The organism is Sporolactobacillus mangiferae, from assembly GCF_023336505.1.
GTDB lineage: Bacteria > Bacillota > Bacilli > Bacillales > Sporolactobacillaceae > Sporolactobacillus > Sporolactobacillus mangiferae.
Window position 1 is genome coordinate 1 of the sequence record NZ_JAMAST010000010.1, and the last position, 57,671, is coordinate 57,671.

At 44.4% G+C, this 57,671-nt stretch carries 53 protein-coding genes, 8 tRNA genes and 1 pseudogene (1 of these 62 running past the window's edge); 12 read left to right on the forward strand and 50 right to left on the reverse strand.

Going from position 1 to position 57,671, the window contains the following annotated elements; all coding sequences use genetic code 11:
* Positions 1-34 precede the first annotated feature (34 nt).
* Together M3N64_RS09065 and M3N64_RS09070 are read left to right on the forward strand one after the other, a co-directional pair.
* Positions 35-904, forward strand: a complete 870-nt coding sequence (locus M3N64_RS09065) for a LysR family transcriptional regulator (protein ID WP_249101420.1) — start codon at positions 35-37, stop codon at positions 902-904.
* Positions 905-1,033: 129 nt separating this feature from the next.
* Entirely contained in the window at positions 1,034-1,357 is a 324-nt protein-coding gene (locus M3N64_RS09070) for a DsrE family protein (protein ID WP_010023843.1), read from the forward strand.
* Positions 1,358-1,520: 163 nt separating this feature from the next.
* On the opposite strand, the gene M3N64_RS09075 is transcribed toward M3N64_RS09070, so the two are convergent.
* Positions 1,521-2,537, reverse strand: a complete 1,017-nt coding sequence (locus tag M3N64_RS09075) for a YeiH family protein (protein ID WP_240698474.1) — start codon at positions 2,535-2,537, stop codon at positions 1,521-1,523.
* Positions 2,538-2,686: 149 nt separating this feature from the next.
* On the opposite strand from M3N64_RS09075, the gene M3N64_RS09080 reads away from it, so the two are divergent.
* Complete coding sequence (locus tag M3N64_RS09080; protein WP_249101423.1) at positions 2,687-3,562, forward strand: LysR family transcriptional regulator; 876 nt, start codon at positions 2,687-2,689, stop codon at positions 3,560-3,562.
* A 231-nt stretch (positions 3,563-3,793) separates the two neighbouring features.
* Here the strand turns inward: M3N64_RS09080 and M3N64_RS09085 are convergent, their stop codons facing one another.
* From M3N64_RS09085 to M3N64_RS09105, 5 genes are all read right to left on the reverse strand, one after another.
* Complete coding sequence (locus M3N64_RS09085; protein ID WP_249101426.1) at positions 3,794-5,440, reverse strand: FAD-dependent oxidoreductase; 1,647 nt, start codon at positions 5,438-5,440, stop codon at positions 3,794-3,796.
* 13 nt (positions 5,441-5,453) lie between these two features.
* Positions 5,454-5,756, reverse strand: coding sequence for a rhodanese-like domain-containing protein (locus tag M3N64_RS09090; protein WP_010027573.1), 303 nt, complete (start codon positions 5,754-5,756; stop codon positions 5,454-5,456).
* 88 nt (positions 5,757-5,844) lie between these two features.
* Positions 5,845-6,165 carry a rhodanese-like domain-containing protein gene (locus M3N64_RS09095; protein WP_141306170.1) on the reverse strand — a complete coding sequence of 107 codons (321 nt, stop codon included), beginning with the start codon at positions 6,163-6,165 and terminating at the stop codon, positions 5,845-5,847.
* A 44-nt stretch (positions 6,166-6,209) separates the two neighbouring features.
* On the reverse strand, positions 6,210-6,473 hold the full coding sequence (locus M3N64_RS09100) for a metal-sensitive transcriptional regulator (RefSeq protein WP_141306171.1): 264 nt from the start codon (positions 6,471-6,473) through the stop codon (positions 6,210-6,212).
* A 238-nt stretch (positions 6,474-6,711) separates the two neighbouring features.
* Positions 6,712-9,180 carry an FAD-dependent oxidoreductase gene (locus M3N64_RS09105; protein ID WP_249101429.1) on the reverse strand — a complete coding sequence of 823 codons (2,469 nt, stop codon included), beginning with the start codon at positions 9,178-9,180 and terminating at the stop codon, positions 6,712-6,714.
* Positions 9,181-9,578: 398 nt separating this feature from the next.
* On the opposite strand from M3N64_RS09105, the gene M3N64_RS09110 reads away from it, so the two are divergent.
* The 5 genes from M3N64_RS09110 to M3N64_RS09130 all read left to right on the forward strand — a co-directional run bounded on the left by M3N64_RS09110 (position 9,579) and on the right by M3N64_RS09130 (position 13,010).
* Positions 9,579-9,935 (forward strand): ArsR/SmtB family transcription factor, encoded by a 357-nt coding sequence (locus tag M3N64_RS09110; RefSeq protein ID WP_010023833.1) that lies wholly within the window; start codon positions 9,579-9,581, stop codon positions 9,933-9,935.
* A 65-nt stretch (positions 9,936-10,000) separates the two neighbouring features.
* Positions 10,001-10,234, forward strand: coding sequence for a thioredoxin family protein (locus M3N64_RS09115; RefSeq protein ID WP_010023834.1), 234 nt, complete (start codon positions 10,001-10,003; stop codon positions 10,232-10,234).
* 21 nt (positions 10,235-10,255) lie between these two features.
* Positions 10,256-10,621 carry a carboxymuconolactone decarboxylase family protein gene (locus M3N64_RS09120; RefSeq protein ID WP_010023836.1) on the forward strand — a complete coding sequence of 122 codons (366 nt, stop codon included), beginning with the start codon at positions 10,256-10,258 and terminating at the stop codon, positions 10,619-10,621.
* 186 nt (positions 10,622-10,807) lie between these two features.
* Positions 10,808-11,977 (forward strand): MFS transporter, encoded by a 1,170-nt coding sequence (locus tag M3N64_RS09125; protein WP_010023837.1) that lies wholly within the window; start codon positions 10,808-10,810, stop codon positions 11,975-11,977.
* Between the two features lie 64 nt (positions 11,978-12,041).
* Positions 12,042-13,010 (forward strand): permease, encoded by a 969-nt coding sequence (locus M3N64_RS09130; protein WP_130031233.1) that lies wholly within the window; start codon positions 12,042-12,044, stop codon positions 13,008-13,010.
* 1,057 nt (positions 13,011-14,067) lie between these two features.
* On the opposite strand, the gene M3N64_RS09140 is transcribed toward M3N64_RS09130, so the two are convergent.
* The 19 genes from M3N64_RS09140 to sigW all read right to left on the reverse strand — a co-directional run bounded on the left by M3N64_RS09140 (position 14,068) and on the right by sigW (position 35,552).
* The gene (locus tag M3N64_RS09140) at positions 14,068-14,301 is read right to left on the reverse strand and encodes a glutaredoxin family protein (RefSeq protein WP_047034754.1); all 234 of its coding nucleotides are present in this window, start codon (positions 14,299-14,301) and stop codon (positions 14,068-14,070) included.
* Between the two features lie 272 nt (positions 14,302-14,573).
* Positions 14,574-15,293, reverse strand: a complete 720-nt coding sequence (locus tag M3N64_RS09145; protein WP_237760104.1) for a sulfocyanin-like copper-binding protein — start codon at positions 15,291-15,293, stop codon at positions 14,574-14,576.
* Between the two features lie 65 nt (positions 15,294-15,358).
* Positions 15,359-16,720, reverse strand: coding sequence for a sensor histidine kinase (locus M3N64_RS09150; RefSeq protein WP_010025312.1), 1,362 nt, complete (start codon positions 16,718-16,720; stop codon positions 15,359-15,361).
* Positions 16,717-17,403, reverse strand: a complete 687-nt coding sequence (locus tag M3N64_RS09155; protein ID WP_249101432.1) for a response regulator transcription factor — start codon at positions 17,401-17,403, stop codon at positions 16,717-16,719. The genes M3N64_RS09150 and M3N64_RS09155 overlap by 4 nt, the downstream gene beginning before the upstream one ends.
* Before the next feature lie 66 nt (positions 17,404-17,469).
* Entirely contained in the window at positions 17,470-17,718 is a 249-nt protein-coding gene (locus M3N64_RS09160) for an SHOCT domain-containing protein (protein WP_249101435.1), read from the reverse strand.
* A gap of 38 nt (positions 17,719-17,756) precedes the next feature.
* Positions 17,757-17,936 (reverse strand): SHOCT domain-containing protein, encoded by a 180-nt coding sequence (locus M3N64_RS09165; RefSeq protein WP_010025307.1) that lies wholly within the window; start codon positions 17,934-17,936, stop codon positions 17,757-17,759.
* Between the two features lie 979 nt (positions 17,937-18,915).
* Positions 18,916-19,287 carry a DJ-1/PfpI family protein gene (locus tag M3N64_RS09170; RefSeq protein WP_130031230.1) on the reverse strand — a complete coding sequence of 124 codons (372 nt, stop codon included), beginning with the start codon at positions 19,285-19,287 and terminating at the stop codon, positions 18,916-18,918.
* Positions 19,288-19,301: 14 nt separating this feature from the next.
* On the reverse strand, positions 19,302-19,706 hold the full coding sequence (locus tag M3N64_RS09175) for a hypothetical protein (RefSeq protein WP_010025403.1): 405 nt from the start codon (positions 19,704-19,706) through the stop codon (positions 19,302-19,304).
* Between the two features lie 621 nt (positions 19,707-20,327).
* The gene (locus tag M3N64_RS09180) at positions 20,328-21,905 is read right to left on the reverse strand and encodes a Tn7-like element transposition protein TnsE (protein WP_047035199.1); all 1,578 of its coding nucleotides are present in this window, start codon (positions 21,903-21,905) and stop codon (positions 20,328-20,330) included.
* Positions 21,906-21,908: 3 nt separating this feature from the next.
* Positions 21,909-23,777 carry a TnsD family Tn7-like transposition protein gene (locus M3N64_RS09185; RefSeq protein WP_010023565.1) on the reverse strand — a complete coding sequence of 623 codons (1,869 nt, stop codon included), beginning with the start codon at positions 23,775-23,777 and terminating at the stop codon, positions 21,909-21,911.
* Positions 23,778-23,789: 12 nt separating this feature from the next.
* Complete coding sequence (locus M3N64_RS09190; RefSeq protein WP_010023563.1) at positions 23,790-25,406, reverse strand: ATP-binding protein; 1,617 nt, start codon at positions 25,404-25,406, stop codon at positions 23,790-23,792.
* Positions 25,399-27,555, reverse strand: a complete 2,157-nt coding sequence (locus tag M3N64_RS09195; RefSeq protein ID WP_010023562.1) for a TnsB C-terminal domain-containing protein — start codon at positions 27,553-27,555, stop codon at positions 25,399-25,401. The genes M3N64_RS09190 and M3N64_RS09195 overlap by 8 nt, the downstream gene beginning before the upstream one ends.
* Positions 27,552-28,373 carry a heteromeric transposase endonuclease subunit TnsA gene (locus tag M3N64_RS09200; protein ID WP_029548081.1) on the reverse strand — a complete coding sequence of 274 codons (822 nt, stop codon included), beginning with the start codon at positions 28,371-28,373 and terminating at the stop codon, positions 27,552-27,554. Before M3N64_RS09200 ends, M3N64_RS09195 begins: the two co-directional genes overlap by 4 nt.
* A gap of 165 nt (positions 28,374-28,538) precedes the next feature.
* Entirely contained in the window at positions 28,539-30,344 is a 1,806-nt protein-coding gene (gene glmS / locus M3N64_RS09205; RefSeq protein ID WP_249101438.1) for a glutamine--fructose-6-phosphate transaminase (isomerizing), read from the reverse strand.
* 535 nt (positions 30,345-30,879) lie between these two features.
* Positions 30,880-32,235, reverse strand: coding sequence for a phosphoglucosamine mutase (gene glmM / locus M3N64_RS09210; protein WP_249101442.1), 1,356 nt, complete (start codon positions 32,233-32,235; stop codon positions 30,880-30,882).
* A 113-nt stretch (positions 32,236-32,348) separates the two neighbouring features.
* Positions 32,349-33,635: a CdaR family protein gene (locus M3N64_RS09215; protein ID WP_249101444.1), complete on the reverse strand. Its 1,287-nt coding sequence runs from the start codon at positions 33,633-33,635 to the stop codon at positions 32,349-32,351.
* On the reverse strand, positions 33,628-34,446 hold the full coding sequence (gene cdaA, locus M3N64_RS09220) for a diadenylate cyclase CdaA (RefSeq protein ID WP_249101448.1): 819 nt from the start codon (positions 34,444-34,446) through the stop codon (positions 33,628-33,630). The genes M3N64_RS09215 and cdaA overlap by 8 nt, the downstream gene beginning before the upstream one ends.
* 150 nt (positions 34,447-34,596) lie before the next feature.
* Positions 34,597-34,980: an anti-sigma factor family protein gene (locus tag M3N64_RS09225; protein WP_249101451.1), complete on the reverse strand. Its 384-nt coding sequence runs from the start codon at positions 34,978-34,980 to the stop codon at positions 34,597-34,599.
* Positions 34,977-35,552, reverse strand: coding sequence for an RNA polymerase sigma factor SigW (sigW, locus tag M3N64_RS09230; protein WP_249101453.1), 576 nt, complete (start codon positions 35,550-35,552; stop codon positions 34,977-34,979). The genes M3N64_RS09225 and sigW overlap by 4 nt, the downstream gene beginning before the upstream one ends.
* 271 nt (positions 35,553-35,823) lie before the next feature.
* On the opposite strand from sigW, the gene M3N64_RS09235 reads away from it, so the two are divergent.
* The 3 genes from M3N64_RS09235 (at position 35,824) to M3N64_RS09245 (ending at position 38,048) form a co-directional block, all read left to right on the forward strand.
* Positions 35,824-35,985: an aspartyl-phosphate phosphatase Spo0E family protein gene (locus M3N64_RS09235; protein ID WP_249101456.1), complete on the forward strand. Its 162-nt coding sequence runs from the start codon at positions 35,824-35,826 to the stop codon at positions 35,983-35,985.
* A gap of 218 nt (positions 35,986-36,203) precedes the next feature.
* Positions 36,204-36,854: a TetR/AcrR family transcriptional regulator gene (locus tag M3N64_RS09240; RefSeq protein WP_249101459.1), complete on the forward strand. Its 651-nt coding sequence runs from the start codon at positions 36,204-36,206 to the stop codon at positions 36,852-36,854.
* Positions 36,855-38,048 (forward strand): Acg family FMN-binding oxidoreductase, encoded by a 1,194-nt coding sequence (locus M3N64_RS09245; protein WP_249101462.1) that lies wholly within the window; start codon positions 36,855-36,857, stop codon positions 38,046-38,048. It abuts the gene before it with no gap.
* 285 nt (positions 38,049-38,333) lie between these two features.
* On the opposite strand, the gene M3N64_RS09250 is transcribed toward M3N64_RS09245, so the two are convergent.
* The 23 genes and pseudogenes from M3N64_RS09250 to M3N64_RS09360 all read right to left on the reverse strand — a co-directional run bounded on the left by M3N64_RS09250 (position 38,334) and on the right by M3N64_RS09360 (position 55,843).
* Positions 38,334-39,125, reverse strand: coding sequence for an ABC transporter ATP-binding protein (locus M3N64_RS09250; protein ID WP_249101465.1), 792 nt, complete (start codon positions 39,123-39,125; stop codon positions 38,334-38,336).
* 15 nt (positions 39,126-39,140) lie between these two features.
* Positions 39,141-39,953 carry an ABC transporter permease gene (locus M3N64_RS09255; protein WP_249101468.1) on the reverse strand — a complete coding sequence of 271 codons (813 nt, stop codon included), beginning with the start codon at positions 39,951-39,953 and terminating at the stop codon, positions 39,141-39,143.
* 30 nt (positions 39,954-39,983) lie between these two features.
* Positions 39,984-41,225, reverse strand: coding sequence for an imidazolonepropionase (gene hutI / locus M3N64_RS09260; protein WP_249101471.1), 1,242 nt, complete (start codon positions 41,223-41,225; stop codon positions 39,984-39,986).
* Positions 41,218-43,251 carry a urocanate hydratase gene (hutU, locus tag M3N64_RS09265; RefSeq protein WP_249101475.1) on the reverse strand — a complete coding sequence of 678 codons (2,034 nt, stop codon included), beginning with the start codon at positions 43,249-43,251 and terminating at the stop codon, positions 41,218-41,220. Before hutU ends, hutI begins: the two co-directional genes overlap by 8 nt.
* Before the next feature lie 79 nt (positions 43,252-43,330).
* Positions 43,331-44,347 carry an ABC transporter substrate-binding protein gene (locus tag M3N64_RS09270; protein WP_249101477.1) on the reverse strand — a complete coding sequence of 339 codons (1,017 nt, stop codon included), beginning with the start codon at positions 44,345-44,347 and terminating at the stop codon, positions 43,331-43,333.
* 40 nt (positions 44,348-44,387) lie between these two features.
* Positions 44,388-45,353 carry a C-terminal binding protein gene (locus M3N64_RS09275; protein WP_249101480.1) on the reverse strand — a complete coding sequence of 322 codons (966 nt, stop codon included), beginning with the start codon at positions 45,351-45,353 and terminating at the stop codon, positions 44,388-44,390.
* Positions 45,354-45,467: 114 nt separating this feature from the next.
* On the reverse strand, positions 45,468-45,875 hold the full coding sequence (locus tag M3N64_RS09280; RefSeq protein ID WP_249101483.1) for an aconitase X swivel domain-containing protein: 408 nt from the start codon (positions 45,873-45,875) through the stop codon (positions 45,468-45,470).
* Positions 45,872-47,077, reverse strand: coding sequence for an aconitase X catalytic domain-containing protein (locus M3N64_RS09285; RefSeq protein ID WP_249101490.1), 1,206 nt, complete (start codon positions 47,075-47,077; stop codon positions 45,872-45,874). The genes M3N64_RS09280 and M3N64_RS09285 overlap by 4 nt, the downstream gene beginning before the upstream one ends.
* Positions 47,078-47,115: 38 nt before the next feature.
* The gene (locus M3N64_RS09290) at positions 47,116-48,447 is read right to left on the reverse strand and encodes an amidohydrolase family protein (protein ID WP_249101493.1); all 1,332 of its coding nucleotides are present in this window, start codon (positions 48,445-48,447) and stop codon (positions 47,116-47,118) included.
* A complete protein-coding gene (locus tag M3N64_RS09295) occupies positions 48,447-49,727 on the reverse strand; it encodes a Zn-dependent hydrolase (protein ID WP_249101497.1) in 1,281 nt (426 codons plus the stop codon). Before M3N64_RS09295 ends, M3N64_RS09290 begins: the two co-directional genes overlap by 1 nt.
* A 141-nt stretch (positions 49,728-49,868) precedes the next feature.
* Positions 49,869-50,756, reverse strand: a complete 888-nt coding sequence (locus M3N64_RS09300; protein ID WP_249101501.1) for a MurR/RpiR family transcriptional regulator — start codon at positions 50,754-50,756, stop codon at positions 49,869-49,871.
* A 40-nt stretch (positions 50,757-50,796) separates the two neighbouring features.
* On the reverse strand, positions 50,797-52,272 hold the full coding sequence (gene hutH, locus M3N64_RS09305; RefSeq protein WP_249101506.1) for a histidine ammonia-lyase: 1,476 nt from the start codon (positions 52,270-52,272) through the stop codon (positions 50,797-50,799).
* Positions 52,273-52,896: 624 nt separating this feature from the next.
* Positions 52,897-52,969: transfer RNA gene (locus tag M3N64_RS09310), tRNA-Ala, on the reverse strand.
* Positions 52,970-52,972: 3 nt separating this feature from the next.
* Positions 52,973-53,047: transfer RNA gene (locus M3N64_RS09315), tRNA-Gly, on the reverse strand.
* Between the two features lie 25 nt (positions 53,048-53,072).
* A tRNA-Leu gene (locus M3N64_RS09320) sits at positions 53,073-53,158 on the reverse strand.
* A 10-nt stretch (positions 53,159-53,168) separates the two neighbouring features.
* Positions 53,169-53,244: transfer RNA gene (locus M3N64_RS09325), tRNA-Lys, on the reverse strand.
* 13 nt (positions 53,245-53,257) lie between these two features.
* Positions 53,258-53,342, reverse strand: a tRNA-Tyr gene (locus tag M3N64_RS09330).
* A gap of 18 nt (positions 53,343-53,360) precedes the next feature.
* A tRNA-Thr gene (locus tag M3N64_RS09335) sits at positions 53,361-53,436 on the reverse strand.
* Between the two features lie 8 nt (positions 53,437-53,444).
* Positions 53,445-53,517: transfer RNA gene (locus M3N64_RS09340), tRNA-Val, on the reverse strand.
* A 4-nt stretch (positions 53,518-53,521) separates the two neighbouring features.
* Positions 53,522-53,593, reverse strand: a tRNA-Glu gene (locus tag M3N64_RS09345).
* 243 nt (positions 53,594-53,836) lie between these two features.
* Positions 53,837-53,995, reverse strand: a complete 159-nt coding sequence (locus tag M3N64_RS09350) for a hypothetical protein (RefSeq protein WP_249101509.1) — start codon at positions 53,993-53,995, stop codon at positions 53,837-53,839.
* A 94-nt stretch (positions 53,996-54,089) separates the two neighbouring features.
* Positions 54,090-54,716, reverse strand: a pseudogene (locus tag M3N64_RS09355) (M15 family metallopeptidase); the annotation flags it as partial.
* Positions 54,717-55,417: 701 nt separating this feature from the next.
* Complete coding sequence (locus tag M3N64_RS09360; RefSeq protein ID WP_249101516.1) at positions 55,418-55,843, reverse strand: universal stress protein; 426 nt, start codon at positions 55,841-55,843, stop codon at positions 55,418-55,420.
* A gap of 379 nt (positions 55,844-56,222) precedes the next feature.
* On the opposite strand from M3N64_RS09360, the gene M3N64_RS09365 reads away from it, so the two are divergent.
* The gene (locus M3N64_RS09365) at positions 56,223-57,200 is read left to right on the forward strand and encodes a DMT family transporter (RefSeq protein WP_249101521.1); all 978 of its coding nucleotides are present in this window, start codon (positions 56,223-56,225) and stop codon (positions 57,198-57,200) included.
* Positions 57,201-57,246: 46 nt separating this feature from the next.
* Here the strand turns inward: M3N64_RS09365 and M3N64_RS09370 are convergent, their stop codons facing one another.
* Together M3N64_RS09370 and M3N64_RS09375 are read right to left on the reverse strand one after the other, a co-directional pair.
* On the reverse strand, positions 57,247-57,498 hold the full coding sequence (locus M3N64_RS09370; protein WP_249101524.1) for a PepSY domain-containing protein: 252 nt from the start codon (positions 57,496-57,498) through the stop codon (positions 57,247-57,249).
* 86 nt (positions 57,499-57,584) lie between these two features.
* On the reverse strand, positions 57,585-57,671 hold the end of the coding sequence (locus tag M3N64_RS09375) for an aminotransferase-like domain-containing protein (RefSeq protein ID WP_249101527.1). The gene runs 1,119 nt beyond the window's last position; the window shows 87 of its 1,206 coding nt (coding positions 1,120-1,206); its start codon lies beyond the right edge, outside the window; its stop codon occupies positions 57,585-57,587.

The window sequence follows — 57,671 nt, forward strand, 5'->3', positions numbered from 1 at the left end:
AATGTCATAAGTAATTTATTATGGAGGAAGAAAATTGACATTCAGACATCTTCAAATATTCATCACAGTGTGTGATAAATTGAACATGACAGCTGCTGCCGAATCCCTTTTTTTATCTCAACCTGCAGTCAGTCAGGCCATCTCTGAACTTGAAAAACATTTCGGCGTTCGTCTTTTTGAGAGGCTGTCCAAAAAGCTCCATCTTACAAAAGCTGGAAATAGCCTTTTATACTATGCTCGTTACATTATCCAAATGAATAGCCAGGCAGAGAAAGAAATGCGTTTAATAAACAAGAGAAATTTTATACGAATTGGCGCAAGCGTCACAATTGGTGCCTATATACTTCCGAAACTTATTCTAAAATTTAAAGAATTGAATTCTGAGAACACGGTTGAAGTTATTGAGGATAATACTGCAAAGATTGAAGAACTCATCTTGCGAGACCAGTTGGATTTAGCTCTCGTGGAGGGAGAGACGACTTCACCGAACCTCATCAGAAAATCTTTTATGGAAGACGAACTAGTCCTTATTTGCGGCGCTAGCCACCGTTTTGCTGCTATGACCTCAGTGAATCCGCATGAACTTGAAACGGAACCTTTCATCGTCCGTGAGAAAGAAAGCGGAACACGTAAAAAATTTGAAGAGGTTATGGCAGAAAAGGAACTGTCCTGGCACGCTTCCTGGACATGCAATAACGTCGATTCCATCAAAATGGCTGTTGCTGCAGGTCTTGGTGTTTCCGTTATTTCAAAGTTTGCCGTAATAAATGAAGTTTGTAGCGGCCAATTATGTAATAAGGAAATTGATGGACTTCATTTCAACCGTCACTATAAAATGATTTATCACAAGGATAAATACTTGTCCCCGGCAATGCAAAGGTTTATCAAGCTTTGCGACGCTTAAAATTAGTACACCAAGCAAAATGTCATATGTCACATCGATGATCTATGATAAATTGACATACTTTTCTTGTTATCAAAGACTGTTGCATAGTACTAAAAAGAAAGACAAGGTGGAAGGAGGGACGGGAACTTGTATCATGTCATTTTCCATATCGATGAAGAAGAGAAGTGGCCTCTGCTGCTTGGAAATGTTGAAAATCTTCTGGCGGGTATGACCGCTGAAGTCGAAGTACTGGCTAATGGAGCGGCTGTCGTTGGCTATAAGTCTGAAGCATTCATCAATCAGATGAACAGTTTGAAGAGTCAGGGCGTTCAGTTTGTTGCCTGCCGGAATGCCTTGAATGCGCGTCATTTACTGAAAGAAGATCTATTTGCATTTGTATCTGTTGTTCCGGCAGGGGTTGTCGAATTAGTGGAAAAACAAAGCAGTGGTTACGCATACATTAAGCCCTAAAATGAAATAAATTCTCCTTAGACACTCGTTAAGCCGCTGTACAATTTGTACCGTTCAAGAAAAATTTGAAAAAGTAATTTTGTAAACAAAACAGCACTGAGCCCCATAACCGGAGGAGACTCAGCGCTGCTTTTTTATCCATTCAGCTGCAAATGTCTGGGTATTACCGGTATATCGTGAAAAATGTACTCACTGAAAGAAGAACAGAAGTAATAGCCATTGCTAGAAATGGCTTTAATGCTTTTGTTCGCAGGTCCTTCAGACTTACATTCAGTCCCAAACCAATCATGGCCATCGTCAAAATAAAAGAAGTGAAGGAAGAGATTCCATTCATCATACTTGCCGGAATAGTAAACGCATGACCCAGAACGTAACTTCCAAATAAGCTCATAATAATGAAACCGATGAGAAACCAGGGAAATTCAATTTTCGCTTCCGAACCAGATTTCGTTTTTTCCTTATGTTTCATCCAGTACACGAGAATAAAACTGAGTGGGACCAGCAGGAAAACCCGGCCCAGTTTGGCCAATAAAGCCATAGCCAGAGCATTTGGACCCGCAGGTGCACCAGCCAGAGCAACATGGGCAATCTCGTGCAGGCTGACTCCTGACCATATCCCGTATTGTAAAGCTGTCAGAGGAATAAAGGGTCTGATAATTGTATACGCGATGGAAAAAACGGTTCCAACCAGTGCGATAATCCCTGCACCGATTGCGGTGTCTTCGTCTTTCGCTTTCAAGATCGAGGATGTCGCTGCAATCGCCGCGGCACCACAGACGCCCGTTCCAATTCCCAGTAACAAAACTAAAGTCGAATCCTCTGCCTTGAGTAATCTTGCAATCAGAATCGTAAAAACTATTGCAAAAACAATTGTTCCGACGTCTCTGATCAGCAGCCATCCTCCCTGATGCAGAATCACATCAATATTCAGTTTTAATCCATAAAGAATAATTGCGAATCGTAACAGCCTTTTTGCAGAAAATTGGATGCCTGAGCGGATTTTTTCCGGATATCCCCAGATCTGCCGATAAATAATTGCGATAATAATCGCGCAGGCAAGCTGTCCCACATGATCAAATCCTGGAACTTTAGATAATCCATAGCCTATTAGAGCGATAATGAACGTGAAGCCGATCCCCCCGAGCCAACGTCCTGTCAAACGAACTTCTTTGTCTGCCACTTGATAATCTCCTTTTTGCAATGTTATGCTCCCAATAATAAAAGTGTTTTAATGATAAGTAAAATAAATTATAATTATCGTTATAATAACTTTTTACGAATGATCATTGCTTTCATCAGAAGCTTAAATTAATTAGAAGGTGGATTAATGTGGATCAAGCACTATATGTTTTTATTACCGTTGCTGAACAGCAAAATTTCACTCGGGCTGCTGAAATGCTTCATATGACTCAGCCCGCTGTAAGCAATCATATTCATTCACTGGAACGATCGTTGAATATAAAGTTGTTAGAGAGAACCAATAAATATGTTCGGTTGAACAAAGCGGGAGAAATCGTATACCATCATGCCAAAGATATTCTGAATCTTCATACTCGAATGGAGAATCTTCTGGATGATCTAAAAAATACCGTAAGTGGTACCCTGTCTATTGGTGCCAGTTATACCTATGGTGAATATGTACTCCCTTATAAAATCTCAACTCTGCTTCGATCCTATCCTTTACTGAATCCGAGTATTACCATAAGGAATACAAACGAGATTATTGACCTCATGATGCATCACCAAATCGATGTAGGGATAATAGAGGGAGAAAGTACCAATGAGCGCTTGAAGATTACTCCCTTTGCACAAGATCAACTGTCGGTGATTGCTGCATCGGATCATCCTTTATTTTCCAAAAAGAAAATAAGTCTTCTAGACTTGCACCAAGAGAGATGGCTGGTACGAGAGATGGGGTCAGGAACACGAGAAATGCAGCAAAAATGCTTCAAGCAATTGGATTTCTATCCTAAAAACGTGATGACCCTTGGAAGTACTCAAGTGATAAAGGAATCGATTGAAGCTGGTCTGGGCATTTCTCTGCTCTCACATTTGACGATCAAAAAAGAATTAGCGCTTGGAAGATTAAAGTTAGTCAATATAAAGGGATTCCCAATGATCAGGCATTTTTCACTTGTTACGCCGAATAGCAAATTTCAGACAAAAGCCGCTGAAGTTTTTGTTGACTTATTAATCAACGAATAAAAGAAGGAAATTGAGAGGTATGGCTTCTCGCGTGCAATTTTTGATAGGGGCAAAGGTCACTATGAATGATAAGGAGGACACCTCTGTAGTACCACAGGTGTCCTCCTATTCTTTAGCATAACTGATCCTCTTGACAGTAGATAAATCTCTACCGCCTGTTACATCAGTGCAGAAGGCTAAGCTTTTTCTGCCCCGATTCAATCGAACTGATCATTAACCTTTTGTATTGGGTTACTTTACTTTTTCTGGAAAAGCGCTACTGTACAGTTTATAGCCTCCATCCAGATTCTTAACCGAATAGCCCTTCTGAGCAAGAATACGCGCCGCAAGATAGCCGCGAAGCCCCACCCGACATGACACAATCAGGTCGCGATCTTTTGAAATCTCACTTAACCGTTCGCGAAGATTGTCTAAAGGAATATTTACAGCCCCCTGGATGGCGCCGTTACCATATTCCTGTTCCGTCCGAACATCAATAAGCAGCGCTCCTTGTTTTACCAACTGATCGACTTCGTTCCACTGAACATTCTGCACCTTTCCATCCAGCAAATTTTCTGAAGCATAGCCGATCAAATTAATCGGTGCTTTTGCCGAATTAAATGGCGGCGCGTAGGCTAGTTCCAGTTCGGTCAGATCATTGACCGTCATTTGTCCATGAATCGCTGTGGCTAGTACATCGATGGTCTTATCGATTCCCTTCTCACCAACCGCCTGTGCACCTAGAACCTTTCCAGATTCAGGATCAAAAAGCAGCTTGAGTGTCATCTGCAAACTGCCTGGATAATAGGTTGCATGATCCGGCGGGCTCGTGTGCAGCGCTTGGTAGGGGATATTGTTTCGCTGTAATAATTTCTCACTCAATCCAGTTACGGCTGCAGACAAATCAAATGCTTTCACTATTGATGTACCCAGAGTTCCCTTGTAACTACGTTTCATCCCGCTAAGAATATCAGCAACCATGCGCCCCTGGCGATTGGCCGGAGAGGCGAGTGGAATGACCGCTGCTTTCCCACTGACTGTCTGAGCAACTTCTATTGCGTCACCAATCGCATAGATATTGGGGTCACTGGTCTGCAGTTGATCATTAACCGATATGCTGCGACGCATACCGAGTGCTAAGCCTGCTTGCTCAGCTAAGAATGATTCTGGAACAACACCGACCGATAAGAGTGTCAGATCCATCTGCTTACGCGTACCGTCATTGAGAACAAGAACCGCACCTTTTTCTTCAAATCCAGTGACAGTTTTTCCTTTGAGCACCTCAATGTCGTGCTTTTTCAGTTCAGCTTCTATCATAATCGCCATTTCCGGATCAAGCGGAGGAAGGACTTGATGCTCTCGTTCAACGATCGTCACTTTAAGTCCGCGTTCTGCCAGATTCTCGGCCATTTCAATGCCGATAAAGCCGGCACCAACGATCACCGCACGATCCGCTTTATGCTGCTGAAGATACTGAACAATACGTTCAGCATCCGGAACATCACGCAGCGTGAACAAATTGTCCGCTTGGTCGACTCCTTCAATTGGCGGACGCATCGGGTGCGCTCCTGTCGAGAGAATCAGCACGTCATAGGTCTCATCATAAGACTTTCCATGATGATCAATAATTACCTTCTTATGTTCTCGATCAATACAGGTTACTTCGCTTTCGGGCCGCACATCCAGACGAAAACGCTGATACAGCTTTTCTGCCGTCTGCACAAGCAGCTTCGACCGTTCTTTAATCACTCCCCCAATATAATAAGGAAGCCCGCAATTGGCAAAAGAAACATAAGGACCACGTTCAAAGACAATAATTTCCGCCTCTTCATTCAATCGACGTAGACGTGTGGCTGCCGACATACCGCCCGCAACCCCTCCAACAATGACGTATTTCATTGAACTTCCCTCCTTAAAATTCGATAGGTCCGTGCCAGTTCATCATCCCGCCTGTCATATTTTTGACCTTAAATCCATTTGCGGATAAGATGGCAGAAGCCACACCGCTTCTGCTTCCAGAATGACAAACAATAATATGCTCTTGATTTTTGTTGATTTCATCGAGTCGGTTCTGGATTCCATTAACCGAAATATTCTTGGCACCAGGAATGTGCCCTTCGGCAAATTCAAAAGGTTCGCGAACATCAATAATACTTACAGGCGCATGATTGCGTATTAGTAGTTCGACTTCTTCGGGTGTCCACTCTTCATACATGCTGTTATCCTCCCTGGACAAAATTTTTATTTTTTCAAAACCCGCGCGCTTATATACCCATATGGGTATATTTTTCTCCATAAAAAAGTTAGAACCAGTGATTCATTCCACCGCGAACATTGGTTACTTTCTCATAACCTGCTTTTTTTAAAACCTTACACGCAACCGAGCTTCTCATACCGCTTTGACAAATGACAACCACTTCTTTTTCTTTCGGAATCTTATTAAGATGATTGCTCAGGGTCTGCAACGGAATATTGACAAAACCCGGAATTGAATGACCATTGAACTCTGCTTTTGTACGTACGTCAAGAAAATATTTACCCTTTTTACTCGGCAGATAGACTTCCTTCAACTCAGAAGTGCTTATCTTTTTGATTTTTGGTTTGCAAAAGAATATGCATCTCATGATTAAATTCCTCCTTAGCCGTTGGATTCACTTCTCTTTATTCCTTAACGGCTTTTCACCAGCATTTGAATCGCTTCGTTTATGATTGCTTCAGACGAACCTTCGCTGTCTTCAATCTGTTGCCGCAAACAGGCTTCAAGATTTTTGCCAATAACCAGGCCCAGTGCACGATCCAGTGCTGACCGTGCGGCCGTCATCTGGGTGACTACGCTGCGACAGTCTTCTCCTTGTTCCATCATGTGAATAATTCCACGGATTTGTCCATCAATCCGTTTCAATCGATTGGTCATTTGTGATGTATACTCCATAAGCTGCCTCCTTTATACCCCTACCCGTATATTACTCATTCTATTTTTAAAGTCAAGTGAACGACATCAGCACTGAAACACCCGAAGTCCCAGGAACATTAGCTCCTTTTTTTGGAAGAAGTGCCCCTGAAAAACAACACTCCTGCAAAAGAGTATCTTAAGCCATAGAAGGGTGTCTTCACCGTCAATAGACTAATGAGACGCCCTTTTCGCTGGCTTATACAACGATTTGATCTGATTATATAAATAGATTCACATTTGATTTTGCTGCTTCGCCTAAATAACTGGCCACGCCGCCAAATTCAACACCATCGATGATTTCTTCACGTGCAACGCCCATGAGATCCATACTCATTGTACAGGCCACCATTTTCACGCCAAGCTGTTTTGCACGCTCAATCATAACTGCAAGGCTGTCAACATTCTTGTCAGCCATGACCTTTTTAATCATTTTCGGGCCAATGCCGGCCATATTCATTCGTGACAGCGGCAGATGATTCGCATTCTTCGGCAACATCATACTGAACAGTTTGTCAGTTCCCGACTTGTTGATCTTCGTATTGGCATGTCGCTTAATAATATTTAGCCCCCAGAAAGTGAAGAAAAGCGTGACCGGCTTACCCATTGCGGCCGCACCAGTCGCAATAATAAACGTTGCAATTGCTTTATCCAAATCGCCGTCAAAAACCACCATTGTTGTTGCACCGCCAGATTCTGGGGCTGTATGCACCGCATGAGCAGCATCGTCGCGACTAGCCATGGCCCCCTTCACCACCGTCGCAACGACCTTATTGCCGACAATGTCGTTCGTCAGTAATTGATTACCTGTCGCATTTGCCCAGGCAACAATATCCTTGTGAAAGCCAAAATCAGAGGCCTGCACTTGCATGATATCTCCCTTATTCATCTTCTCCATGGATTGCTTAACCTTGAGAATAGGTCCAGGACATTGCAGTCCGCAGGCATCTACTTCAATTTTCGTACATTGAGGCGCTTGCTTTGCCATGGTTGAAGACAGCTCACTTTGAGCTGCAGGATGAGCTTGTGCATTCATTTGGCCCGTCTCATATTTGGCTTGTTCATAAGTTTTCAAACCGCCGTCAAGATTATATACATCAAAACCATTCAGTGCCAAAATTCGCGCCGCATTATAACCGCGAAGCCCTACAGAGCAATACACATAAATCGGCTGATCCTTGGGAAGCTCCGCAAGCCGGCCTCGCAATTCACCTCGCGGTATGTGATGACTGCCAGGAAGTTTTCCGGTAGCCAGTTCGAAGGATTCGCGTACATCCAAGAAGTACGCCTGTTTCTCAATCAGCGCATCGACCTCATCCCATTCAATCGTCTTTACTAATCCCTGACGCTGATCCGCCGCGATATAACCAGCATAGTTTACCGGATCTTTCGCCGAGGCATACGGCGGCGCATAGGCAACTTCGACCAATTGAAGATCCTCAATCGATCCGTTTAAACGCATCACTGCCGAAATGATGTCAATGCGTTTGTCCGCACCTTCCGTACCAATCGCTTGCGCACCGAGAATTTTCCCTTGTTCATCATAGATCACCTTCAATTCAATCGGTGCTGCACCGGGATAATAGCCAGCGTGGGAATTGGGATGTAAATGAGCCACCCGATAGGAAATACCGGCCTGTTTCAAAAAACGCTCATTTTTCCCCGTGGTTGCCACCGTGAGCGCAAAAACTTTCGCCACAGCTGTTCCCAGCACAGGGGGATTCTTTGCATCCAGTCCGTTTAGATAATCTGCAAGAAACCTCCCTTGACGATTGGCCGGTCCGGCAAGCGGGATTAATGTCTGAGTGCCGGTGATGAAATCTTTTACTTCGATCACATCGCCAATCGCAAATATATCCGGAACATTCGTTTCGAAATGCCCGTTAACAACGATGGCGCCTTTTATGCCCGTCTTTACGCCTGCTTTTTGCGCCAATGTACTGTCGGGCAGTACACCGATCGCCATCACGGTTAGTTCGGTGTCTATTTCTTTGCCGCTGCTGAGCACTACCGCATGTCCGTTCCCTGAAAAACGTGCAATCCCATCATTTAAAATGAGCTGCACACCATGAAGTTCAATTTGTTCATGAACGAATTGCGCCATTTCAAAATCGAGCGGTGCCATTACTTGCGGACTCGCTTCGACCAGTGTGACCTCCAGCCCAAGATCGACAAGATTTTCAGTCATTTCCAGACCAATAAATCCGCCACCGATCACTGTAACTTTTCGCACATTATGGGCATCGATATAATTCTTTATACGCTCAACATCCGGTATATTCCGTACGGAGAAAACATTATCCGCCTGATCAAGTCCCGGGATCTTAGGAATTATCGGTTTTCCGCCAGTGGAAAGAATTAAACGGTCGTAATGATCCGTTGCCGTTTCCCCGTTCAACACATTTTTTACTGTAATGATGTGCTTTTCCGGATCTATATCTACTACTTCTGTGTTGTTGTGAACTTCAATATTGAATTCCTTGACCATGTTCTCAACCGATTCAACAAGCAGCGCGTCTTTTTCACGGATCGTACCACCGACATAATAAGGCAGACCGCAATTAGCAAAAGAAATGTAAGCGCCCTTTTCATACATGACAATGTCATTTTCTTCACTTAATCGCCTGAGCCGTGTCGCCACACTTGCACCGCCGGCGACACCGCCGACAATAATGATTCGCTTTTTCACAATGGGTCCTCCTGCTTCACGTATTCATGGCAACACTTTCGCCAATGTTCAATCACATTATACCCTATAGGGTATGCAGATTACAACCCTTTCAGCCATCAAAAAAGATGAGAAGCTTTTTACCATTCTCCCTTGGTCAATTATCGATTTTTTGTTAACTGACAATAAAGTCGTTTACTAAGAGCTGTGCCAAGCCGCATTCATCTGTTGGAAAACATATCTAAATTAAAATTGTATAAGCAATAGATTATATATTGCAAGGCGTGGACCTTTATTTTTACGTCACTTTTGCAATTGCCCGTTTATCTTCTGCAATTGATACACTTCATGACATCAGCATCAGTTGACATAACTATACAACTAGTTTTATAATTTTGTTTAGCAAAGGAGGTTATTTAATGGTCACAGAACAGAGAGCGTGGAATATTCGAACTGATGAAGAGATCAAGCAATTCATCGCTCGTTCAAAAGAGAAACTTACTTTTCTAAGAAACAATGAATCGCTTGAAAAGAAAGCTGAACTGTTCAAGTCACTTGGGGATGCGACACGATTAAAGATTGTCGGCATGTTACTGATCAGTGATCTATGCATGTGTGAGATCGTTTCAGGGCTTCAATTGCCTCAATCAACGATTAGCCATCATTTAAAAATTCTTGAACGCGGTGGAGTAATCCATTCTAGAAAAGATGGGAAGTTCACTGTTTACACATTAAGCACACCGTTGAATTGTCTATCAACAACACCTCACGAGTAAATCCCTTGCGGATGGTTTTATCTTGTCTGGCATCTATAATTTTTATTATTAAGGAGCGATTTCAAATGATCATTAAAATTTTGGGGACCGGCTGTAAACGATGCAAAGCACTTGAGCAAAATGTTCGTGAAGCCATTTCATCGGCTCAGGTCAATGCCACTGTTGAAAAGGTTGAAGACATTCCTTCAATTGTACGTTACGGAGTCATGAGTACACCTGCACTAACCATTGATGAGAAGGTCGTATCAGCGGGGAAAGTTCTATCCGTTGATGAGGTTGTCGGGTTATTAAAAAAATAATTTTTGATTGAGGGAAAAATGATGAATATTCATGACCTACTAGAACAAATGAAAAAACAATCCGGAAGCACTCCACTTCCCATGAAATTATTGAGTCAGTTGGATGAAAGCGCAGTATTTGAACATGTCAACAACAAAAAGTGGCTGTATAGCAAAACCGCTGTTCCAAACAAATATAAGCTTCTAATGAGCATAGCCGCCGCTGCAGCATTAGGACAAGAAACCTGCATTATTTCATATGTCAAAAGCGCGCTGATCCAAGGAATAAGCAAAGATGAGATTGTAGAGGCCTTGCTTACTGCCAGATTTGTAAAGGGTACGACGGTTATTTCAGCTTCACTGGAAGCGATGAAGTTGCTAGTTAATCAAACAGAGAAATTAACCTAACCCTATTGTTTTTATCTAAATGCCGATGGTGAGAAGAAGGGGTCAAATGGCATTTCCATCTTTTTACGAAAAAACGCCACCCTTCTTTTTCTTATTGTTATTTTTGGCAATAAAACGCCGACTATTTTCACGCATTAACTAGCTAAAGCTATGGATTAAAAATCAAATTTACAAGAAGATGATACTTTGGATAAGAAAAAAATACTGTTGATACTTGGCCTTGCGGGTTTTGTCACAATGGCGGACAATTGGGTGGTTTCACCTATCCTTCCGTCTATAGCACAGAACCTAAATGTGGATGTTACATCTGCTTCAGTGATAATTTCAGCATACATGCTGCCATTTGGATTGTTTCAGCTGTTGTATGGATATCTTGCAGAGCGATTCGGGAAGAAACAGGTTATCACATTTTCAATATCAATGTTTACAATAGCGACTACCTTATGTGCATTTTCTGTTGCACTGCCAGATTTAACAGCATACAGAGCGTTAACAGGAATGTTTGCAGCAGCGGTGATGCCAGTTTCATTGGCACTTATAGGTGATTTGTTCCCAATAGAAGAAAGACAATCAGCAATAGGAACATTTATGGGGATATCTTTTCTAGGACAGGGGCTGAGTATGGCGATCAGGGGCTCTATTGCATATTTTTTAAATTGGAGAGGTGTATTTGGAGTTTACGCAATTTTGGCCGTTGTTTCTTCCATCCTACTGTTTACCATCGGTAAAAAGATACCTTCAACAAAAAACAAGGAAAGCAAGGCGATAATGCCTTATATAAACGTACTCAAAAATCCATCAAGTGTAATTATCTATACATTAGTCATATTTGAAGGTATCTTCTTAATTGGTTCCTTTTCATTCCTGGGAGGCTTCATTAAGCAGACTTTTGAATTAAATAATTTTGCGATAGGAATAGTTATGACTGCGTTTGGCTTAATGGCATTACTTGCAGGCAGGAAGTCGGGAGTAATAGCAAGAAAAATAGGCCGCAAGAAAACTGCAGCTGTTGGTATTAGCTTTGCCTCTTTAGCGGATTTGTTGTTCATCGTATTGGGAAATTCCCTGCCAATTGTTGTGATCGCAATTGGGCTGATGGGTTTGGGTTTCATGCTAGCTCATTCATCCTTCCTGACTGTGGCTACAGAATTTGCAGCAAAAGCAAGAAGCGTTGCCACATCCCTCGTCGCCTTCTGCTTTATGGGTGGTGGTGGGATAGGTACTGCTCTTGGAGCGAAAATTGTTGCTGCATCAAACTTTAGAGCGCTGTTTATCATCTATGGTTTTGGGCTTCTGTTGGTGACGTTCAGCGTTCTACTTGTCAAGAATAGCTTTAACCCAAGCTCAGAATCATAAAAATAGAATAACCATGACTGAAATAATTATGTTCCGCTGACCATTTTAAAGAGGAAGTGACTTTATGTTCACGCCAATACAGATCTTTGCCGACTGGCTTGTCTATAATATTTTTGGAATTGCTCAGGATAGCAAACTTGGAAGTGCTTTGAATTTTTTCGTGTTTGATAGTATAAAGATCTTTATATTGCTCTTAATAATCATTTATGCAATAACTTTTCTAAGAAGTTTCTTTCCCCCTGAAAAAACAAGAAAGATCCTTGCCAAAAACAAAGGGAACATTTTTATCGGTCATATCCTAGCGGCACTTCTTGGCATCGTGACACCGTTTTGCTCATGCTCAGCCGTCCCCCTTTTCATCGGTTTCGTAGAAGCAGGGATACCGCTCGGAGTCACTTTTTCCTATTTAATTGCGGCTCCCATGGTAAATGAGGTGGCATTAGGGCTTCTATACGGATTATTCGGTTGGAAAATCGCGCTTATTTATATCGCTTCCGGTGAAATGATTGCTATAGTCGGCGGCATTATTTTAGGAAAGATGAAACTTGAAAAATACGTCGAAGGCTATGTCTATAAAATGAATGTCAAAGCTGATCAAGACATTCCAGATCCATCAATGAAAGAGAAATTATTGGATTCTTGGGTTTTCACATGGGATCTAATAAAGAAGATTTGGATCTATGTCATCATCGGCATTGCTATAGGTGGCGTGATGCATGGCTGGATTCCGGCCGGAGCACTAGCAGAATATGCCGGTAAGGACAATCCCTTTGCAGTACTTATTGCTGTTTTAATCGGCATTCCATTATATTCAAATGCAGCAGGAGTTATTCCACTGGTCAGTGAGCTTACAAGAGCAGGAGTCGCAACAGGAACGGCATTATCATTTATGATGGCTGTAACCGCATTGAGCTTGCCGGAAATGATTCTTTTGAGGAGAGTACTGAAACCGAAGCTGCTTGCAATATTTATTACTATTGTCGGCCTTGGGATTGTATTTACAGGTTATTTGTTTAATTTTATTATTGCATAATTTTGTAAACTGCAAATAAATTTTCTATCATCTATTTTCCGCCAGATCCCATACTGGATTTGGTGGAATTATTATTGTTTTTACAAAAAAATACTCTTCCAGTGTCACAGGTGACTACTCATGAAAGAGTTATATAAACGCATATATAACTTTCTGGGTTTGACCGTTGGTATGATTGAGTAAAAATGTCCTTCTGAATCTCAACCTACAATGTCCACTCTTTAATAAATTTTGAAGCATCTTTAGCCTATATGACGATTTTAATAAAACCATCCGTCTTCACGACATGTTTGTTAGTTCTATTAATCAATGAATCCCCTACAAACAGGCCGCTAATAATGATCAAGACACATCCAAAACGTATTAGCGATAGCTATGTTTTTCTTTAAGAAAGAGAATGACAACAGCATATAGAACATACCCCAACTCATATTCAGTTCAAGAACAGTCAGTACGGATACAGAGAGTGCAATACCCTTAATCTGGCAACCAACTTTTCTACTGCAGGGCTGATCTTGGACATAATTAACCCTACAATCAATTTTAGATATATTTTGATTTCCACAGGATGAAAAAAATCTTAATATTCATGATTCAGTAGAATATTTTAAACGGCATTTCCTGCTATATCTTCTTGGATGCTAAATGGATTTCTGTGAAAGCAATGCCTAAAGCCATCCCAATATAAAAAATTGGTCCGTAGAAATCTAAAAAAGCAGACAATTGTCGGCAATTCTTACATATTATGGTTTGATCGCTTGAATAACTGATGAAACAATGTACTTTTCAATCTCTATCCCCGGAGACCTGTTTTCCAAAACACTAATTGATAATGCACATGAGAAGCGACTGGAATACGAAGTATCGAGATCATTCTTAATTTCTAAAGGCAATTCAGTCGTCAAAATAATATCAGAAAGACGCCCTCCGGGGGTTTATCAGAAGAAAGATTGACGACACAATTTGAAATGATCACGTATGGTCTGATCAGCGACCGGCAAATGTTCAATTTCTCCTAAGATGCAACATTTTTCAGCCTGTTGCCGGTCAGGCAAGATTATGCATGAACAAAACCCATGATCCGATCAGGATCATATCCGAGTACCCACTGACCATTCACATTTGTTTGCGGTACACCCATTTGTCCGGTTGTTTCCACAAGACGTTGACCGGCAGCAGGATCTTGCTGCACATTGATTTCTTTAAATGGCAGTCCTTGCTTTTTCAGAAAATTCTTCACCATATGGCAATAAGGACAAGTATTGGTCGTGTACACAGTTACTTCATTCATCATTCATAGCTCCCTTATAAAGTTTTTCACAATCTTAGTATTTGGATTTCTTATCTCGGCGAGCCGAGAACTCAGTTTTTTTAACTGTTCGTTCCGACTACACTTGCAGTATATACCTATACGGGTATTATGGAAACTGTTTTGCTCACCATTTTTTCAATCAGCCCTCATTCAGCTTTCATGACATTACTTAAAGTATGACAAAAGCAAACCGCGTGATCTGTTTGATCCTGCGATTTGCTCACTCTAGTTTAATCTAATGGGTTACTTTGCTATTTAATCAAAAGTTTACCGTACATGCCCTTTTGTGCATGGCCGGGATACTGGCAGATATAATAGAACGTACCTGGCTGAATTGCCTTAAATGTGGTCGTGGCCATTGCGAAATGGCCGCCTGAGGTTTTGGGCAATGCACGTAGGATACTTCCCGGATAGATACCTCCGTCCATCATTGACATATAGTCATAGGGCGGTGCGGCATCGGTGATTTCAAAGGCGTGCGGCATGTCTGCGTCTTCGTTTACAAACGCTACCGTGACATCAGCACCTTTTGTCACGACCAGCTTCGGATTGACCAGGCCGTCAATGACAAATTTGCCATCGGTCTTCTCGGGACCGCCCGCAATGACAAGCGTCACACTATTGCCTGAATAGGTAATGGTATTCGTTTTTTTGTCAACATGCGCATTCTTCTGTGCAGCAGCAATATCCTTCTGAACGGCAGATTCGGTGACACTGGCTTGGCCACTGTAACTATCTCTCGCCCCGTTCATCATGCCGTAACCGCCACCCATCATACCATAACCATATCGGTCGTAACTCGCTGCATCTGGATTGACATTATCGTCACTGCGATCTGTTTGTGCTGCTTCAGCTTGGGTCCGTGTTTTATTTTGTATGGATACAGCAGAGACTGTTTGAATAGCACCAAAGATGATTAATCCTATTGCAAAGATGCCGACGACGGATAACGCAGCCATCGTTATTCTCATTTTCACGATCCATGCCTCCTTATAAGAATCTGCGAGAGGATTGTTTATCGCATTGGTATACTGCTTTAAATCGTCATCGGGATTCTAATGATAAAATTGCTTCCTTTACCAGGCGCTGATGCGACACGAATCGTTCCCCCGATTTGCTCCAGATTCTGCTTCACAACATACAGTCCCAACCCTTCTCCGGGAACCGTCTGGGCGTTACTTCCCTTGTAATAGGCTTCAAATAAATGCTGCTGTTCTTTGGGCGATATACCTGCACCAGTATCCCTGATCTCGATAGTGAGCATCTTCTCATCCGCCTGGAAGAAAACCTCCACTTTACTGCCCGGTTGGGTGAATTTGTAAGCGTTGGTCAGGATGTTGTAAATACTCTGGCTCAGTTTATACAAATCGGTCTTAATCATTATTTTCTCGTGACTCATCAAGGAAAGTGCGACTTGCTTCTGATCGAATTGAAGCTTAAGCCCGGCAATAATTCGTCGCAGTAAATGGCTGAATTCGAATGCTTCGACGCGGAGCGGGGATGCTTTTCTTTCGGTATCCAGCAGACCGCTCATATTGGAAATGATTGAGGAAATGTTCTCGATCTGCATTTCACAGGTTTTGATTTCCTCTGGTGTCAGATCAATGACCCCGTCCTGAAACCCTTCCAGATGTGTCTTCAATATTGTGAGCGGCGTCCGCGTCTGATGAACCATTTCATCAAGTAGACGCTTACGCCCTTTTTGTTTCAGCTTTAACCGTGATTTCAATTCCTTCAGGCTTTGCTGGATAATCCGGACCTCCCGGATTTTTGAGAGCGGAATATCCACCTGATTTCCCAAATCGATATTCAGCGCCATAGATGAGGTATTTCTTAAGTCTCTGCTCAATCTTCGGCTCACGAAGAGCCCGATTATTATCAGTAAAGCCAGCACGATAACGAAAGAGAGCAGGCTGGTGCGAATCAGCGCGGAACGAAACATCATGGAAGTCAGAGAATCACCGATGGAACTGTAGTGCGTCACGTTTACCGTGCCGATCGAAATGCCGGATTCCTTGAGTTCCGTCCGGTCGACCTCCTGGGAAAATGTTCCCGGCGCCCTGTGCCGCATCATACCGCTCATCATATTGTTCATGCTGCTAATGTCATTACTAACATTCGCAATGACCGAGCCATCCGCTTTATAGAGCGTGATTCGGGTAACCGGATCGTTCAAATATGACGCAAGCTGCGCCTCAATCTGCCGGGTAGTCATGTTATTTTGAGAAAGTGCTATTTTTGAAAAACTCTTGATCTGTGACAGGCTTTTATTATATTCACTGGTCGTGTAGGTCTGAAAATAGCGGTTGATGAGCGAACTGAAGATCAGCGTATTGACAACGATCGCAAGAACGGCCGTTAGGGTCAGCATGATCAGCCACTGCCGCCGTATGGTCATTGTTTCACATCCCCGAAAATGTAACCCGCACCATATTTTGTGATGAGCATCTTTGGATGCCTGGGGTCTTCCTCGATTTTCTGACGAATACGCTTGATATAACTGTCAATGTTGCGGTCATATCCCTCGTAATTGTTTCCATATGCCAGTTCAATGAGCTGCTCTCGGGTCAGCACCTGACCTTGATGCCGAAACATAACAAGAAGCAGTGCGTACTCGGCAGAAGTGACCGGAATCTCTTCCTCTCCCTGATAGAGCTTCATGCTGCCGGTATGCAAGTGCAGCGCTTTACAATGATAAACCATTTCATCGGTTTCATGGTAAACCCACTTGATGATCACCCGAACACGTTTCATTAGCTCCTTAAGGCTGAATGGTTTGACGACATAATCATCTGCGCCCGTGTCAAACCCGTGAAGTCTGTCAATTTCCTCCTGCTTTGCTGTAAGCATAATGACCGGAACGTCGGAAACCTTTCGGATTTCCCGCAGCACCTCAAATCCGTCAATTCCAGGCATCATAATATCTAATAGAATGAGGTGAATGGTCTGGCTGCCAAAGATCTCAAGTGCTTCGAAGCCATCTTTCGCAAGAGAAGGAATGTAGCCTTCTTTCTCAAGGTATTTGGCTACGACATCCCGTATTTCCTTTTGATCTTCCACAATCATCACATGATAGTCCATTCCACTCAACTCGTCCCCATTTGAAAATTATGCTGTTTTGCCTGCTTCATCAAATACGTCCGCTGTTTATTTGCCCAGTACCTTCTTCATCTTTAAGTACTCCTCTTCGCTTATTTCTCCCCTTGCGTAACGAAGTTTCAAGAGTTCGAGTGAACCATCATCCTTCTTTTTAGGTGAGGCCATTCTGAACAGAATCACGGCGGCAATGATGACCGCAGCCAGCAGCAATACACCCGTACCCATCATCATCCAGGGCCAAAAAAATCCGTCTCCATAGCCAAAACATCCACCAAAACCATTATATCCTCTGAACATCATACAAGTCCTCCTTAACTGTCATTTAATTTTTTCGCTTAAGACCTGATTGTTTTCAGCATCCGGTTGTAGGTATCTTCGTCAATCTCCCCTGAGACAAAACGCTGTTTCAGGATCTCTTCCGCATTTGACGTTTTATCCCGGCTGAGCCCGTTTCTGCTTGTCTGACGAAAAAGGTAGTAGCCACCAAACACTAGTAGAATAATTATAAGAAGCATCAATAGAAAGGCCTCCTTTGGATTGTTTCTATAATCATTATTACCGAAAAATGTGGCACAATTATGATTAAGTTCATTAAATTTCAATTTAAAACATGGTATAAAGTACTTGAGAGTGCAACTTAAAAAGCAAAACTTATTTTCCCGGTGATCCCTTGTATCTTTAAACACTATCTGGGTGACATTACGTAAAGAGCGACTCATTATTTTTCGATCATACTTATGTTGAAGTTGTTGGCCTGATCCTGAGCTTTAAGCCCTTGGTGACCATGGAATTCACCTCCCATCAAGATCCATTGTAGCACATATGTTCGCCTTAATGATGACTAAATGGCATTATTATGCAGTTACCGGGTTGCCCGTGGCGCGGATTCATCCCGGCCATGAATAGCCAGGTTTTCTCCGCTGGCAACCTTTATAAATGGATAATATGGTTAAAATGGAATGGTGCACCTTTTAGGGACTCGTTGGCTTTTTTGATCACACCAGAGAAATCAATCATCTGAATATTATGACATAAGGGAATCAGTATGTTTATGCAACGCTAGTATTTTTATTAATATAAAAATACTGTTTTTCACGTTAATTAGCTGAGTCATTAAGTCATATCAAATCCCTTTTTTGTGTGAATTTAGTCACAAATTTGTGTTTTATCAGAATACCGACTTTACGGGTAATACTGCAGGTCAAGTCCCCACATTTGTGTCCCGTGCTGGTCGAGTCCCCAAGTTTGTGTCGCAAAAAATTATGAAAAAAAAACGACACAAACTTGGGGATTTTGTAGATATTAAAGCTTTTTTTAGTCCCCATCTTCATGTCGCCAGACACTAAGCGAAAAATAGTCAAACAAGCTGGATTTCCCTAGGGAATATCCGGCTTGTTTTGTGCAAACGCTATGGAGGATCAACTTTTAAACCGAAGAGGAGGCATATATTTTCTACCGCTTCTTTTTAGATGAATTTATTTTCTTTCTTAATATTTACTTTCCTTGAAGATGTTCAAACACTCTGGACAGTTCCATTGGTAAATCGCCAGGCTTACGTGCTGTAATAAATTGACCGTCCTCTACCATAGGTTCATTTACATAGACACCGCCAGCCTCAGTTATTTCATTAGCAACTTCGTGCCAAAATGTCATATTGCGTCCTTTTACAAGCCCAGCCGACGCAAGTAATTGTGGACCGTGACAGACAGCACCAATAAGATTTCCGCTCTTTGCAAATTCCTGTACAAAATGAATAGCTTCTGGAATTTGTCTGAGTGCACCAGGTGCCAATCCTCCAGGAATATAAAGAAGTTTGTAATCCTCTGGATTGCATTCATTAAGTCTTTTTGTAACCTGTAGTTCCATCCCACGGTAAGCCTTCAATACTCCACCTGCTTGAAAATAAGTTCTTTTCTCCGTTGAAGTTCTTGCTTTAAGCTTTCTTCCTTTATTCGCTTGCAATTTTCACACTGACAATTTGGAGCATCCTGATGTCCACATTTTGGGCAATATGATATGCTTTCGCCTTGGTTATAGCCATGCAGTGAGGTCCAATCTTGTACCATCTTTGTACGGCAGTAAAAACAATGAGTGTCCGTCAATTTTTTTGGAAAAGTGAATATGAGCCTGGATGTGGGAACCTTCACCTTGTAATCTTTTATTAATCTAGTTACCTTCTCACCAGCATAGTACTTGTTAATTAATTCAACTATTTCAGCTTTTGTTAAATGACTGATCTTATCATTGACATGAGAAAAATCCAGTTCGTTTTCAGTGATTTTCATTTTGAGTTCATCATTCCTAATTAATTTCTATTCACTTTTTTACATTTTCTTACTGTTTGTTTTCGGCAATTAGAAAATGCATGTTTTGGCAATTTAATTAATTTTATAATTCTCATTTGGTGAGTATCATAAATGGCTTGACATGGAGCCTCTGCGGATACAGTTTTACCGCAAAAGCGGCAGGCACATTGGTTTTGCACGGCTTATTAGCCTACCGCATCCGCCTCTCCATGTAAAGCCGTGCATTGAACTTATTATAATTTGCTAATTGCCAAATACTACATTCCTTAGTTGCCACTAACACTGTTTATCCCTGATTAATAAAAGGCTTTCATTTTATTTTACCATATACATCCAACAAAATTACTAGCCTTAGATTGCACTTATAATAAAATACTTTTGTTTCCACTTACAAATTAACTATTTACAAAATCAGAGCAAAGAAAAACTCGGAGGCCGAAGTCCGATTGAATATCAGATTGGGACAACCGAGCAACCAATATAATTAAACTGTCCAACTTTTGGGGTTTACATCAAGTCAATTTTTTGGCAAAACAAGCAGCTTAAAACCAAAAATTAGATGTCCCCTTAAAGGACGATCAACTATTTCTCCTAACCGTTTTAAACAAGAAGCGATATCTTTTCAAAAACTCTATCTGCCCAATGTCTGCTGTCTTTACTTGTATGCTTCAGCTTTGCATAATTCACGTGTTGCAAGCAATCCTTAGACCAGCTGCCGCTTTTTAAAACCAATGTATTAAGCAAATTATGTATGCCTCTTTCTTCATCACCCCTGTTTTTCACATTTTTTATCCGGACAAGAAGAGTCGATAGGGAGCGCTGATCCGGACGGGCAACTTCTAATATAAAAACGGGCTGTAAATAGCGTGGCACTACTCTCACCACAGCACATATCCGTCTTTCTCCATTCGGCAACCATGCAAATTTTCTGCCTAAGGGCAGAGGAACAGGAGATGCCGAGATTTGAAACTCCTGATGTATGTCAGCAAAAATTCTAAGCATTTGATAAAAATCTTCCAGCCCAAATTTCTTCGCATCAGGCAATTCAATTGGCTTAAAATCAATTGGCTGCAAGGTGCCACCAGCAATTGGTTCATCGACACTTGCAGCGATGACTTGGGCTCCCCCTCCTCCTTTCTTAGTTATATATGTATCCCCCTGGTTAACTTGCTGCTGAGTTTTGGGAATCCGCTTTATCTCGATTGGATTTTGAAAAGAGATTTGCGTATCATCCAGTTCGATTACCGGTTGATGGATGTCTTCCTTGGCCTCATCCTTCCGATCATTGTTTACCTCAAAATCTTGTTCTTTTTCCCATTTTGTTTTTTGCTTTTTCTTAGGATTGGGGACGTAATATCGCTGTTTTATGGCGTCATGACTATAATTAATTCTATCAAATGCGATATCCGCTCCGGTAAAACGAAGCAGTTCATAAATAAGAACTTGATCTTTTATTCGTCGGCCTCTAACTGTCCATTTAGAATTCATCATCCGAGGAACATTCAATTCTAAGAACTGCCCATATTTATGCATGTCTTGAACCATCTGGGCATAAACATTGCTCTGCACAGATCCAAAGGCATTTCGAATCACAGGCGTTAAATAAAGCCACGCAAAATGACTGGCAAAGTAATTATTTATTATGGCAGAAGGAATAACATTAGAAAATGCCAAATCAACCTCTCTCCCGTTTATTTGACAGGCATTAATTAAGAACTCTAATCCCTGGGGACGGAGCAGTGCATTGGCAAGTTCTTTGTTTCTTATAAATAAGGCTCTTATCAGCTCAGCATGGGGAATAAAGTAATGAACTCCCTGTGCTTGAAAACACCAGATCTTCTGGCGAATCAGCTCAGCTTTACCGTGCAGATAATAATTAAATGATCGGCATACATTAAGAGCCTGTTCCGTATGACCATGAGAAAGATCCTGTACCAAGAGTGTTTCAATCGTACCGTCTTTTTGCGATGTTAACGGCCGACCGTTTTGATAATATTGGCCGATTCGCAACATAGGTAATAGCCCGATAGGATATTGAACTAAGTTGACTTTTTTCCTATCTTCAAACGCAACAAAAATTCTCCATTTTTTTGCCGGAGTCAGTACTACATGGCCTATCCAATGCAGTTTGACAACTCGGTTTTGAAACGGCCACGGCTTAAGTATGACAGATGTCAAATCTCACACCTCTTTCCGACAGTTTGAATAGTTGTCTATTTGCAAATCTATTTCTCGGTTGACTTTTTCTCCGATATCTTTATGCAACCCGGCTAAGCGCCTAATTCTCCATGCAACGACGTCCTGATGCTGATTGTACAATGTTTTAGCAGCCCAACGAACACGCCGTATCTGGAACTGCTCCACCGATTCTGTGACTTGGTTTAAATAAACATTTGTTTGAAATAATTTTTCCAAATGTCTCTCCAGAAGAGCAAGTTTTCCGATTTCCTTTCCGATCCGGCTTCGATTAATGCGAACGGGCTTAGGAAATTTCAACAACTTATGGACGACATCCTTGATTTCCTTTACTAACTGCCGATCTCGCTCTGTCCAATTAACACGTTGGTTTTTGACAGCTGTTTTGTTTATTTTTGATGAATGCTTCTGTAGCCACTGTCTATCATGCCTGTACAACCAGGCATACAATGCTGGATTACGTTTCCGAACTTCCGTCACCGATGTTTTAGAATTCTCTTCCTGAAAAAGTAACCATTGTGTTCTTTTTGATTCCAGAGGCAGCGTGCTGGCTTCCTTTGAGTCATCTTTGGCAATTTGCTGCTGATTGGCGTATTTTTTCACAGTGCCTATGTCCACCTTTAACCGCTTCGCCGCAGCATAATAGCTTAACTTCTTAATATAAATCAAATCATGCACCTTATCTTGCCATACCAGGCCAAATTGTTTCACACGCCCGATTTTATAACGATCTTCTATACTGTGATCAGGCCCTCTTCTTGAATAGATGAAACCGCAGGAACAAGTAAACGTCCCCACTGGTTTTCTTGTGTCAGTACAAATCGTTTCTTTAACATTCGGGATAACAGGTTGCAGATAGTGATCTGCGGCTGGATTCAAACAAGGATATGGCGGCGAACCAAAGGGGTCGTATGTCTGCGATTCGTACCGATAGAAAGTATCAATGGATTCTCCGAGAAAATGAGTCAACAGTATATGCCGAATGGGATGGAAAGCTTTTCTTTGTTTACGAGTAATGGCCTTCAGCCAGCAGGAGGAATTGTCTGAATCAATCGGTGATTGAACAGCTTCAAGCAACTCCCTTCCGTAGAAATGGCTAAACTGCTGTGCTAAGGTATGCTGATCAACCGAACCGCTGATCGTTGCGTATCCCTGCCTTTGAAGCAAATATTTATAAGCTTGTTCTACACCGGAACGTGTAAAAGAAAGATCGGTATGGGCTAGCTGGATGAGCTCTTTCGCGATGATCAGCAGGCTTTGTATCGTTTTTTCACTATACATTGGCAGACCTTGTGACCGTTTGCAGTTCTGCATGGTCGCTGCATGATATACATACTTATTTTTTCCTCGAAAAGATACCGAAGAATTGAGCAGGAAATGCTTATGCTTCGGACATACTAAAACGCCGGGAAGCTGATGGGACATATGCCAGTACATTTCTCCATATTGCTGGATATCTTCATCTGCACATTTCGGACAGAAGCGAAAGACTGATGGCTCGGAAACACTGCTGGCCATTGCACCAGTCATCATGTGTATCGAACCCGGGCTAGTTCCTTCAAGCATTTCTGTAAAGACCCTGTCCCTAACATCTTTCTTAGCAAAAGTCGTGTAATAGTGAAAAAAGGTGTGCTGGCCGATCCATTCATCAATTCCCAGTGGATCAAAATGTTTCAGACGTTTATAGACCTGTCTCAAATGGGCAGGAAGATCCGGCACAGCCATTACCCTTGAAGAGCCATACAGTTCAGTCATCGTCGCTTTCGGGCTGAGGTTGCATGAACGCATATGATAACGGGCAAACCAGCTGTACAGTAATTCATCTTCGTAAAGCTCAGGGAAGAAAGCTAGCATCGTTCAGTCCTCCTAAAGTGCAAATTCATCCAGCGGAGATTTTATGTATCCAGCCTTCTGCAGCGCATCATATGCTGAAAGCTTTCGTTTTTTCCCTTCTTCTGCAATTTTCTGCAATTCATTAGTTGAGGCAGAGACATCACTGATTTTTCTATTGTCGGCTGTCTTCTGCATTTCAACAAAGGCCAAAGCTTTCTGCATCAGGCCTGCCTGCGATATTTCCGGATTTGCTTTAATCACAAATTCTGCTGCCTTCTCGGCCCTTGAAGGTTCAATATCTATGTCTATCAACGCAAGAATAATCTTTTCTAACTTCGTTGTCTCTCTGTTCTGACGAGCCTTTGCCTGTTCTTCTTTCTTTTTCTGGATGGTTGCCTTTAGGTCGATCTTAGACTGATGATGCTGTAAATAGTCTTCTACATCCATCGGCATGATGTCACCGTATCTTTCGATCTCAGATAGCAAACCGGATCTCAGTGCATTAAGCATTGGCTGAACCAGTTTAAGGTCGTCTTTGGCTACCTTTCTGATCATCCCCGGTGTTATTTGCTCTTCTCCCGTTTCAATCGCACGTCCCTGGGAAAGAACAAACAGTTTGACCGCTATATCAATTATTCCCTGACTTTGTTCGTACAGTGTATCATTCAGATTATCCGTTAGTTCAACTCTATTCTTCGTCCACTGATAGTTCCACATCTCCGATATCAGGACATCCCAGTCGTCATCCTTTTTCATTTGCTGCCACACCATGTCTCCCTGACCGCTGCCCCGGCGCGCCTGCCTGAAGTCCTGTTGGAGAACACTTCTTGCGCGCATCGTACCAATCATCATGACCGGAACACCAATTTCATTGACCAAAGTGACAAAGAAGTTCATCATTTTTTCGGAACCGCTGCTTTTTGCGGTTAATAAGTGCTGGATCTCATCAATGATCAGAGCGCCGATATAATGCAGACGAGCAATCTGTCCCATCCGAGTTACCATTGAACTGATTGAATTACGTTTGCCCCCAAAACGGTCATAATAGTTGGTTCCTAATAATCGATCTACTTTTAAAAAGAAATCCATACATAAAGATTTGAGTGAGCCGTCATGAGGGCAATTTAATTTAAGCCATACAATCTGTGTAATATTTAAGGGATACTTATGGATAATAGTCTGTGGATACAGCGATAAGACACGTTCAATCGCCGTTGTTTTACCAATACCTGAAAAGCCCATAAGGGTAAAGCTGGAAGCTGTTGAACGTATATCATGAGGTGTCAGCAACTGACCATTCATTACATAATGTGCGGTATTTAATTGATGGACGTTCTCCGGCATACATGGATTACGTCCGACATAACCATATCTCAGCAATCGGGAAAAGCGCTGTTCAAGATCAAGATGCTGCGTCACCGGCTGGAAAAATCGTGTCAGCCGTAATAATGCGTGATAGCGGAGCTGCGGCGACAGTTCTGTTTCTTTTTCATCATAGGCCGGGTAGTAGCTGAGTTTTTCAAATGCTTCTTCCTGTGACAGGATCGGCGGTAAGGCTTCAATTAAGGGGTTCCCCTCAAAGTCAATCAGCTGCTGAGGATGATAGACAGCAACTTGTGCTTGATTTGAGGCGTTCTGTGCATCATTCATTGCTATCCTCCCCGCTCTTATGCCATAGTCCACGTGCTTTTATTGACGGCCGGGCATAGCGTTCATCATTGTCACTCTCTTTTGTGTTAAAAGGGATAACAGCTGATGGCGAACTGGTATTTTTCCTGTTTCCTAGGAGAAAGGCCTCATCATCTTGCCGAGATTCACGCTCATCCTTTCGATGTTCGCGAATCGATTTTGTTTTTTGGGACTTACTGATCACTTTTGACTGGCCTTGATCAGCCTCTTTTGTTGCTGATTTAATGAGAGCCTCGGCATCTGAAATAAAATCTACTTCTTTTTGAAGCTGCTGGTGTTCTGACTGACTGCGCTGCAGCTTTTCATATCCCAGTAAATACTGTATCTCGTCCAGTGTTTTACCCTCGTACCGTTTTTGGTGTTCAAGCAAATGACAGGTTGAAAATGAATATAGATCTTCGTTAATCAAGTAAACAAACGACATATTTCTGGGATCATAGGAAATACTTACTCGCCAGCTCCCTTTTTGTCTGGCCGTTGGAAACCATGATTCCTTCAAAGCCCGTTCACAGCTGTAGTACATGCCCTTGAATTTAATGCCACGATACGTGACCGTTGCCTGTCCCCGCGGCAATAAATGCAACTTCACCGTCTCCTCTGGAAAATAGCGCAGTTTTCCGGAACGATTGCGTATGCCCCAGTTCCATAAATTCAATGGAGTAGGCTGCACATCGTCGCGAATCATATCTTCATCACGTACATAATCCCTTAAATAGTGCTTTGTGTTGTAATAAATAATCTGCTTGATAATCAGCTGCGTAAACTGCTCAATCGTAAGTTTTGCGTCTAACCGGTAATCCCGTGCGCCGCGTTCGCGAAAATCCTTATCGATATAACTGGGCAGGAATGGCTTAACTTTCCTCTGAATGGTATCAAACTGTTTTTCAACGATACCCTTCCAATCTGCTCGATAAGGCGCAGCATTCTCCACCTGAATATTGAAGGCCGCAACTAAATGGTCGGCATTCATTCCTTCTAATTCACCGCGGTCTCCAAGCAAGACATCAGGCAAATGCTCAACCGGCCAAAGCTCTTTGGCTATATCAATGCCATGTTCATGACAAAACCGCTGCTTATCTGTGACGACATTGGCCAGCGCCATCATGGCCCCGCTCCATGACGGACCTTCCAGACCAATATTTAATCCGACAATCATACGGCTGAAAACATCGACGACAAAATAAATAATGGGTCGTCCAATGATCCAATCTGGATTGTAGCGAGAGATTAAATATACATCACCGACCGTCGCATCAATCTGATAACGAGAGCCGGGACCAATAGCCTCAGCGGTCGATGATCCTAACACTGATCGAAAGTCTTTCTCATATTTTTTACGTCCCTGCCGCGCAATGGTTGATTCCTGTACGGTATATTCTTTGTTGTACCAATAACGGAATTGCTTAAGTGAAGGTAATTGATTCTTGTCTTTAACGATTACTTTTTTTATACCATCTTCAAAATAATAGTCTTCAGCATAAAATTCTCGAATCATCATCATATATGCTTCAGTCAGCCTGTTTTTTTTGGATGTTAAATAATATTTTTCAATTGATACGCGAAACAGCTTTTTGGTCTCTTCATCAACATTAATGCCCTGTTCATCATATTTACGGGGCCGTCCCCGTTTCTTCGTACCGCTGACTCTCTCTTTACCCTTTCCACCTGATTTAAAATACTCAGGAAGTAAGGCGTCTGGTCTCTTGCCTCTTTGCCAATATTTACGTAAATACTTTCTGACGGTTGGCAGAGATACCTCATAAGTCTCAGAAGCCTTCTTAACGTACATTGCTCGTTTCTTTTTTTCGAATATATCCGATTCTGCCGCAACCATTTCTTTGATAATATTCCAAGCCTGGTCTCGATACTCAATATTTTTAGGATTCTGAGCTTGGTTGATGAATGGTACAAAGGGATCTTCTTTAATTTTTGTCAGTTCATCCTGTATAATTTCATCAATGATCTCACGTACGGATCGAATAAACGGAAGAGCTTTTCGATCATATATGTCAATCAAATAAGCCATAATATTTTCTTCATCAATCCAGAGCACTCGAAATACTTGATTATTTGCTTCATCTTTTAAAAGTTCATTAACGATTAGATTCATTTCACCGCCCGCTTCTCATTGGAATTTGGGTTGATAATAATCAAGTCCGCAGGCAGTTGCGACAGGCTGAATTTCTTTTTTACATCAAAGATTATACTTTTCCGTGCGAGTAAATATTTGAAAAGTGATAAGGCGGTGCCATCTTCAAGACTGTACGATTTGTCAAAGTCACGAAGTGATAAAAGAATGGAATCCTTACTTTTTTGAAGAAAAATGCTTAATTCTGAGACAAGATCACGTTCTGATGAGGCAGATAACTGATATGAAGAATGCATCCAGCCGATATTTTCAACAGCCTCTTTTAAGATATCCTTTTCAGTGACGATTCCCCAATCCACTTGTCTTTTTTGCCAATACGCACGTTCAATTTCAAATTTATCTCTTATTCTGGGATCTTCTAATTTTTCGCTCGGCTTTATAGTCCTAGCAATATAGGTAATTTTTTCATTCTTTCTGATCGTAATAATAAAATCAGTTGTCATAACGATTGGCGTCTGAGTACTCGGATCAATGGGGTGTGAAATTTGTTTGCTGGCGGCGATGTTTACTGTAATTTCTCGATTGAGAGGGTATTGTTCACGAATATCAATCACATTATCTGCCCACTCAAGAAGGTAAAAATAACTTTGCTCTAAATCAGACAGTAAATGGTGGATTCTAGATGTCTTCCATCCCTTGATTCGGTGGACTCGGCCAGAAGATGGAACATTCTGGATCGTCAGCCATGGCTTATAATTACTGAGTTCTCCGCTTCCGCGGCCTTCCTCATAATAACGGGCAATTTTATCCTCAGTCCATGAATTTTTATGTTTAGCCATCCTCTCACCTCTGATAAATGGCAATAATAAACACGCCACAAGTTACATTAAGTATACTTTATGGCGTGATATTTAGAAACAACTTTATTGTCAGAGAAAAGACTTTATTGTAACTGAAACAACTTTATTAGACGAGTACAACATGAAGATGTGTCACTTTGGTGCTTATTCCACTGTAACCGATTTTGCCAGGTTACGTGGTTTATCAACGTCGCATTCGTTTTGCAGGGCCGCATAGTAGGCGATCAGCTGCAACGGCACGGCGCAAACAAGTGGCGCGAGGGCTGGATGCACGTTCGGAAGCACGATGCGGTCGTCCGCGTGGTTCGTGACTCCGTCCATGCTGATGATGCATGTGTGGGCGCCGCGTGCGGCAACCTCTTCAACATTGCTTCGAATATTGTTGTTGACTTTTTGCTGAGTGGCAAAGGCAAAGACCGGTGTGCCGTCTTCGATCAAGGCGATCGTACCGTGCTTGAGCTCGCCGCCGGCGAAGCCTTCTGCCTGAATGTAGGAAACTTCCTTCAGCTTCAGGGCAGCTTCCATGCAGACGTAGTAGTCGAGCGCACGGCCAATGTAGAAAGCGTTGCGCGTAATTGACAGATATTCGCGTGCAACTTCTTTCAGCAGCGCTTTTTCGTCGATCATCTGCTCCATGCCCTGAGCGGCAATGCTCAGCTCATGAAGAAGGTTGAAGCTTGGCTTCACGCCCTTCTTTTGCGCAGCGGCAACCGCCATGAAGGAAAAGACGGCAATCATTGCCGTGTATGCTTTTGTCGAGGCAACGGCGATTTCCGGACCGGCGAACAGCAGCATTCTGTAATCAGCTTCGCGATAGAGCGTTGATCCTTCGACATTTGTCATCGTTAATGTCGGATAGCCGAGCTTTTTCACCTTGACAAGCACTGCACGGCTGTCGGCCGTTTCGCCGCTCTGCGAAATAAAGATAAACAGCGGTTTCTGAGACAGCAGCGGCATATTATATGAGAATTCACTCGAAATATGCACCTCAGTCGGAATACCGGCTATCGTCTCGAGCAGATGTCTGCCGACGAGTCCGGCGTGATAGCTTGTGCCGCAGGCGATGATGTAGATACGGTCTGCGTCGTTGATCGCGCGGGTAATCGCCGGATCAAGCGTCACGGTGCCGTCACTGCCACCGTACTCCTGAAGCAGGCGGCGCATCACTGCCGGCTGTTCGTCGATTTCCTTCAGCATATAATGCGGATAAGCCCCTTTTTCCGTGTCATGGGCATCGAAGGAAACGGTATACGGCTGGCGTATCTTGGTGCTGCCGTCAAGATCCATGATTGTGTAGCTGTCCTTCTTCAGCACAACGACTTCCTCATCCATCAGCTCAACATAACGCTTCGTCTGCTGAATCATCGCGGTTGCGTCACTGGCAACCACATTGAACCCGTTGCCGATCCCGATCAGAAGAGGGCTTTTGTTCTTCGCAACATAGAGCGTATCCTTGTCTTCGGTATCCAGCAGTGCGATCGCATAGGATCCGTCGAGCAGCTGCAAAGTTTTCCGCAAGGCAGCTTCCGTGCTCAATCCTTCATTCGCAAACGTTTCAATCAGCTGCACAACGACTTCCGTATCGGTTTCACTTTTCAAAATGACATCGGCCAGATAGTCTGCCTTGAGCTGGTTGTAATTTTCAATGACACCGTTGTGAACTAAGGTAAAGCGGCCGGATGCGCTTTGATGCGGATGCGCATTGCGCTGGTTCGGTTCGCCGTGTGTTGCCCAGCGCGTATGACCGATGCCGAGTGTCGCATGGACAGCCGGATCAACAGTCTTTTTCAGCACAGCAATACGGCCTTTTTCCTTGAATACATGGATGCCATCTGCGTTGAGCAGCGCAATACCTGCTGAATCATAACCGCGATATTCGAGATTGGTGAGCCCTTTAAGCAAAATGTCACGTGCATCTTCGTTGCCAATATAGCCTACAATACCACACATAGGATGATGTCCTCCTTGTGAGGCAGGAAAGCCTGGTGTCAGATGTCATCACAGTCATCGAACGGGGCAATCTTGCCCCACTTGTTTTTTGTCGTCTCTATGCTTGCCGCACGGGTTCTGTCAAGAGAGTTGCCTCCCTGTTTTGTGCGCGTGCTGACGGGTGCAAGCATCCCGAGAGGCATCCGCCGAATCTTTCGATAAACCTCTTCCTCGTCAACTATTCCGGTTCGCTTCGTCCGCAGGAATAGTCCAGGCGCTTTATATTCAGTTTGAGCGGCCCTCACTTTCCTTCTTGAGTCAATCACATACTACTTTAATCTCCGGTACGCGTCAATCCTCTTTTTAGTTTCTCATGCTTACTCCATATATTTATTCGGAAATGCTATGTCCGGTTACTCTAAAACGTTTTTTCGCTGTCCTTTTTCCATATGTGAAAAGTACTGATTCATTCAAGGGAAAAAAGCGAATGAAATGGGTGGCAACCGGTGCATGTGAGCTTTTCTCCTGCCCTGGCACAAGCCCACCTGCTCGAAACTTATTGAATAACCCCGCCGACTGCTTCGACAACCTTCTGAGCGATGCGGTCAACATACGCATTGCACGCTTCTTCCGTAGGTGCCTCAGCCATCACGCGGATCAGCGATTCCGTGCCGGACGGACGGACGAGTACCCGGCCGTCGCCCGCCATGTCCGCCTCGACTTCTTTGATTGCCTGCGCAACTTCGGCATTCTCGGCCACATGAAACTTATCCGTTACCCGGATATTAACCAGCTTTTGAGGATACGTCTTGATTTCCGCTGCAAGCTCCGACAGCTTCTTGCCGGTTGCCTTTATGATGCTGACCAGCTGCAAAGCGGTCAGCATCCCATCGCCGGTCGTTGAATGATCCAGGAAGATAATATGACCGGACTGTTCGCCGCCAAGCGTGTAACCGCCGGCACGCATCTCCTCCATGACATAACGGTCGCCGACTTTCGTCTGCTTCGTTTCAATCTGTTCCGCCTGAAGCGCTTTGTAAAGGCCAAGGTTGCTCATGACCGTCGTCACCAGCGTATCTTTTGCCAGCATCCCTTTGGACTTCAAATAGGTTGCACATATATACATGATTTTGTCACCGTCGACAATGTTGCCTTGCTCATCGACTGCGATCAGGCGATCACCATCGCCGTCAAAGGCAAGACCACAGTCCGCTTCTTTTTCAACCACAAGCGTTGAAAGGGCCTGCGGGTGTGTTGAACCAACGCCTTCATTAATATTTTTCCCGTTTGGAGAGGTGCCAATGGTCACAATATCTGCTTCAAGATCGGCAAAAAGATGCGGAGCGAGTGCGCTTGTCGATCCGTTTGCACAATCCAGTGCGAGTTTGAGCGAAGAAAAATCATCTTCCTGAATGGTTTGTTTCAGGAACTGAAGATATTTCTGACCGCCTTCGAAGTAATCGCTGGAAGTTCCGAGATCGCCGCCGATCGGCCTTGGAAGATCATCCTTCTCCTTGGCAAGCAATGCTTCAATCGTTTCTTCGACCTCATCGCTCAGTTTAAATCCGTCACTGCCAAAAAATTTAATTCCATTGTCTGCAACCGGATTGTGAGACGCCGAGATCATGATCCCCGCGCTGGCGTCCATCGCTTTCGTTAAATAGGCAACCCCTGGCGTTGAAATGACACCAAGGCGCATGACTTCGACACCAATTGACAGCAGCCCGGAAATCAGCGCACCTTCCAGCATGTATCCGGAGATCCGGGTATCCCGCCCGACCAGAACCTTTGGATGTTCGGTTGTCTTCGTCAATGCATATCCGCCCGCACGTCCTAATTTAAAAGCCAGCTCAGGTGTCAGGCCGAGATTCGCAACGCCTCGGACTCCATCCGTTCCAAAGTACTTTGTCATTGTTTCGATCGCTCCTATCTTTCCTCGTCCAAATTCCGCCGCTTTATTTTAAACTCCGTTCTTTTTTCTGTCAAAGGATGTTATGCCCCCGCTGAAAGTAATAAACCTTTCCGTCAGCTGATTGTGATGCTGATTTTGGACAGATCCGCTTTCGCCGTGAGCCCATCCGGAGCATCGACCGCGACCGCAACCTGGTGTTTGCCCGCGTCCAGACCGCTTAAATCCACTTCGGCCTGCACATCGCTTTTTGACAGTTGATCGATATCACGAGACGGACCGGTAACCGAAACACTGACATGATCTTCTTTGTCAAAATCCGCATTCAATCCGTCCTTCAATCCGGTAATCTTTATTGGTATATTCGTTAGCTCTTTCGTCTGTTCGTCCGTACCGGAGCCGGAACCTGAATCGCTGCTTTCACTGCTGCTTGCAGCCGTCTCTTTTGCGATGTGGACGGTCACTTCTATTTTTTCCGGATTGACCTTGCTTACGCCTGCCGGCACCGGTACCGAGACGGAAAAACGCTTATCCTTTTTTAATCCATCCACAGAGACAGAAAGCGGCTCAAGCGCTGTAATCTGATCAAGTGCGGCGCTGTCCGATGCAGATACCGTCACGGTTTCCGCAGACAGATCAACGGAGCTGACACTGTATCCTTCTGCCGGTGTTCCTGTGGTCACCGCTTTGATACTCAATTGCTTTGCTAATTTATTGATGGGCACACGAACATGTGCAGACGACGGGCTAATCTTTACATTCACCTGATCACCATCATTATTATATGCATGAAGGCTGACTTTTTTATTTACAGTGGCATTCGCGTCTTTAACATCGATCACGCCTTTGACAAAAGCAATTGAATCCACCGTATCTTCCCCTCCGGTGACGGTAACGGTTTTTGTATCCATTACCGGGTCGCCGACTGAATAACCATCTGCCAGATTGTCTTTATTCAAAACGTCAATAGCCACCGGAAGTTCCTTGCTCGTTTTCTTTTGGATCGTGACGCGTACGGTCTTGGGACTCGGCTGGACATTAAGTCCTGACGGAAAGCCCCGTGTCTGCACGCGGGCATCATATGTCCCCGGCTTCATATTTGTTAAATCGATGAAGGCGCTTTTTGTGCTTGGCAGTTTGGCCTTCAGAATGGATTCATTGGAACCGCTCAGCCGCACATTAACGGTCTGCGGTGCTCCGCTCACTACATATTTATTCTCATCATATTTCACGGCCAGATTTTCCGTCACAACGGTGGACTGCTGTTCCGGATGAACGGCAATGCTCGATGGCGTGCTCGTCGGCGACGTGCCTTCACCTGCTGAGACAATCGCATACAGCATAAGTGCCATGACAAAGGATACAATTTTGACAAACCAATTGTTATTCAAAAGTTTATCCATTGTGCTTTCCTCTCCAATTCCAGTGTACGGTCGGCTGATTTTCTGATTCATCCAGCTCACGCTGGAGCATTTCACGCAGCCGCTCCTCACTGATGTCGCGGAACATCTCGCCGTTTTTTGTAACCGTGATGCCTCCGGTTTCTTCTGAAACCACAACCGTTAATGAATCGGTGACTTCACTGACCCCCATCGCCGCGCGATGCCTTGTCCCAAGTTCTTTCGAGATAAAAGGACTTTCCGACAGTGGCAGGTAGCAGGCCGCAGCAACAACCTCATTGCCGCGAATGATGACCGCACCGTCGTGAAGCGGTGTATTGGGAATAAATATGTTAATCAGCAATTGCGAAGTCAGATTGCCGTTCAGCTGAATACCGGTTTCAATATAGTCGTTGAGCCCAGTCTTGCGTTCAATGGACATGAGCGCGCCGATCCGCCGCTTAGCCATGTACGAAGTCGCATTGACAATGGCATCCGCTATCTGTTTGTGTTCTTCTTCAACCAGCGTGCCTTTTATAAACAGGCGCCCGCGCCCAAGCTGTTCGAGAACACGGCGCAGTTCCGGCTGAAAAATAACGATAATCGCGAACAGTCCATAAGTAATCGCATTGTTCAGGATCCATTCCAACGTACGAAGTTGAAACAGGCTGCTCAAAAACCAGACTGCGATAATGACTAAAATACCTTTCGCAAGCTGAACTGCCTTTGTGCCTCGAATGATCATGATCACTTTGTAGATCACGTACGTGACAATCAAAATGTCTACGATATCGGCCAAATAGTTTAAAATATTGAAATGAGTCCACAAAGACATGACTTTCATCCTCCGCATCAACTGTTGTTCTCACGGTGCCGACATACTTAGTGTTGCTGTATCTGCCCTGTCTAAACCTGTTTGATAAATATTTGTTTCCGCAATACTTTTATCTTTATGAATGGACGCTCCAAAAATGAACAAGCCGTCTTAAGTCTGATCGCCTGACATTTTTACCAGCGCGTAGCCGCTTTTCTCTTTCCATTGTCTTCTCGTGCCGATCATAACCAGTGACATCGGTACCGCGCAAAGCGCGACAGTTGTCAGCACCGGGTGCCTGCTGCCCCATCTGCGGATCGCATGCCGTTTATCCGGCGGCAGTTGATCAAGCACATTCTTCGTGAAGGAGGCAGGCAGATGGGGGTGTGTAAGGCGCCGCAGCAGTTCAGTCGCTGTTTTCAATTCATTGAAATGAACGCGGCATTCATCACATACAGCCAAATGCGCAAAAAGTGCCTCCTCTTCCTGCTTCGTCGCCTCCTGATCCAGAACTTTGTTCATTAACGACATATATTGCTCACTCTCGCAACTCACACCGTTTTACCTCCTTCAATCATGTTTTTTCTCAGCATTTCCCGGCCGCGGTGAATACGCGTCTTAACCGTTCCGACCGGAATGTCCATAATTTCACTGATTTCCTTCAAGCTCAGATCCTCAATATATTTCAGAATGATCGCCAGACGATACTTCTCCGGCAGTTTCTTAATTTCCATCTGCACCATTTCTTCCGTTTCTTTGCGCACGATGCGATCATCAGGCTTCTCGCCCTCATCAGGGAGAATAGTGTTCAGCGACAGGCCTTCAGTTCCCGGAACAACCGCATCAAGTGACACATTATTTTTTCTGCGACGCAGAAAATCGATCGACAGGTTGGTCGCGATGCGAAAAAGCCATGTAGAAAACTTTCGCTCGTGATCGTACTGATCAATATGTTTATAGGCGCGTATAAACGCTTCCTGTGACAAGTCCTCGGCTTCCTGAGTATTGCCGACCATGCGAAGGCATATGCCGAACACACTGTTTTTATATTGCTCCACTAGTTCAGCAAAAGCCTGCTGATCGCCCTTCCGCACTTTTTTGATCAGCCGCTTCTCTTTTAAGTCCATATTAACCTCTCTTTAACGCATTTTTTAATACGTACTTCATTCATTTCAAGTTTCATCTATGCGGTGCGGCTTCTTATTTGTCACTTCTCTTATTGTTTACTGTCATTCAGAAAACAGCCCCACTTATTGCTTTGTTTATGTGCTGTTATTCGTCCAGATCACCTGATGTACGTCGGTCTTTCAATCAAATCAATCCGTCCGTTTGAATTTTTCCTTGCAGGGGTAATTTTATAATTAAGCAACACACGATTACAATCCTGGAGGTGGTCATATGGAAAAGCAACAACTGATTGAAAAAATTGAAGCACTGCGAAGCATCATGATACGCACTGCCGCCCATCAATCGCTTTCCTCTGCGGAGATTCAGCACTTAAGCAGCCACCTTGACCAATTATTGAATCAATATGAGCGGCTTGTCCGCTCCCATGCATAGGTTGTTATGATGTATATCGACAATATGCAAAACACATTAAAATTATAGCATATTTAGTCCATGCTTTTATGATTCAAAGCTTGGTGGTCCGGGTTTCTCCGGACACTGGTGGGATAATCATGCAGCGACCTGAAAGCTTGTTCTTGACAGGAGCAAGCTTTTTCTAAATAATTAAAGTAAACCATCAGTTTACTTTTTTGGCGAAACGAGGAATTAATTTGGCTTCAAAAAGAGCACAAGGCAAAGAAATAAAAAGGAACAAAGTCATTGATGCCGCGGAACATCTGTTTTTTTCCAAAGGCTTTGCGCAGACGACGATGGATGATCTGTGCGCACAGGCACACCTCAGCAAGCGTACACTCTACGTCTATTTCAACAGTAAAGATCAGCTCTACTTTGAAATCATGATCCGCGGATACAAACAGCTGATCACCATGCTGGAGGAAAATCAGCAGTCCCTGCCGGTCATTGACCGATTGAAGCAAATGGCGTATACCGTCTATCAGTTCAGCGTCCTGTATCCTGATTACTTCACGGCTATATTTTCTTATGAGAACAGAGCCGCCGACTTCGAAAAGGGGGTTCCCGATGCATCAAAAGAGGAATGTTACCGACTCGGTGAACAGGTCTTTCAGAAACTGACTGATCTGATCGAGGAAGGGCAGAACAGCGGCATTTTCCGGCGTAAACCGGATGCCGTGCAAACCGCGGTGATCTTGTGGTCCTGCCTGCATGGCATTCTGAATACCGCCAAAGTGAAAAAGAACTATCTGGCAAGCTTTCATTCCATTCCGTCTGATTCGCTGATCAGGCAAGCCTTTGAAGTAATCATTCGTTCGATCTGCATCGATTCCGGAGGTGACTGTTAAATGAAACGAAAAGGGATGAGAAAGTTGATGATAATCACCATTTCCAGTCTACTCGCAGTCCTGTTCCTTGGATCACTCGCACTTTTCCTGGCCGGTGGCCTGCTGCAGCCGCGGCACTACATGCAGCCATGGGACCCGAATTATGCGAAGCGTTTCAGTGATCCACGCATTCGTCTTACCGCGTATGGATTGCTTGCAGCGAATGGCCATAATATGCAACCGTGGACGATCCGGCTGGACCGAAGCAATCCGATGGTCTTTTATCTGTATGCTGACCCTGCTCGCATGTCACCGATGGCCGATCCTGACGCGCGCCAGATGATGATCACGCAAGGTACCTTTCTGGAATACGTGCGCGTTGCCGGGCAAACAATCGGCCACCCGGTAACCATTGATCTGTTTCCGGAAGGGACTTATGATGAACCGCATTTAAAGCAGAGCATGGCTGAAAAACCAGTCGCAAAAATTATTATGAGCAACGCGAACCCGCAGAAAAACCACCTGTTTGACGCGATTTATATTCCGGATACGAACAGAACAGCCTATCAATCAAAGCCGTTAACCCATGTCCAGGTAGCGGCTTTCGAGCGCTTAAAAACGTCCGAGGTCACAACGACCGTCTTCACTGATCAGACAAATGCAGACACACTTGGAAAAATCGCGCACGACAGCGCAACGATTGAAGCTCATACCGCACGTGTCATGGACGAGGCGGCCGCCATTTTTCGCGCGAACGAATACCAGAAAAACCAGACCCGCTACGGGTTCTCATTCGAAGGACAGGGAACATCCGGATTCAGGCTCTATTTCATGCAGGGGCTGATCACACTTTTCCCTTTTCTGAACAACAGCAAGGCTTCCGCTGATCTGATGATCCAATCAACGCGCGCGGCACTCGACCATACCCCCGCCTATGCCATGATTTCATCCAGAAAGAACGACCGCCTGAGCCAGGTGAAAAGCGGCATGATTTACAGCCGTCTGAACCTGACCGCCTCAAGTCTCGGTCTCGCCGTGCAGCCGGTCAGTCAGGCACTGGAAGAATATCCTGAAATGCGCGCGCAGTACACACTGATTCATCGAAAATACGCGGCACAAGGGCAGACGATCCAGATGCTCGTCCGTGTCGGTACCCCGACCGAACAGGTACCGCAAAGTATGCGGCGGGATGTGATGGATTTAATTCGTCATTAATAAGAAAGAGGGGGGAAAAGTCATGAACAGAGAAAAAATGGTAACGGTGAATCATAAATTCGTAACGTAACAAAATATGTATTACTATTTCTTAACAACAGTAAAGATATCAACCATTTTCAACATGAAACCCGTGAAACCTCTGCTTTTCAACAGAAATTTCACGGGTTTGTATCAATGGAACAGATCACTCTCAAAGCATAATGAATGCAGGATTTGTCGCCCAGTCATCATATTTTTTCCTAAGCGGTTTATCAATCATTTAATAACGATTTAATCTGTTCCCTACACGACATTAAGGCCTTTCAAGGTTTCACTTCGAATCAATTCAACGGCCTGTGCCTTATAATCAAGAAATTGTTCAGACGTTTTCACATGGTAATCTCTTGGGCGTGGAAATTCGATTGGAATAATCTCTTTAATTTTACCTGGTCGTGACTCCATAATCACAACACGGTCGGCCATAAAAATGGCTTCATCAATATCGTGAGTCACCAATATAACGGTTTTTTGTGATTTTTGCCAAACGTTCAGCAACAGTTCCTGCATCAGACTGCGTGTTTGCATATCGAGTGCGCCGAATGGTTCATCCAGTAAAATCACTTCAGGATCATTTGCCAGCGCACGCGCAATCGCTACGCGTTGCTTCATTCCGCCGGACAATGCCTTAGGGTAAGCATACTCAAATCCTTTTAATCCAACTGTTTCAATGTACTCTTTGGCAATCTTTTCTCGTTTTGCTGCGGCTATTCCTTTTTCACGCAAGCCAAATTCAATGTTTTTCTGAACCGTTAGCCATGGAAAAAGCGTGTAAGACTGGAAAACCATCCCGCGGTCCGCACCTGGCTCTGCAATTTCGCTTCCATTAATTAAAACGGTTCCTTCAGAAGGCGTTTCGAGTCCGCCGATAATGCGCAGCAAAGTCGATTTCCCGCATCCTGAAGCGCCAAGAATCGAAATAAATTCTTTATCCTTCACTTCAAGATTAATATTGTTCAATGCTTGAATTGTGCGCCCTTTCTGCTTAAAAGTCTTCGACAGGTTTGAGATCACGAGTTTTTGAACGGGTTTGCTCATGTGCGCTCAGCCTCCTTAGCTCCATGGGAATAGTCGTTTTGATAGAGATTTGAATAGATAATCAAAAATAAGTCCGATCAACCCGATAATCAGGATACCGACAAAAATATTTGATGTTTTCAGCATGCGCTGCGATTGAATGATCATGTATCCGATCCCTGACGATGCGCCAACGAGTTCAGCAACAATAATATAGGTCCAGGCCCAGCCAAGCACCATACGTAAATCATCCATAATACTGGGCATGCTTGCCGGCAAAATCACACGCCATAAGACCGCTGCCCGGGATGTACCCAGCGTGTAGGATACATCAATGAGATCTGTCTGAACGCTTTTTGTAGCCGCCGCAACCATTAGAATTAACTGCGGGAAGCTGCCCATAAAAATAACGGCTATTTTTTGCGATTCGCTGACCCCGATCCACAAAATAAAAAGAGGGATAAAGGCGGATGCCGGCAAATAACGAACAAACGACATGAGTGGTTCCAGAAATCCTTCAATCGGTTTATAAGTTCCGAGCATGATGCCCAGCGGAACGGCAATTATGGCTGCCAATGAAAATCCGATAATCACTCGAACAATAGTTACCCATATATCATGAGTAAAATTCAGTTGTGTGAATAAATCAACGGCAGCTCCATAAGTATCCGTTGGTGTAGGAAGAAATATAGGATCGACCATCCCCCCGTATGTCAGAATACTCCATATTGCCAGGACTACGACAAATCCGGTCACTCCTAATGTCAGGTACAAACTGTTTCTGATACTTGTCATCGGCGTGAACAGCCTTTTCAGTGATTTGCTCTGTTTATTTTCTTTTTCACTCATTTTCACAGCCTCCTTTCAATCGTCGTTCTGTCAAAACACATCTTGCCCATTCTTAATTACTGAGTGGACACAATTCATGGCTGTATGGTAAATAAGATATTTGTAACTTGGATAGTTGAGCAGAACAAGGTCGGCTCTTTTTCCAGCTTCAATGCTGCCTATAGTATCAGAACGATTCAGGGCTGCTGCCCCATTAAGCGTGAAGGCGGTCAGCGCTTCTTCGCTGCTCATCCTCATATGAATTCCCGCGAGTGCAAAAATAAGCGGTACGGAATAAGTAAAACAGCTGCCGGGATTAAAATCACTGCCCAATGCAACCGCACAACCCGTGTCGATCATCTTACGTGCATTGGCAAACGGCTTGTTCAAACAAAAAGCGGTTGCCGGAAGCAAAGTCGTGACAATTCCTTTTTCAGCAAGCGCGTGGATACCCCGTTCAGAGGCTTCCAACAGATGATCGGCAGAAACCGCACCAACGTCAGCTGCTAGTTCTGCCCCACCCATCGATTCGATTTCATCCGCGTGAATCTTCAGCAATAATCCCTGTTTTTTCGCTTCATTCAACAATTGACGCGACTCCTTAATGGAGAAAACACCCTCTTCACAGAAAACATCACAGAAATCCGCCAAATGTTCCTGGGCAACTTTCGGAATAACATCTTCAATCATGAATTGAAGGTATGCCTGGTGGTCAGATTTAAATTCACGAGGAATCGCATGAGCCCCTAAATAAGTGGACACAACATCAACTGGATGGTCAGCATTTAACTTTTTCATTACCTCAAGCATGCGCAGCTCGGTTTCCATATCCAGACCATATCCGCTTTTGCCTTCGACCGTGGTGATGCCTAAATGAGCCATGCCGTCCAGCCTCAGGAGACCGCTTTTATAAAGTGATTCAAACGAGTCCGCTCGCGTTGCCTGAACCGTATTTTCAATTCCGCCACCAGCCTTCATGATTTCCATATAAGACTTGCCAGACAAACGCATCAAGAACTCATCAGGCCTGAAGCCACCAAAGAGGAAATGCGTATGGGAATCAATAAACCCGGGAACAACACTTTTTCCCGAAGCATCGATGATTTCATATTGATCGAAATCATATTGCTTTAAAATGGTATCGCTTGTGTCGACGGCCGCAATCACGCCCTCTTCAATGACAATTGCACCGTCATCAATAATCTTAATCTGAGACATTTCCTTTCCCGCTCGCGCTTTTGTTCCCATCGGTGTGGCAATTTCTGCCGCGTGAAAAATGATTCGTTTATTCATTGCGGCCGCCTTCAGATCCGCACAACTTATTGAGCAGTTCTTCATCTACAAGATGAGGGATCGTCAAATAATTCTCCCCCTTGTGTTTCTGATTAAAGGCGACGGCCGTCTCCATTGAGTGCTCATTTCTCGCCCAATTTCTCCGCGCGACACCGCCCATCACATCCCAGAGAATCGCCTGCTTAATGATCGTATCCACACGCGCACTGCCGTCGAGAACTAATCCGAATCCGCCATTTATTGATTTACCAATGCCGACACCGCCGCCATTGTGAAGTGCAACAAGACTCATGCCGCGTGCCGCATTCCCCGCGAAACATTGGACGGCCATATCCGCCATCACATTGCTCCCGTCCTTGATATTTGCCGTTTCTCGAAATGGGGAATCCGTACCGCTTACATCATGATGATCACGGCCGATCATCACTGGCCCAATCTCATGATTTCTGACCATCTCGTTAAATTTCAATGCGATGGCAATTCGTCCCTCTGCATCTTGGTAGAGAATTCTCGCTTTAGTGCCGACAACGAGTTGATTTTTCTCCGCATCACGAATCCAGTTGTAATTATCGCGATCCTGATAGCGTCTGTTCGGATCGATACAGGCCATTGCCGCCTTATCAGTCTTTCGAAGATCTTCTTCTTTTCCGCTCAGACACACCCAGCGAAACGGTCCGTAACCATAATCAAACAGCTGCGGCCCCATAATATCCTCTACGTATGAAGGGAGTGTAAAACCATCTTTATCGTCATGACCATTCTTCGATATTTCGGTTACCCCTGCGTCATAAACGGCTTTCAAAAAAGAATTCCCGTAATCAAAGAAATAGGTTCCCTTATCAACAAGTGCCCTTATACAGGCGTAATGGTGTTTCAACGACTGATCAACGCGTTGTTTGAATTCTGTTCGATTCTCGCTGAGCATTCGGGTCCGTTCTTCAAAAGTGAGCCCCTGCGGACAATAACCGCCTTCATAAACGGCATGACAGGAAGTTTGATCAGAGAGTAAATCAACCTTAATGCCATGTGTCACTGCATAATCAAGCAAGTCCACTATATTTCCATGATACGCAATCGAAATAGCCGTTTTATCGTTCAGATGCTTCTGAGCAATGGAAAAGATCTTATCAAGATCATCCGAGGATGTATTAACCCATCCCTGACGGAGCCGTGTGTCGATCCGCGATTGATCAACCTCAGCAATAATTCCGACCCCATTGGCGATCTCTACCGCTTTAGGCTGAGCACCGCTCATGCCGCCAAGTCCCGAACTGACAAATAAATGTCCGGAAAGATCCGCTTCGTTTGAGATGCCCAGTTTTTCACGTCCTGCATTGAGCAGCGTATTGTACGTTCCGTGAACAATACCTTGCGGACCAATATACATCCATCCGCCTGCTGTCATCTGGCCGTAATTGGCGACCCCCATCTGCTCGGCAATCTCCCAGTCTTTTAAGTTGTCAAATTCACCGACCATCAGCGCATTGGTCAGGATCACGCGCGGTGCTTCCGGTTTGGTTTTAAAAACACCAAGCGGATGACCGGACTCCAGCACAAGCGTTTGATCTGCTTCAAGATTCTCCAGATATTTCTTAATCAAACGATACTGCATCCAATTCTGGCAAACGCTGCCGGTCTCTCCATAGGTCACCAGTTCATACGGATACAGCGCTACGTCAAAATCAAGGTTATTGTCAATCATAACTTGGAACGCTTTGCCTTCCGTGCATTTTCCTTGATAAGCATCAATCGGCTTGCCATAGATACGGCCTGCCGGTCTGAATCGATAGCCGTAAATACGGCCTCGCGTCTTTAACTCATTGAGAAATTCCGGAATTAATTGCTCATGATACTTTTCCGGGATATAGCGCAGCGCATTCTTCAGCGCAACGCGCGTCTGCTCGGGACTCAGCGTATAGCCTCTGTCCGGTGCGCGCCGAATTCCGGCAATAAATTCGGGACAATCAGGCAGCGGCTGCCCTTCTTCTAAAATTGATAAAGCATCGTGCTGTGGTCGAACAGGCATTGCAAAAACCTCCTTTATTATTCAAAAACGTTCTGTCCATGCTGAAAAGGCAGAAAGAAAAGACGAACAAGCCACTGACTTATTTGCCGATGAAATTGCCGTTAATCAATTCCTCTGCTTTCGGCTGTTTGCTGATCAATTTAACCTTCTTCCAGAATGTTGCCGCCTTGTCCGTAACATCGTAAATTAAACCCGGATCACTTTTTGTACCAAAATATTTACTATTTCCTTCCTTATCATAGAAAGTAACATCCGGTTCTGTGGCTTTAAAATCAGCAACGGTCTGTCCCATACTTTTGGCCATGATTTTGTCTGCTTCATCCGGATGTGCTTTTGCGTAATCCAGCGCGTCATACCATGCATTCACAATACTTTGAACCAGTTTCGGATTTTCATCAACAAAGTCTTTGCGCAAACCTAGTGAATCGACAATTAATCCCGGTGTTTTATCACTGGAGAGAAGTACATGGCCAAAAGACGTTTTCTCAGCTTTTGTCAGCCATGGCTGCCAGGTGACTGCTGCATCAACCTTGCCGCCAACAAAAGCCGCTCCGGCATCTCCGGCACTCATGTTGATGATTTTCACATCATTCATCGTCATTTTGTTTTGATCGAGCATGTACATAAACCAGAAGTAACTGGCACCACCGCTTGTATCAATGGCAACTTTTTTCCCTTTCAGATCTGCAAATGATTTGATGTCCTTCTTGGCAACAATCCCATCACCGCCGCTTGATGTATCAAGAGCCAATACTTGATAAACAGGAATATCGGCCGCTGCTGTCATAACATGGGTATCAACAGTTGTGAAAAAGCCCTGAATTCGATTTGCAGCCATCGCGGTGCGTCGATCACTGGCACTTTGAATGGTCTGCAGTTTCACTTTCACACCGTTTTTTTCAAAAAGCCCTTTTTCCTCTGCAAGATACATAGGTGCGAAACCGATCCATGATGAAATGCCCAGCTTCACAGTCCCCTTGAACTGGTTCTTACTCTTGCTTCCGCTGCTTCCGTTTTTTGATGATGAGGAACAGCCAGAGAGCAGCAGGGCTGCGGACATAATACCAACAAGAATGAGCACAATGATTTTCTTCATACAATTCCCTCCAATAATAAATGTTTTTATGATTTTTAATTTAGATAACTACATCTTTGGAACATCCGCCATTTAACACAGTAATGACATTAGCAACCGCGCGCTCCTTGAGCGTTTGCAGCGACTCGGTTGATAAATAGGAAACATGTGGAGTGACGTAAATATTCGAGCAGAAAAAAATTGTTTCATTACCTGTCGGCGGCTCGTTCGCGATGACATCCAGCATCGCTCCGGCAATGCGCTGGCATTTTACCGCTTCAATCAGATCCTTTTCATTCACAACGCGCCCGCGCGAGGTATTAATAATATACGCGGTCGGCTTCATCAGCTTAAATTCGGGCATCGAAAGCAGTCCTTCGGTTTCAGGCGTGTATGTCGTATGCAGTGTCACATAATCCGCTTTCGCTAATCCGTCTTGCAGAGTGACTTTTCGCACCCCTTGATCAAGGGCATCCGAATCATTCAGAATCGGATCATGAACGAGCACACACATATGGGCTGCTTTAGCCTTTGCCGCCACCTTTCGACCAATCCGTCCAAAACCAATAATCAGCAGTGTTGATGAGGCAATACGTGGAGTGAGCGTGGATGCCGCCTGGGCTCCCCACGGCCCATCATTTGCAATTTTTAAATAATAAGGAAAATTCTTGTTAAAAAAGTAAACAGCAGAAATGACATAATCCGAGACGTCCTCGACACAATACCCAGGAACGTAGGTGACCGTTATCCCCTTAGACTTTGCCGCATCAATCGCTACTCGATCATAACCGCCTCCGTAAATGGCAATAATCTTGCAATGCTCCAGTCTGTCAATCGTCTCTTTTCCTATGGTGACGTAAACCTGACAAAGGATCGCGTCGACGTCTCTGCCGAAGTCTTCAAGATCTTTCTGATAATCATTTCCTGAATACCTGATAACGCAGTTTGGAAAGACTTGTTTCAGTCGTTCGCGTTCAATGTTATAATCCGACCACTCCTCGTCAATAATCCAAATCAACGGTTTCAAGACATCACCTCCCTGAATGAATAATTTTTTTATTCTGTCAATTCAGGCTATACGCACTGGCCAACCCCTCTACCAACCCAATATGTTAAGTTCTGCTTCTTTTACTCATCGCATTCATTGAATAATGGTCAAAGAGCCATGATCGGCATCAACACGAAGTTTATCGCCATTTTTAACATGTTCATAGAAGCTCTGCGGAACACGGTCGACAACAGGGAGCTCCATGATAATTGAACTGGCAACCAGTACCGTATCCGGGTATCTAATAATTAAAGCTCTAGGCCCCCTGCCAGTCATTTTCAATTGATACATTCCGTCTGCCTGTACAACAGAACTTCCTTTTCCGCTTGGAAAAACAAGAATCTTATCCGCAATGGACTGGCCTTCCAGACAATGATTTTTCTCAATGACAACTCCTGTTTTCGGATCAACCAGATAAAAACAGAAATCATCAGTCGAGATCAGAACTTCGCCCTCGATAACACCTTCTGATACTTTATGACATGCATAGATTTCACTCATGATACTTCACCTCTTACTGCAGCTTCAATGCAATCTTCGACCTTACGAATGACAAACTGCATATTCCGCCTTTTCGTGTAGTAAGCACATTTCGGCGAGTCGGTGACGCCTTTCTTCCCGTAAAGGAATTCCCAGCATGGCTGATCCATACAGGTATCGTCAACAACATCTCCGCCGGATGCCTGCAGTGTTTCAAGATAACCCATTCTTTCTGCGAGCTCTTTTGTTAGAGACGAAGTCATAATCCAAAGTTTTACTTTCAACTGTTTCCCTTTAACGAGTTCTGCAACCCGTGCCACTTGATCAATGTTAAAATGTGGACATCCAAATAATGCAAAATCGATCTTTCCAACTGGATCAGTAATTTCTGCATGTACTTGATCCAGGTCTTCCTGTGTAATTGTGATGACTTTTTCAGGATCATCTCCATGAAAGGCTTCTTCAACAGTTGGTGCTTCGGGTGTGACACCGACAATGTGATACATCGGCACATTGCCTGCCGTGTTGAGTTGGGCGCCCAGATTCATGAGTGCCGCGGGAGATGGACCCGTTGGCAGATTAACAAAAACCGGTGTTTTAAATTGAAGTTTCTTTGGAACGGCATAGCCAAGCAGCTGATAATCAAAATCGTTTTTCACATCAGCTTGAACATCGACAAGTACCTGTCCCTTTCGATTCTCGTTAAGCAAGAATCCATAGAGCGGCGTTCTGCCGGTAATCGCCGCACATAGCGCACTTTGCGCCGATTCGCGATTTGTTCTGGCGCCATAAACCGAATTAATAAACGGCGTTGCACTGGATTCAGAAAATGCAGTGATTTCACCGAATCGCGGGACATTTTTTTCAAGATAGGGCGTGCAGTCGAAGGTCAGCGTTGCACCTATTTCTTTATAGGCCTGTCTCGTCCGACGAATCGTCCGTTCATCTTCCTTCGAAATAGTCGTGATGCATTGAAAATATTCAAGATTAAAGCCTGGATTAACTGTTGGCGATATTCGACATCTTGCTCCCGCATTTACGAGTTTCTCAACGAACCAAAGATCAGCTTCCTGATTACTCAGTGCAACGTGTGTCCGGCTGACCGGAACCATTCTCGGTGCATCAAAGACTTCGCCCAGCGCAACCTGAATTTTCATCGCAATCTGTGTGCCCTTGCCGTATTTCCCATCAAGCATTTCTTGTTCTTCAACGGTCAGCTGCATAAGATCGCCTCCTCACAAATTTTTCATGACTTTGACACTTATTTGCCAATGGTGTTCATAAGCGTTTGAACTCGCTTAATGACCTGTCCTTCATTCAGCGTTATCAGATGACCATGATCAACGGTGCATTTTCCATCAACGACAACATAATCAATAGCGGTCGGCTGCATCGCATAGACAATATTGGGCAGCACTTGTTCATGAGTTTCCGAAATCGGCTGTATGGAGAGATCATTTCGGTTCAGCGCAACAAAATCAGCACTGAACCCTGGTTTGAGCTCACCGATCGGCAGTTGCAAAATTTCGGCTCCCCCTTTCGTACCCATCGCAAACGCCTGATGATAATTCACAGCAAGCGAATCCAGTTTACTGACCTTTTGAAGCATGGCGCACATACGCATCTCTTCAAAGACGCTGATGCGATTATTGCTGCAGGCGCCGTCCGACCCAAGCCCAATTGTGACGTTTCCATTCAGCAGTGCGGGAATGTCTGTAATACCGTCTGCGAGGAACATGTTACTGGATGGACAATAGACCAGCGATGCATGATTTTCTGCCATCAGCGTTTTCTCATGATCATTCAGCCAGACGCAGTGGATGGCAACCATGCGTCCATCGGCCATTACACCGATTTTATCGAGCAGCTCGACCGGACGCATATGATGATCATGAAGCACCTGATCCACTTCAAAGGGTTCCTCGGCCACGTGAATATGAAACTTGCAATCGAATTCCTGTGCCAGACGATGGCCTGCCCGAATCATCTCAACGGATGCCGCATGCAAACTATGAGGAGCGGGGACGACCGAAACCATTGGATCGTCACGGTATTTCTTAGCAAGGCAGGTAACGTTTTTGACGGCCTCATCAACGGACTCAACATAACCCGCCGGTGCTCCCGTCCAGTCGTACATCGTACGTGCCAGCACAAAGCGAATCCCCACATCTTTTGCTGCCTGAATGACCGCCTCGTCACTGTCAATCCCTTCATTGTGCACATAAAAATAGTCGCTGACGGTCGTTGCGCCGCACTTCATCATTTCACTGAAAGCAAAAACCGCTCCGGTGTAGACATCCTTTGCCTTTAAATAAGGTGAGTACTTATAAAGCGCCTGATCGCGCCATTCAAGAAAAGGACGGTCAGCGGCAAGTCCTCTAAGCAAGCTCTGAAAAGAATGATTATGGGCATTTACGGTACCGGGAACGATTATTTCATCCGGCCAGTCAACAAATTCAGTATCAGGATATCGGGTCTCCAATTCCTTATATGGACCTATCGCCGTAATTTTCCCACCATCAATCATCAGTCCCATATTCGGTTTAAATGTACCTTCATTAAATAGCAAGAATGGTTTATATAACTTCATCATCAATCGAGCTCCTTATCCAGCGCCATAACCGTCCGTATTAAAACGTTACCGGCTTTGACAATATCCTCAATCTTCGTCTCTTCCTCTGGACAATGGCTTTTCCCGCCGATACTCGGAACAAACAGCATACCCGTTCTGGCAATGGGAACCATGTGCACCGAGTCGTGTCCGGCCATGCTTGGCAAATCCAGGTAAGTCTCGTTACATTCTTTAATCGATTGCTGCAGGGTCTTGCGTACCAACGGATCCATGGGAACCGCTTTTTGATTAAGAATGACTTTTCTTTTAATATGAACCTGCCTTTTGTTTTCGATTTCGGCACATTTCTGATTCATCTGATGTAAAATCTCGTTCAGGACGTGACCATCAGAAGTCCGAACTTCAATAATCAGATGCACTTCACCGGGAATAATGTTGGCCGAGTTGGGAGAGACGGCAAAATGTCCAACGGTGCCGACCGTATCCCTTCGTTTCAGTGCAACGACAATCTTCTCGACCGCAAGGCTTAATTCCGCTCCGGCAAGCAATGCATCATGCCGATTTTTCATCATTGTCGTTCCGGCATGATTGGCCTCTCCATAAATCGTAACTTCTTCGCGATAGATGCCGGTAATTGTTGAAACGACGGCCAGCGAGATCCCATGGTCAATTAAGTTTCTGCCTTGCTCAATATGACATTCCAGAAATACACCCATGTCTTCACTGTTCAATAAATGTTCGCTGATTTTGGTCACATCACCTCCCAATTTTTTTAAAGTTTCTGATAATTTTTCGCCCGTTTGAAGATGGATGGCTTCAGAAACTTGTTTGCTGTCAAGCGCGCCCGTAATCAGCCTGCTGCCCAGTGTTGAAATGTTATACGGATTCGGCTCTTCCGCTGAGAAGGAAACGATCTTGAGCGGATGCCGGTGGGCATATCCTGATTCTTTTAATGCCTGAACGACTTCCGTTGCCAGTAATACACCAACCGCCCCGTCATATTTTCCACCGTTCGCTACCGCATCATGGTGGGAGCCAAGAACAATCGGTTTTAACGGCTCACTGCCTTCTCGTTCCGCCCACAGGTTCGCGGCCGGATCCGTGGACACATCAGCGGCAACCTCCCTTTTCCACAGGTCCTTCAGCCATGCGCGCGCATCCATGTCCGCCCGGCTGCCGAGTGAGCGGTCAATGCCACCATGATCATTGATTCCGTACTGTGCCAGCTGATTCAATCTGCCGGCAATTCTTTCTTCATTTACTGTAATCGGAGAAATTTTACGCGATAATTCATTCGTCACATCAAAACCCTCATTTCAGATTGCCGCACTCATTATGTTTAGAAAACTTGGCTTCGCCAAGCCTCTGGCGAAGGCGAAGTCTTAGTTGCATTTATACTATTTTCCTTAAATTTTATAACTTTCTTATAGTATAAAAAAACATCATTTCAGTGTCTCATCATAATGGTGCGTCTCGTAATAGATTCGGTTCTTTTTTTCCAAAGCTTCAAGTGCCGCCATTCGTTTATCCAACCCTTCGGTGGCAGTCGCTACATCACGCAGCAGCAGATTTAAGAAAAGGATCGGCGTGCTGTAAATATCAAAGATAGAGGAGGTTGTAATCGGTATGCTGAGCACCGGATCGGCAAGCGCATAGACCGGCGATGTAATGCTGTCCGTAATTGATGAAATCGAAAAACCTTTGTCACGCAGGATCTTCAGCTTTTCAAGCAATAGAGTGGGGTATCTGGGAAAGACAAATGAAAAAATATGCACATGGGATGGATCCATCAATTCCAGAGTCTCCCATGCCGGACTGCCCGGCGTAATCTGAGTGACATTAGCTCTTATTTTGTTCAAAATATAGTACGTATAAGAAAGCAGGGTCGCCGACATTCGAGCGGACAGGAGTATTAACTGATCGGCATGGATGATCTGATCAATCATCTTTTTATATTCAGGTCTGTCCAGGAGCAGTTCCAATGCATCAATATTCTCATGCTCCAGCTTTAAAATATTACTTATATTCTTATTTGAATGAGATGAGTACTGAAGCCGCTGAGGTGCTGTAATTTCTTTTCGGACAAACTGCTGAAGATGGTGCAGAAAATCGTTATAGCCCTTATAGCCAAGGGCAATGCAAAAGCGAGAAACGCTTCCCTGGCTTACCTCCGCCTGCTCGGCAACTTCCGACGCAGTCATAAAAATAATGTGCTTATATCCCTTCTCAATCGTGTATGCCAGCTTTTCATAAGTCGGCGATTCATGAGCTGCTTTTGCAATTTTGTCCATTAATTGATGAAACTCTTTACTGCTTGGCTGCACATCCATATCAGTCGTCCCTCCACTGCTCTTTAAAGGTTTTGTTGATTCACAGTATCTCTGCGACCTTCTCAATCGCCGCGGAAAGCGATTGATCCTCCGCAACAAAGGGAACACGCGCACGAATCGTTTGATAGAAGTCATAGGTTCGCCCCGCCAAAAGTTCTGAGCCGTGCAAATCAGCGGCCTGCGCCGCGCAAAGTGCTTCAATCGCCATAACCTTCTTGGCATTGACGATGATCTGTACGGCTTTTCTGGCAGCCGTCGTTCCCATACTGACGTGGTCTTCCTGATTGCCCGAAGACGGAATCGAGTCAACGCTCGCTGGATGGGCCAACACTTTATTCTCGGAAACCAGCGAGGCAGCAACATATTGTGTGATCATAAATCCGGATTGAAGTCCCGGTTCTGCACTCAGAAAAGCCGGCAGTCCGTTATTCAACTGCGGATTCACCAAACGTTCAACACGCCGCTCAGAAATATTCGCAAGTTCAGAAATGGCGATACCAAGAAAATCCATAGCAAAAGCGATCGGTTCCCCGTGAAAGTTTCCACCGGAGATCACATGCCCGCTTTCCGCAAAAATCAACGGATTATCAGTTGCTGCGTTCATTTCAATGATCAGATCTTCTTTCACTCGGTTCAGCACACGAAGTATGGCACCATGAACCTGTGGAATGCAGCGAAGTGAATAGGCATCCTGTACGCGAAGATCCCCCTGATGTGTCATCAGTCGGCTGCCCTTAAGCTGCCGCATCAATGAGGCGGCGACCTGACTCTGCTCAGGAAATGCCCGCACCTGATGTGATTCTTCCCAAAGCGCTTCTTCAACACCGCGCAGCGCTTCAAAAGTCAGAGCCGCGGTTCGATCCGCCGACTGCATTAAATGCATCGCATCCATGTATGCCGCGCACGCTGTTGCAGTCATTGCCTGTGTCCCATTGATCAGCGCCAGCCCCTCTTTGGCCTGCAGCGATATTGGTGACAAGCCGGCTGCCTTCAATGCGTCAAGCCCATGCATTTCTTCATCTTTATAAACGGCTGTGCCCTCACCGACCAGAACAAGCGCAAGATGAGCAAGCGGAGCCAGATCCCCGCTTGCACCGAGCGATCCCTGGCTGGGGACAACGGGAATGACGCCTTGATTCAGGCAATCCAATAACGCGTGAATCACCACAGGGCGAACACCGGAATATCCTTTCGTAAGCGCGTTGGCCCGAAGCAAGAGCATTAAACGGACAATTTTTTCCGAGAATGGCTCTCCAACGGCACACGCATGGCTGCGCAGCAAATTGATCTGCAGTTTTTCAATATTATCTTTGGAAATCAATTGATCACTGAATTTTCCAAAGCCCGTATTTATGCCATAAATAACCTCGCCCGCGCTCAGGTGTTTTTCTACTGCCTGCCGGCTGATCGTTATTTTCTGCATTGCACCATTATCGATCGCAACATGTTCCCTTTTATTAATGACACGCTCAATTTTTGAAAAATCCAACGATTCACCATTTAAATAGACAGTCACACTGTTCGCTCCAATTCGATTTTCAAATGTTTTTTGTTTTTCTCGCAGTAACCCTGGACCATTGATTCAGAGTGATCAAGCGCGCAAAAATTAATGAAATCATTCATGATTTATATTTTATGAATAATTATATTCACGAATGGATACAGCTGTCAACATAATATTTAGAATTGACGATCTTTTTTTATTTATTGCACAGGTAAACTTTGAGATTGGATTCTAGTCTATTTAACCAATCTGATCGAAGCAGAGAGAAAAATCACTTTAGCACTTAAATTATTGGAAAACGATGTATTAAAGGAAAACAGCGAAAAAATGCGCCTGTTCGCGAAACATGACATGATCAGTTCATTGAGGCTAAAAAAGCGCCGCAAACATGATCCTCCAAATCCAATTAGCAACCGGGCAAGTTCGAGTAGAAACCAGGCTAAGACTAGTCCTCTGCCGTCGATCTTGTCTTGACGGGCACTCCAGCTGCTCGCTTGTCTCGGACAGTCCGCGTTTTCGTGTCTGGTTTACACTTTGATGCTTGCTAAAATCTTATACTTTCTTATCGTAGGACAAAAAACCACGGCATTCCTGCTTCTTCAGCAAAAATCCCGCGGTTTCTTATGTATGATTTTATGGAGCCTAGGAGGATCGAACTCCTGACCTCCTGCGTGCAAAGCAGGCGCTCTCCCAGCTGAGCTAAGGCCCCATATGGAGCGGAAGACGGGATTCAAACCCGCGACCCCCACCATGGCAAGGTGATGTTCTATCACTGAACTACTTCCGCAAAACCAATAAATTATAAAATTAAATGCGGATGAGAGGACTTGAACCTCCACGTCCGGTAAAGGACACTAGAACCTGAATCTAGCGCGTCTGCCAATTCCGCCACACCCGCATCATAAAAATGGTGGGCCATGAAGGTCTCGAACCTTCGACCCTCTGATTAAGAGTCAGATGCTCTACCAACTGAGCTAATGGCCCGCAAATGAATAAATGGTGGAGGGAGAAGGATTCGAACCTTCGAACCCGTTGGGAACGGATTTACAGTCCGTCGCGTTTAGCCTCTTCGCTATCCCTCCATATTAACGTTTAACCAATGGTGCCGGTCAGAGGACTTGAACCCCCAACCTACTGATTACAAGTCAGTTGCTCTACCAATTGAGCTAGACCGGCGGAATAAATGGAGGATATAGGGCTCGAACCTATGACCCTCTGCTTGTAAGGCAGACGCTCTCCCAGCTGAGCTAATCCTCCAAAGTGACCCGTACGGGATTCGAACCCATGAACCCACCGTGAAAGGGTGGTGTCTTAACCACTTGACGAACGGGCCATGCTTGTCCGTCGCAATCGACGCTCTTTATTATATACAGATTAACAATGCTTGTAAAGAAAAAAACAAAAGCCTTTCTATTCAGAATATTAATGAGTTCACAGGCATTGAATTTTTCGATGCAACGTATGCACCTGTCTTTCAGATTTTCAAGGTGCTGCTTCTGCAGGACGTCATGACAGGAAACCTTATGTTTTTCACGCGTGAAAAGAGGACCCGCTGGGCGGGTCCTCTTTTCCTGAATCAGTCATTCTCCGGAAACAGCTCTTTCTGCCGCATCATTTTATCCATGCGACCTTTCACAGCCTGTCCGATACGATTGTTTGGTTTCATCATCTGATAGCAGGCTGCTCCAATGCCGATTGAAGTAATTAGCGGAATCCATCCAATCGTTGATTTCATTTCTGCTACACCACCAGCGAAGATTTGTCCATTCAATCCGGACGAATATAGTTTAACCAGGGCATCGGTTTCGATGCGTGTGAGTCATTGCCAGCTACTTACTGACAGGTACTTCACGCAAATATTCTTCGAGCGTTTCATTGGACGCAGTTATTTTCTTGGCTGCGGAAACGCCAACATAGCGCAGATGCCATGCCTCGTATTCATATCCGGTGATCTCTTCCTTACCTTTCGGGTAACGAACGATGAATCCGAAGTCCTGAGCGTGCTGTGCCAGCCAGGCAGCCTCAGGCGTATGATTAAACGCCTGAGTGGCCGCATCTTTCCCCTTAATTCCGGACACATCGATGGCGAGCCCCGTTTCATGTTCACTTGTTCCCGGATACGCACTGTAGGTCCGCGCTTTGCTTGCGCCATCCCTTTGCTCGTAGTAACGAAATAACGCCACCTGCGTCTTATGGGAGCGATAGGCGGAAACACCGGCAAGCTCTATACCATCATTGTGTGCAGCTGCAAAAAGTGCTTTCAGAGGCTGCGCAGCCGCCGCGCGCATTTTCTTTTTCTCTGATTTTCCGGAAAAGATAAAAGGAACATCTAAATCCACAAGGTCTTTTGGCACATAATCGTCCGGAAGCTTGAAGTATTTATTCACCAGCACAAGATTGCTCTCAGGGTCAGCCACAACATGGATACTGTTTTGCTGTATCGCCGATACTGTTTTTTCTGAAGATGGTGAGCGGTGATCATTCACAGTCTTCTTTTCAGACTGAGAGGTGCGGGTCTGTTGCGCGGAGCCAGAATCAGACTTTTCCGCCCAGGGCCACGAAGTGCAGGCGGACAATCCAAGACAGACGGCAATCGCACCGGCTGTATAAACTATTTTATATTTCGTCAAAACAAACGCTCCAATTGTATGATTGTTCAAAGTCAGCCATAGAATGTGCCAAATTGCACGATATTATAATGTATTCGAAACATATCATGCGAATTCAGGCATAAAAAAAGAGATCCATAAATTGGATCCGTACAATTGAAGGATTTTGGTTCATGTGCAGAAATTATTGGCCGCGCAAATCATCCAATGAAGAGTTTAACGTTAATAATCACTGAAATTATCAAGGCGATATTCGTCAGCAACAATTTACGATTCAGTCTGACGGAAGCTTCATTTTGAGAAACATCATTAGCTTGATGCTCATTCATGATTTTCTGCACCTCTGGCGTTCACTCATTTAATAATTCCATCATATCCTGTAAATATTGAGTCGGTATGATTGTTTTTTTAAGCTCATGTAAAAAAGCATGTTACAGGTTCACGCACCCTCCTCAAATTAAATGCTTTATGAAATTCACCTTGCGCTCATAGACGCAAGGTGAATTTTTTACAAAAATGAGTGATCGCGTATCCGGCGATAGACTCAATTATTTAATAATCAGAACAGGGACTTTCGAACGCTGGACAACACCGTGGCTTACGCTGCCCAGAAATTCTTTGACACCGCTTAAACCGCGGCTGCCAATCACAATCAGGTCATAATCGTTTTCACTGGCAAATTCAAGGATGGTATGCACCGGCTGTCCTTCTTCCACAAACAGGTGCGTGGCATTTGGTAATTCATCAAGCACTTTTTGTGCCCGTCTCACGATTTCATGCCCATACTTGAGTGTCGATTCACGCACTTCGCGGTATACATCGCCAACAATAAATTGATTCGTCGGCACTGTGACGACATTAAGGACATCAAGTTCGGACTTTTCATCGATTCGCGCCAGGTCCGCAGCTTTCTGCAGCGCTTTTTTAGACAGATCCGAATCATCGTAGGAAACCAATATTTTTGAAAACAACATACCGATCACCGCCCTTTTTCACATTTGACACAGAGGGCCTTAGAAAGGAGAGTTGCCGAATCCGCAATTCTTTTTTCAGGCATGCTCTGTCCTCTTCTATTTTAACACAGGAATGAGTCGCTGATTTATGCCTTTTGAAGTGCGTCATCTCGCTGGCACGCATCAGCTGGAACAATCCCGCAGGCGCCCGCACACCTGTCCCTTTTTTCAATTATTGCTTACCATTTTCTTATATCTGCGTTATATTAATAGGGAGCAATACAGACACAGAACCTATTAGTTGGTAACGTTTTCATTAGTTTACGCCGGTCTTTCGCGGCTCTTTTGTAAAGCGATCAGATCACCTGTTAAAAAATTGGTGAGAAATCGAGGGTTTAACATGAAAAAAGGCTTAATTTTTATTGGTTTTTCAACTCTGTTCTTTAGCACGATGGAAATTGCCATCAAGCTTGCGGGTGCGCAGTTCAACCCGATGCAGCTCAATTTTCTGCGCTTTCTTATTGGCTCCATTGTCCTTTCGCCGCTTGCATTGAAGCATTTAAAAGGAAGCGGATTTACGCTCGATAAAAGCAAAGTGCTTTACTTCCTGTTCTCGGGATTCATGTGTGTCGTCGTCAGCATGACCTTCTTTCAAATGGCCATTGTCTACGCGAAAGCATCAACCGTTGCTATTCTGTTCAGCTGCAATGCGGTATTTGTCATTCCTTTTGCTCACTTCTTTCTAAAAGAAAAGTTAACCAGATGGTCGCTTCTGTCACTCGCTGTCAGTCTGGTCGGCATGATCTGCATTGTCAATCCTGAGAATCTGACGAACATCACCGGCATTACCCTGTCGCTAATTGCCGCCGTTACATTCGCGCTGTACGGCATTATCGGACGCAAAGGCAGCCTGAAATACGGCTTTGACGGTGTTGTTCAGAGCAGCTTCAGCTTTCTTACCGGAAGTTTTGAACTGCTGATCCTGATCTGGATGAGCAAAATCGGAGCGGTCGCTCATTGGCTGAAAAGTATCGGCCTCAGTGATTTTGCCAACATTCCGGTTTTACAGGGAATCTCATGGAACACTGTTCCGACCCTGATTTATCTTGGCGTTTTCGTCACCGGCCTTGGCTTCAGTTTTTATTTTCTCGCCATGGAAGCAACCTCTGCTTCGACGGCATCTCTGGTATTCTTTATTAAGCCCGCACTGGCGCCTGTACTTGCGTTGCTCATTCTTGGTGAAGCGCTCACGTTCAATGTACTGTCCGGCATCGCACTGATCCTTGTCGGGTCATGCATCGAGCTGTTCTCAGGCAATCGTCAGGCGAAGCTTAAAAGATCAAAACTGTTGGAACAAAACGAAGTCCATGTCCATTAATCGACGCAAAAACAGACCGATCCCTTTCAGATCGGCCTGTTTTTTTTCAGTCCTCCCGCTCTACGCTTAGAATTCTGCCGTCTTTTGAAGCAACCTCCACTTCAAAAACAACTTCCTGATCCGTCAGCACATAGACCTCATATTTCAACAGATGGTTTTCAAGCTCCAAATCGACATGAATAATTTGGCCGGGTACTCTGACAACAGCAATCTCTGCCGCCTGCTGCGCGGTTATTCGTTGACGATACCCATCGGTCTGCTGGTTGACCATTCCGCCAGCAGGATTATTTCCGTACATAAAAAAGGCCTCCTCATCATCAATAATCGTCATCTTCCTTAAGATATGATGAAGAGGCTGTGCACGTGACGACTGCCTATTTTCTGTTATCTAATAAAGTACTTCTGCTTTTTGTACACAGCAGCCAATTTTTGAATACCCTCGCGAATAGTAATCTCATCGCAGAAACTGAA

Excerpts from the sequence above, each read along its gene's own strand:
- M3N64_RS09085 (WP_249101426.1), bottom strand. The coding sequence starts at position 5,440 with ATGAAATACGTCATTGTTGGAGGGGTTGCGGGCGGTATGTCGGCAGCC.
- M3N64_RS09090 (WP_010027573.1), bottom strand. The coding sequence starts at position 5,756 with ATGTATGAAGAGTGGACACCCGAAGAAGTCGAACTACTAATACGCAAT.
- M3N64_RS09095 (WP_141306170.1), bottom strand. The coding sequence starts at position 6,165 with ATGAGATGCATATTCTTTTGCAAACCAAAAATCAAAAAGATAAGCACT.
- M3N64_RS09100 (WP_141306171.1), bottom strand. The coding sequence starts at position 6,473 with ATGGAGTATACATCACAAATGACCAATCGATTGAAACGGATTGATGGA.
- M3N64_RS09110 (WP_010023833.1), top strand. The coding sequence starts at position 9,579 with ATGGTCACAGAACAGAGAGCGTGGAATATTCGAACTGATGAAGAGATC.
- M3N64_RS09115 (WP_010023834.1), top strand. The coding sequence starts at position 10,001 with ATGATCATTAAAATTTTGGGGACCGGCTGTAAACGATGCAAAGCACTT.
- M3N64_RS09120 (WP_010023836.1), top strand. The coding sequence starts at position 10,256 with ATGAATATTCATGACCTACTAGAACAAATGAAAAAACAATCCGGAAGC.
- M3N64_RS09130 (WP_130031233.1), top strand. The coding sequence starts at position 12,042 with ATGTTCACGCCAATACAGATCTTTGCCGACTGGCTTGTCTATAATATT.
- M3N64_RS09140 (WP_047034754.1), bottom strand. The coding sequence starts at position 14,301 with ATGAATGAAGTAACTGTGTACACGACCAATACTTGTCCTTATTGCCAT.
- M3N64_RS09145 (WP_237760104.1), bottom strand. The coding sequence starts at position 15,293 with ATGAGAATAACGATGGCTGCGTTATCCGTCGTCGGCATCTTTGCAATA.
- M3N64_RS09150 (WP_010025312.1), bottom strand. The coding sequence starts at position 16,720 with ATGACCATACGGCGGCAGTGGCTGATCATGCTGACCCTAACGGCCGTT.
- M3N64_RS09155 (WP_249101432.1), bottom strand. The coding sequence starts at position 17,403 with ATGGACTATCATGTGATGATTGTGGAAGATCAAAAGGAAATACGGGAT.
- M3N64_RS09160 (WP_249101435.1), bottom strand. The coding sequence starts at position 17,718 with ATGTTCAGAGGATATAATGGTTTTGGTGGATGTTTTGGCTATGGAGAC.
- M3N64_RS09165 (WP_010025307.1), bottom strand. The coding sequence starts at position 17,936 with ATGCTTCTTATAATTATTCTACTAGTGTTTGGTGGCTACTACCTTTTT.
- M3N64_RS09170 (WP_130031230.1), bottom strand. The coding sequence starts at position 19,287 with ATGGAACTACAGGTTACAAAAAGACTTAATGAATGCAATCCAGAGGAT.
- M3N64_RS09175 (WP_010025403.1), bottom strand. The coding sequence starts at position 19,706 with ATGAAAATCACTGAAAACGAACTGGATTTTTCTCATGTCAATGATAAG.
- M3N64_RS09185 (WP_010023565.1), bottom strand. The coding sequence starts at position 23,777 with ATGCTAGCTTTCTTCCCTGAGCTTTACGAAGATGAATTACTGTACAGC.
- M3N64_RS09190 (WP_010023563.1), bottom strand. The coding sequence starts at position 25,406 with ATGAATGATGCACAGAACGCCTCAAATCAAGCACAAGTTGCTGTCTAT.
- M3N64_RS09195 (WP_010023562.1), bottom strand. The coding sequence starts at position 27,555 with ATGAATCTAATCGTTAATGAACTTTTAAAAGATGAAGCAAATAATCAA.
- M3N64_RS09200 (WP_029548081.1), bottom strand. The coding sequence starts at position 28,373 with ATGGCTAAACATAAAAATTCATGGACTGAGGATAAAATTGCCCGTTAT.
- glmS (WP_249101438.1), bottom strand. The coding sequence starts at position 30,344 with ATGTGTGGTATTGTAGGCTATATTGGCAACGAAGATGCACGTGACATT.
- glmM (WP_249101442.1), bottom strand. The coding sequence starts at position 32,235 with ATGACAAAGTACTTTGGAACGGATGGAGTCCGAGGCGTTGCGAATCTC.
- M3N64_RS09215 (WP_249101444.1), bottom strand. The coding sequence starts at position 33,635 with ATGGATAAACTTTTGAATAACAATTGGTTTGTCAAAATTGTATCCTTT.
- cdaA (WP_249101448.1), bottom strand. The coding sequence starts at position 34,446 with ATGTCTTTGTGGACTCATTTCAATATTTTAAACTATTTGGCCGATATC.
- sigW (WP_249101453.1), bottom strand. The coding sequence starts at position 35,552 with ATGGACTTAAAAGAGAAGCGGCTGATCAAAAAAGTGCGGAAGGGCGAT.
- M3N64_RS09235 (WP_249101456.1), top strand. The coding sequence starts at position 35,824 with ATGGAAAAGCAACAACTGATTGAAAAAATTGAAGCACTGCGAAGCATC.
- M3N64_RS09245 (WP_249101462.1), top strand. The coding sequence starts at position 36,855 with ATGAAACGAAAAGGGATGAGAAAGTTGATGATAATCACCATTTCCAGT.
- M3N64_RS09250 (WP_249101465.1), bottom strand. The coding sequence starts at position 39,125 with ATGAGCAAACCCGTTCAAAAACTCGTGATCTCAAACCTGTCGAAGACT.
- M3N64_RS09255 (WP_249101468.1), bottom strand. The coding sequence starts at position 39,953 with ATGAGTGAAAAAGAAAATAAACAGAGCAAATCACTGAAAAGGCTGTTC.
- hutI (WP_249101471.1), bottom strand. The coding sequence starts at position 41,225 with ATGAATAAACGAATCATTTTTCACGCGGCAGAAATTGCCACACCGATG.
- hutU (WP_249101475.1), bottom strand. The coding sequence starts at position 43,251 with ATGCCTGTTCGACCACAGCACGATGCTTTATCAATTTTAGAAGAAGGG.
- M3N64_RS09270 (WP_249101477.1), bottom strand. The coding sequence starts at position 44,347 with ATGAAGAAAATCATTGTGCTCATTCTTGTTGGTATTATGTCCGCAGCC.
- M3N64_RS09280 (WP_249101483.1), bottom strand. The coding sequence starts at position 45,875 with ATGAGTGAAATCTATGCATGTCATAAAGTATCAGAAGGTGTTATCGAG.
- M3N64_RS09285 (WP_249101490.1), bottom strand. The coding sequence starts at position 47,077 with ATGCAGCTGACCGTTGAAGAACAAGAAATGCTTGATGGGAAATACGGC.
- M3N64_RS09290 (WP_249101493.1), bottom strand. The coding sequence starts at position 48,447 with ATGATGAAGTTATATAAACCATTCTTGCTATTTAATGAAGGTACATTT.
- M3N64_RS09300 (WP_249101501.1), bottom strand. The coding sequence starts at position 50,756 with ATGGATGTGCAGCCAAGCAGTAAAGAGTTTCATCAATTAATGGACAAA.
- M3N64_RS09350 (WP_249101509.1), bottom strand. The coding sequence starts at position 53,995 with ATGAAATCAACGATTGGATGGATTCCGCTAATTACTTCAATCGGCATT.
- M3N64_RS09360 (WP_249101516.1), bottom strand. The coding sequence starts at position 55,843 with ATGTTGTTTTCAAAAATATTGGTTTCCTACGATGATTCGGATCTGTCT.
- M3N64_RS09365 (WP_249101521.1), top strand. The coding sequence starts at position 56,223 with ATGAAAAAAGGCTTAATTTTTATTGGTTTTTCAACTCTGTTCTTTAGC.
- M3N64_RS09370 (WP_249101524.1), bottom strand. The coding sequence starts at position 57,498 with ATGTACGGAAATAATCCTGCTGGCGGAATGGTCAACCAGCAGACCGAT.